General features: G+C 63.6%; 57 protein-coding genes (2 of these 57 cut by a window edge). 31 read left to right on the top strand and 26 right to left on the bottom strand.

Annotated features, from left to right (window positions below):
• On the top strand, positions 1-647 hold the 3' portion of the coding sequence (locus NCR93_RS21960) for an MFS transporter (protein WP_175981047.1). Its footprint begins 625 nt before the window's first position; the window shows 647 of its 1,272 coding nt (coding positions 626-1,272); its start codon lies beyond the left edge, outside the window; the stop codon is at positions 645-647.
• Positions 648-693: 46 nt separating this feature from the next.
• Positions 694-1,896: a mandelate racemase/muconate lactonizing enzyme family protein gene (locus NCR93_RS21955; protein WP_175981046.1), complete on the top strand. Its 1,203-nt coding sequence runs from the start codon at positions 694-696 to the stop codon at positions 1,894-1,896.
• Between the two features lie 19 nt (positions 1,897-1,915).
• Here NCR93_RS21955 and NCR93_RS21950 read toward each other — a convergent pair whose 3' ends face one another.
• From NCR93_RS21950 to NCR93_RS21920, 7 genes are all read right to left on the bottom strand, one after another.
• Positions 1,916-2,602 carry a GntR family transcriptional regulator gene (locus NCR93_RS21950; RefSeq protein ID WP_175981043.1) on the bottom strand — a complete coding sequence of 229 codons (687 nt, stop codon included), beginning with the start codon at positions 2,600-2,602 and terminating at the stop codon, positions 1,916-1,918.
• Between the two features lie 183 nt (positions 2,603-2,785).
• Positions 2,786-3,598 (bottom strand): polysaccharide deacetylase family protein, encoded by an 813-nt coding sequence (locus tag NCR93_RS21945; protein ID WP_175981041.1) that lies wholly within the window; start codon positions 3,596-3,598, stop codon positions 2,786-2,788.
• Positions 3,595-5,967 carry an MMPL family transporter gene (locus NCR93_RS21940; protein WP_175981039.1) on the bottom strand — a complete coding sequence of 791 codons (2,373 nt, stop codon included), beginning with the start codon at positions 5,965-5,967 and terminating at the stop codon, positions 3,595-3,597. The genes NCR93_RS21945 and NCR93_RS21940 overlap by 4 nt, the downstream gene beginning before the upstream one ends.
• A 7-nt stretch (positions 5,968-5,974) precedes the next feature.
• Positions 5,975-6,559: a LolA family protein gene (locus NCR93_RS21935; RefSeq protein ID WP_175981037.1), complete on the bottom strand. Its 585-nt coding sequence runs from the start codon at positions 6,557-6,559 to the stop codon at positions 5,975-5,977.
• A 4-nt stretch (positions 6,560-6,563) separates the two neighbouring features.
• Positions 6,564-7,466: a lysophospholipid acyltransferase family protein gene (locus NCR93_RS21930; protein WP_051079015.1), complete on the bottom strand. Its 903-nt coding sequence runs from the start codon at positions 7,464-7,466 to the stop codon at positions 6,564-6,566.
• Positions 7,467-7,534: 68 nt separating this feature from the next.
• Entirely contained in the window at positions 7,535-9,217 is a 1,683-nt protein-coding gene (locus NCR93_RS21925) for an ApeI family dehydratase (protein WP_239294865.1), read from the bottom strand.
• 20 nt (positions 9,218-9,237) lie between these two features.
• Positions 9,238-9,891 (bottom strand): COG4648 family protein, encoded by a 654-nt coding sequence (locus tag NCR93_RS21920; RefSeq protein WP_175981035.1) that lies wholly within the window; start codon positions 9,889-9,891, stop codon positions 9,238-9,240.
• Between the two features lie 454 nt (positions 9,892-10,345).
• Here NCR93_RS21920 and NCR93_RS21915 point away from each other — a divergent pair, with 454 nt between their 5' ends.
• The 5 genes from NCR93_RS21915 to NCR93_RS21895 are packed head-to-tail and all read left to right on the top strand — an operon-like array spanning position 10,346 to position 14,338.
• The gene (locus tag NCR93_RS21915) at positions 10,346-10,606 is read left to right on the top strand and encodes a phosphopantetheine-binding protein (RefSeq protein ID WP_008348277.1); all 261 of its coding nucleotides are present in this window, start codon (positions 10,346-10,348) and stop codon (positions 10,604-10,606) included.
• A 4-nt stretch (positions 10,607-10,610) separates the two neighbouring features.
• Positions 10,611-11,327: a 3-oxoacyl-ACP reductase FabG gene (gene fabG, locus NCR93_RS21910; RefSeq protein WP_175981033.1), complete on the top strand. Its 717-nt coding sequence runs from the start codon at positions 10,611-10,613 to the stop codon at positions 11,325-11,327.
• Between the two features lie 21 nt (positions 11,328-11,348).
• Entirely contained in the window at positions 11,349-12,677 is a 1,329-nt protein-coding gene (locus tag NCR93_RS21905) for an NAD(P)/FAD-dependent oxidoreductase (RefSeq protein WP_175981031.1), read from the top strand.
• A gap of 22 nt (positions 12,678-12,699) precedes the next feature.
• Entirely contained in the window at positions 12,700-13,509 is an 810-nt protein-coding gene (locus NCR93_RS21900) for a lysophospholipid acyltransferase family protein (protein ID WP_008348272.1), read from the top strand.
• A 58-nt stretch (positions 13,510-13,567) separates the two neighbouring features.
• The gene (locus tag NCR93_RS21895) at positions 13,568-14,338 is read left to right on the top strand and encodes a glycosyltransferase family 2 protein (RefSeq protein ID WP_175981030.1); all 771 of its coding nucleotides are present in this window, start codon (positions 13,568-13,570) and stop codon (positions 14,336-14,338) included.
• On the opposite strand, the gene NCR93_RS21890 is transcribed toward NCR93_RS21895, so the two are convergent.
• The 4 genes from NCR93_RS21890 to NCR93_RS21875 form a co-directional block, all read right to left on the bottom strand.
• Entirely contained in the window at positions 14,322-16,316 is a 1,995-nt protein-coding gene (locus NCR93_RS21890; protein WP_175981028.1) for a glycoside hydrolase family 28 protein, read from the bottom strand. The genes NCR93_RS21895 and NCR93_RS21890 overlap by 17 nt on opposite strands.
• A gap of 147 nt (positions 16,317-16,463) precedes the next feature.
• The gene (locus NCR93_RS21885) at positions 16,464-17,795 is read right to left on the bottom strand and encodes an ATP-binding protein (RefSeq protein ID WP_175981026.1); all 1,332 of its coding nucleotides are present in this window, start codon (positions 17,793-17,795) and stop codon (positions 16,464-16,466) included.
• Positions 17,792-18,535 carry a response regulator gene (locus NCR93_RS21880; protein WP_008348266.1) on the bottom strand — a complete coding sequence of 248 codons (744 nt, stop codon included), beginning with the start codon at positions 18,533-18,535 and terminating at the stop codon, positions 17,792-17,794. The genes NCR93_RS21885 and NCR93_RS21880 overlap by 4 nt, the downstream gene beginning before the upstream one ends.
• Entirely contained in the window at positions 18,522-18,665 is a 144-nt protein-coding gene (locus tag NCR93_RS21875; protein WP_167561844.1) for a hypothetical protein, read from the bottom strand. Before NCR93_RS21875 ends, NCR93_RS21880 begins: the two co-directional genes overlap by 14 nt.
• A 250-nt stretch (positions 18,666-18,915) precedes the next feature.
• Between NCR93_RS21875 and NCR93_RS21870 the strand changes: the two genes are divergently transcribed.
• The 4 genes from NCR93_RS21870 (at position 18,916) to NCR93_RS21855 (ending at position 20,642) form a co-directional block, all read left to right on the top strand.
• The gene (locus tag NCR93_RS21870) at positions 18,916-19,455 is read left to right on the top strand and encodes a thioredoxin family protein (RefSeq protein WP_175981023.1); all 540 of its coding nucleotides are present in this window, start codon (positions 18,916-18,918) and stop codon (positions 19,453-19,455) included.
• A gap of 207 nt (positions 19,456-19,662) precedes the next feature.
• On the top strand, positions 19,663-19,881 hold the full coding sequence (locus tag NCR93_RS21865; protein ID WP_008348262.1) for a DUF4148 domain-containing protein: 219 nt from the start codon (positions 19,663-19,665) through the stop codon (positions 19,879-19,881).
• 35 nt (positions 19,882-19,916) lie between these two features.
• Positions 19,917-20,189 (top strand): hypothetical protein, encoded by a 273-nt coding sequence (locus tag NCR93_RS21860; RefSeq protein WP_008348260.1) that lies wholly within the window; start codon positions 19,917-19,919, stop codon positions 20,187-20,189.
• 36 nt (positions 20,190-20,225) lie between these two features.
• Positions 20,226-20,642, top strand: a complete 417-nt coding sequence (locus tag NCR93_RS21855; protein WP_008348258.1) for an organic hydroperoxide resistance protein — start codon at positions 20,226-20,228, stop codon at positions 20,640-20,642.
• 91 nt (positions 20,643-20,733) lie between these two features.
• On the opposite strand, the gene NCR93_RS21850 is transcribed toward NCR93_RS21855, so the two are convergent.
• Complete coding sequence (locus NCR93_RS21850; RefSeq protein ID WP_008348256.1) at positions 20,734-20,952, bottom strand: hypothetical protein; 219 nt, start codon at positions 20,950-20,952, stop codon at positions 20,734-20,736.
• Between the two features lie 194 nt (positions 20,953-21,146).
• Entirely contained in the window at positions 21,147-21,350 is a 204-nt protein-coding gene (locus tag NCR93_RS21845; protein WP_008348254.1) for a cold-shock protein, read from the bottom strand.
• Between the two features lie 233 nt (positions 21,351-21,583).
• On the opposite strand from NCR93_RS21845, the gene NCR93_RS21840 reads away from it, so the two are divergent.
• The 11 genes from NCR93_RS21840 to NCR93_RS21790 all read left to right on the top strand — a co-directional run bounded on the left by NCR93_RS21840 (position 21,584) and on the right by NCR93_RS21790 (position 34,308).
• Positions 21,584-22,810: an NRAMP family divalent metal transporter gene (locus NCR93_RS21840; protein ID WP_241814100.1), complete on the top strand. Its 1,227-nt coding sequence runs from the start codon at positions 21,584-21,586 to the stop codon at positions 22,808-22,810.
• A 419-nt stretch (positions 22,811-23,229) separates the two neighbouring features.
• Positions 23,230-24,516 (top strand): quaternary amine ABC transporter ATP-binding protein, encoded by a 1,287-nt coding sequence (locus tag NCR93_RS21835; protein WP_008348251.1) that lies wholly within the window; start codon positions 23,230-23,232, stop codon positions 24,514-24,516.
• Complete coding sequence (locus NCR93_RS21830) at positions 24,513-25,400, top strand: ABC transporter permease (RefSeq protein ID WP_175981021.1); 888 nt, start codon at positions 24,513-24,515, stop codon at positions 25,398-25,400. The genes NCR93_RS21835 and NCR93_RS21830 overlap by 4 nt, the downstream gene beginning before the upstream one ends.
• 55 nt (positions 25,401-25,455) lie before the next feature.
• Positions 25,456-26,337 carry a glycine betaine ABC transporter substrate-binding protein gene (locus NCR93_RS21825; RefSeq protein WP_008348248.1) on the top strand — a complete coding sequence of 294 codons (882 nt, stop codon included), beginning with the start codon at positions 25,456-25,458 and terminating at the stop codon, positions 26,335-26,337.
• 85 nt (positions 26,338-26,422) lie between these two features.
• Positions 26,423-27,310: a dihydrodipicolinate synthase family protein gene (locus NCR93_RS21820; protein ID WP_175981019.1), complete on the top strand. Its 888-nt coding sequence runs from the start codon at positions 26,423-26,425 to the stop codon at positions 27,308-27,310.
• A 12-nt stretch (positions 27,311-27,322) separates the two neighbouring features.
• Positions 27,323-28,654, top strand: a complete 1,332-nt coding sequence (locus NCR93_RS21815) for an NAD(P)/FAD-dependent oxidoreductase (protein ID WP_175981017.1) — start codon at positions 27,323-27,325, stop codon at positions 28,652-28,654.
• A gap of 17 nt (positions 28,655-28,671) precedes the next feature.
• A complete protein-coding gene (locus NCR93_RS21810) occupies positions 28,672-30,165 on the top strand; it encodes an aldehyde dehydrogenase (protein WP_175981015.1) in 1,494 nt (497 codons plus the stop codon).
• 17 nt (positions 30,166-30,182) lie between these two features.
• Positions 30,183-30,953, top strand: a complete 771-nt coding sequence (locus tag NCR93_RS21805) for a pyrroline-5-carboxylate reductase (RefSeq protein ID WP_175981013.1) — start codon at positions 30,183-30,185, stop codon at positions 30,951-30,953.
• Between the two features lie 45 nt (positions 30,954-30,998).
• Positions 30,999-32,000, top strand: a complete 1,002-nt coding sequence (locus NCR93_RS21800) for a LysR family transcriptional regulator (RefSeq protein ID WP_008348237.1) — start codon at positions 30,999-31,001, stop codon at positions 31,998-32,000.
• Positions 32,001-32,007: 7 nt separating this feature from the next.
• Positions 32,008-32,934, top strand: a complete 927-nt coding sequence (locus NCR93_RS21795) for a LysR substrate-binding domain-containing protein (protein ID WP_175981011.1) — start codon at positions 32,008-32,010, stop codon at positions 32,932-32,934.
• Positions 32,935-33,051: 117 nt separating this feature from the next.
• Entirely contained in the window at positions 33,052-34,308 is a 1,257-nt protein-coding gene (locus NCR93_RS21790; RefSeq protein WP_008348234.1) for an aromatic ring-hydroxylating oxygenase subunit alpha, read from the top strand.
• 3 nt (positions 34,309-34,311) lie between these two features.
• Here NCR93_RS21790 and NCR93_RS21785 read toward each other — a convergent pair whose 3' ends face one another.
• Positions 34,312-35,007 carry a GntR family transcriptional regulator gene (locus NCR93_RS21785; protein WP_033536277.1) on the bottom strand — a complete coding sequence of 232 codons (696 nt, stop codon included), beginning with the start codon at positions 35,005-35,007 and terminating at the stop codon, positions 34,312-34,314.
• A gap of 155 nt (positions 35,008-35,162) precedes the next feature.
• Between NCR93_RS21785 and NCR93_RS21780 the strand changes: the two genes are divergently transcribed.
• The 4 genes from NCR93_RS21780 to NCR93_RS21765 all read left to right on the top strand — a co-directional run bounded on the left by NCR93_RS21780 (position 35,163) and on the right by NCR93_RS21765 (position 41,509).
• Positions 35,163-36,437, top strand: a complete 1,275-nt coding sequence (locus NCR93_RS21780; protein WP_175981009.1) for a glucarate dehydratase family protein — start codon at positions 35,163-35,165, stop codon at positions 36,435-36,437.
• Positions 36,438-36,478: 41 nt separating this feature from the next.
• Positions 36,479-37,795 carry an MFS transporter gene (locus NCR93_RS21775; RefSeq protein WP_175981008.1) on the top strand — a complete coding sequence of 439 codons (1,317 nt, stop codon included), beginning with the start codon at positions 36,479-36,481 and terminating at the stop codon, positions 37,793-37,795.
• Between the two features lie 55 nt (positions 37,796-37,850).
• Complete coding sequence (locus NCR93_RS21770) at positions 37,851-39,083, top strand: phosphatidylserine decarboxylase family protein (RefSeq protein WP_175981006.1); 1,233 nt, start codon at positions 37,851-37,853, stop codon at positions 39,081-39,083.
• A 107-nt stretch (positions 39,084-39,190) separates the two neighbouring features.
• A complete protein-coding gene (locus tag NCR93_RS21765) occupies positions 39,191-41,509 on the top strand; it encodes an FdhF/YdeP family oxidoreductase (protein ID WP_175981004.1) in 2,319 nt (772 codons plus the stop codon).
• Between the two features lies 1 nt (position 41,510).
• Here the strand turns inward: NCR93_RS21765 and NCR93_RS21760 are convergent, their stop codons facing one another.
• Positions 41,511-42,095: a hemerythrin domain-containing protein gene (locus tag NCR93_RS21760; protein ID WP_033536212.1), complete on the bottom strand. Its 585-nt coding sequence runs from the start codon at positions 42,093-42,095 to the stop codon at positions 41,511-41,513.
• A gap of 174 nt (positions 42,096-42,269) precedes the next feature.
• On the opposite strand from NCR93_RS21760, the gene NCR93_RS21755 reads away from it, so the two are divergent.
• The 4 genes from NCR93_RS21755 (at position 42,270) to NCR93_RS21740 (ending at position 44,195) form a co-directional block, all read left to right on the top strand.
• Complete coding sequence (locus tag NCR93_RS21755) at positions 42,270-42,710, top strand: DUF3597 domain-containing protein (protein ID WP_034470889.1); 441 nt, start codon at positions 42,270-42,272, stop codon at positions 42,708-42,710.
• 181 nt (positions 42,711-42,891) lie between these two features.
• Positions 42,892-43,437 carry a low affinity iron permease family protein gene (locus NCR93_RS21750; protein ID WP_008348216.1) on the top strand — a complete coding sequence of 182 codons (546 nt, stop codon included), beginning with the start codon at positions 42,892-42,894 and terminating at the stop codon, positions 43,435-43,437.
• An 81-nt stretch (positions 43,438-43,518) separates the two neighbouring features.
• Positions 43,519-43,893, top strand: a complete 375-nt coding sequence (locus NCR93_RS21745) for a phage holin family protein (protein WP_008348214.1) — start codon at positions 43,519-43,521, stop codon at positions 43,891-43,893.
• Positions 43,890-44,195: a hypothetical protein gene (locus tag NCR93_RS21740; protein ID WP_175981002.1), complete on the top strand. Its 306-nt coding sequence runs from the start codon at positions 43,890-43,892 to the stop codon at positions 44,193-44,195. Before NCR93_RS21745 ends, NCR93_RS21740 begins: the two co-directional genes overlap by 4 nt.
• A 21-nt stretch (positions 44,196-44,216) precedes the next feature.
• Here NCR93_RS21740 and NCR93_RS21735 read toward each other — a convergent pair whose 3' ends face one another.
• The 11 genes from NCR93_RS21735 to NCR93_RS21685 form a co-directional block, all read right to left on the bottom strand.
• Entirely contained in the window at positions 44,217-44,396 is a 180-nt protein-coding gene (locus NCR93_RS21735; RefSeq protein WP_175981000.1) for a hypothetical protein, read from the bottom strand.
• A gap of 29 nt (positions 44,397-44,425) precedes the next feature.
• The gene (locus tag NCR93_RS21730) at positions 44,426-44,968 is read right to left on the bottom strand and encodes a hemerythrin domain-containing protein (RefSeq protein ID WP_175980998.1); all 543 of its coding nucleotides are present in this window, start codon (positions 44,966-44,968) and stop codon (positions 44,426-44,428) included.
• Between the two features lie 99 nt (positions 44,969-45,067).
• Complete coding sequence (locus NCR93_RS21725) at positions 45,068-46,084, bottom strand: LacI family DNA-binding transcriptional regulator (RefSeq protein WP_033536211.1); 1,017 nt, start codon at positions 46,082-46,084, stop codon at positions 45,068-45,070.
• Complete coding sequence (locus NCR93_RS21720; RefSeq protein ID WP_175980996.1) at positions 46,081-47,184, bottom strand: glycerol dehydrogenase; 1,104 nt, start codon at positions 47,182-47,184, stop codon at positions 46,081-46,083. The genes NCR93_RS21725 and NCR93_RS21720 overlap by 4 nt, the downstream gene beginning before the upstream one ends.
• Complete coding sequence (locus tag NCR93_RS21715; protein WP_239294834.1) at positions 47,181-47,942, bottom strand: SDR family oxidoreductase; 762 nt, start codon at positions 47,940-47,942, stop codon at positions 47,181-47,183. The genes NCR93_RS21720 and NCR93_RS21715 overlap by 4 nt, the downstream gene beginning before the upstream one ends.
• Before the next feature lies 1 nt (position 47,943).
• Entirely contained in the window at positions 47,944-48,963 is a 1,020-nt protein-coding gene (locus NCR93_RS21710; RefSeq protein WP_175980994.1) for an NAD(P)H-quinone oxidoreductase, read from the bottom strand.
• A complete protein-coding gene (locus tag NCR93_RS21705; protein WP_175980992.1) occupies positions 48,960-49,496 on the bottom strand; it encodes a 2,4'-dihydroxyacetophenone dioxygenase family protein in 537 nt (178 codons plus the stop codon). Before NCR93_RS21705 ends, NCR93_RS21710 begins: the two co-directional genes overlap by 4 nt.
• Before the next feature lie 48 nt (positions 49,497-49,544).
• Positions 49,545-50,249 carry an ABC transporter ATP-binding protein gene (locus NCR93_RS21700; protein ID WP_008348196.1) on the bottom strand — a complete coding sequence of 235 codons (705 nt, stop codon included), beginning with the start codon at positions 50,247-50,249 and terminating at the stop codon, positions 49,545-49,547.
• Positions 50,233-52,017 (bottom strand): branched-chain amino acid ABC transporter ATP-binding protein/permease, encoded by a 1,785-nt coding sequence (locus NCR93_RS21695; RefSeq protein ID WP_008348195.1) that lies wholly within the window; start codon positions 52,015-52,017, stop codon positions 50,233-50,235. Before NCR93_RS21695 ends, NCR93_RS21700 begins: the two co-directional genes overlap by 17 nt.
• An 18-nt stretch (positions 52,018-52,035) precedes the next feature.
• Positions 52,036-52,908 carry a branched-chain amino acid ABC transporter permease gene (locus NCR93_RS21690; RefSeq protein ID WP_034470891.1) on the bottom strand — a complete coding sequence of 291 codons (873 nt, stop codon included), beginning with the start codon at positions 52,906-52,908 and terminating at the stop codon, positions 52,036-52,038.
• Between the two features lie 83 nt (positions 52,909-52,991).
• Entirely contained in the window at positions 52,992-54,209 is a 1,218-nt protein-coding gene (locus NCR93_RS21685; RefSeq protein WP_175980990.1) for an ABC transporter substrate-binding protein, read from the bottom strand.
• Positions 54,210-54,499: 290 nt separating this feature from the next.
• On the opposite strand from NCR93_RS21685, the gene deoC reads away from it, so the two are divergent.
• Positions 54,500-55,425, top strand: partial view of a deoxyribose-phosphate aldolase gene (gene deoC, locus NCR93_RS21680; RefSeq protein WP_175980988.1) — the 5' portion only. The gene runs 82 nt beyond the window's last position; only the first 926 of its 1,008 coding nucleotides appear in the window; the start codon lies at positions 54,500-54,502; the stop codon falls past the right edge of the window.

Raw genomic sequence — 55,425 nt, 5'->3', positions numbered from 1 at the left:
AAAGAAGCGCGCAGGGCGCCGACGAACAGCCGACGCTGAAGATGGTGTTGGGCAATTCGACGATCTGGAAACTGGCGCTCTCATACATGCTGATTCAAGCGGCCTCGCAAGCATCGAATTACTGGCTTCCGGGGCAGGTGAAGGGATTCGCGGCGTCCCTGACCGATACGCAAACCGGGCTCATCATGGCGCTGCCGTATGTCTGCGCGATGATATCGATGCCGCTTTGGGGCGCGCACTCGGACCGCACGGGCGAGCGCAAATGGCACGCCGCGCTACCGATGCTGCTTGCGGGTGTCGGCTTCTTCGTCATCGCGAGCGTTCCGTCCATGTCGCTTCGCATGGCTGGCATGGCGTTGTTTGGCGTTGGCATTCTGAGTTTCTACGGCCCGTATTGGGCCATTCCCCCTGCAATGCTGTCCCCGGCCGGTCTCGCGTTGAGCATCGCTTTTATCAACTCGTGTTCCAGTCTCGGCGGCTTTCTCGCGAACCAGGCGCTCGGACATGTCTCTCAGGCTTACGGATCATATGGCGTGTTCATGGTCGAGGCGGCTTTGTGCGTCGCCGCGTTCTGTGTGCTGGTCACGATGAGCATTCCTCGCCAGACACCGAAGGTCGGTCCGTCGGCGCAAACCGCGAACGCCTGACATCGTCGCATCGGGCTCCATCGAAGTCTCTCTGGAATATTGATCAATGAAAATAACGAACGTCGAAATATTCGATTGTGAAGTCAGCCGAACCGATCCGCGCATGGCGCGCTTCAATCCGGTCCTTATCCGTATCAATACCGATGAAGGAATCAGCGGCATCGGCGAAGTCGGCCTGGCCTATGGTGCGGGCGCAAAGGCGGGCGTCGGCATCGTGCGCGACCTGGCCCCGCGCATCATCGGCAAAGATCCGATGAAGGTCGAAGCGATCTGGGAAAACCTGTTCCGCGCAACGTTTTGGGGCATGGGCGGCGGAAACGTCTTCTACGCGGGCATGAGCGCGATCGATATCGCGCTGTGGGACATTCGCGGCAAAGCCCTGCGCGCGCCGGTCTATCAGTTGCTCGGCGGCAAGACAAACGAGCGGTTGCGCGCCTATGCCAGTCAACTTCAGTTCGGTTGGAGCGACACGCATCAAATGCTCACACGCCCCGAGCAGTACGCCGACGCAGCACGCAAAGCCGTCTCGCAGGGTTATACGGCGATCAAGGTCGACCCGTTGCAAGTCGACCGCAACGGCGGCCCGCCGCTCGATTGGGAAGTCAACCAGAACTACTTCGGGCTGTTACGAGCGGACCAGTTGCGCATGGGTGAGGAACGGATCGCGGCCATGCGCGAAGCTGTCGGGCCGGACGTCGACATCATCATCGAAGCGCATGCGCTGCTTGGGGTCAACGCAGCAATCCAGTTCGCGCGGACTGTCGAGCCGTACAACATCCTGTTCTATGAAGAGCCGGTTCATCCGCTCAACATGGACAACATGGCGATGGTCGCGCGCAATACGTCAATCCCGATCGCAACCGGCGAACGCTGCTATACGCGTTGGGGTTATCGCGATCTGTTCGAAAAACAGGCTGTGGCCGTGATACAGCCGGACATTTGCCTTTGCGGCGGACTGACGGAGGCGAAGAAAATCTGTGACTATGCAAACCTGTACGACGCGACGATGCAGGCGCATATCTGCGGCGGGCCGGTCTCGACTGCGGCAGCGCTCCACCTCGAAGCCGCGGTACCGAACTTCATCATTCACGAGCATCACACGCACAGCCTGAAGGATTGCGTGCGCGAGTTGTGCATTCACGACTATCAACCCGAGCGCGGCGACTTCTCAGTCCCGGATTTGCCGGGGCTTGGGCAAGAACTGAACGATGACGTCGTGAAGCGGTATCACGCCTTCACGATCGAATAAGCGCACCACGCGCCCGGCTTTACTGCATTCGCGCGATGTCTGTCAACAGACGTCGCGTGCGCTCCGTGAAGCCACAGTTGATGTGTTCTGCAAGAATGATGCAGGCTCCGTCGACATCATTTTCGACCAGCGCGCGGGTGACTGCACGATGCTCGTCAATCGATTTATTGATGTACTCGCGCGAGAACGTCAGGCGATTGCGCATCGCCAATACCTTCGTGCTTATCGTCGAGTAGCAATCGATCAGATAAGGGTTGTCCGAATGCCTGACGAGAATCTGATGAAACTCATGATCGAGCGCGCGATACGTTGCCAACTCGAACGTTGCGTGCAAGGCGCGTGCAGCGTCGAGGTTCCGGTTCAGTTCTTCCATGAGGCGGGCAGCGTTCTCGCGCATGGCGGAGCGAATGGCGGCCTGTTCGAGCGTAATGCGTAGCGTACTGATGTCGCAGATGTTCTTGTCCGTCAGCGAGAACACATACGTTCCCGACCGCGCTTTTATCTCGACGAGGCCGGCAATGCTCAATCGAAGGAGCGCTTCACGGACGGGCGTTTTGCTCAAGCCAAAAAGGTCGGACAGCCTGGATTCCGTGACTTGTTCCCCAAACTCCAGTTCTCCATTGACGATCAACTGTCGTAGCCGCTCCTCGGTGATCTCCGCCAGTGACTTCGGTGCATCAAAAGCAATTCGTTCAAGCCCTCTCACAGTCACCCCTTATCTTCGTCATCCGACATATTGTTTACGGAAAAAGACACATCGCTTCGGATCCAAGCATACTTTGCGACTGTGGCTTTTCTCTTCCGGAAGATTCTTATTTGCAATCCGAAACAATAGTGTGCGCGGAGTGAATGGGGTGCTCACCAGAATCGAGCGGAGGGGCCGCGCCGTCTATCCGACGATCGCCTCGCGCAATGTGACGGTGACAAGCCCGCGATCCGCCGCCGCGCGCAACACGGTGTCGAGCGCGGCGAGCACGATGGGCGCGCCGTTTGCGTCCCTTGCGGCGTGGCCATCGTGGACGAGCAGAATGTCGCGCGCAGCGAATCCGTTCAGCAAACGTCGCGAAACGAGCGATGCGTCGCCGGTGCGCGTATCGAAACCGCGCCGCGTCCAGCTGGCGAGCTGCAGGCCGAGCGCGCACAGCACCGGTTCGAGAAACGGATTGCGCAAGCCCGCTGGCGCGCGAAAGAAAAGGGGCCGCGTGCCTACGATTTCCTCGAACGTGGCTTGCGCAGCGTCGATCTCGCGCCGCAACGCGCCCGGTCCCATCAGCGAAAAATTATGCCGATGCCGCTGGCTGTGATTCTCGACGGCATGTCCACGCGCGACGATTTCCCGAACGATGTTCGGATAGGCGCGCGCCCGCTCGCCGATGCAGAAGAACGTCGCCCGTGCCCGATGCGCGTCGAGCAGATCGAGCACGCGCGGCGTCACGTCGGGATCGGGGCCATCGTCGATGGTGATGGCGATGCACGCACCCGCCGATTCGGGGAGCGTCGTCCAGTTGTGGCCGAGCAGGGCGCTTCGCGGCCAGAGTCCCGCCGCCGTCAGCGCGAGATGCGACGCGATCACGCCGCCCGCCGCCCACGGCCACGTCGCGGGCGCGACGATCAGCGATGCCAGCGCGCCCGCGTGCACAGCCGCCGCGCCGCCGATCAAGGGCGTCGGCGTCCAGCGGCGCGGCTCGCCGGGCGCGTTCATCGCGACAATCCCGAACGCGGCGCGAGAATCGCCGAGAACAGCAGCGCCAGAATCGCGCCGGGACCGACCGTCAACCCGAAGGTCTTGAGCATCGGCACGTTCGACAGCGCGAGCAGCCCGAAGCCGAGCACGGTCGCGAGATTCGCGATCACGAGCGAGACGAGCGTCTGCGGCGAAACCGCGTCGTTTTCGGCGTACGCGCGATAGTTGAAGAAGAGCGCGTAATTCGAGCCGACCGCGACAATCAGCAGCATGCCGATCAGATGCAGGATCGTCAGCGACTTGCCCGCGAGCGCGAGGCTCGCGATCACGACGATCACCGCCGCGACGAGCGGCGCCAGCGTGCGCGCCGCGCGCACCGGTGAGCGCAGCGCGAGCACCAGCAGCACGACGATCGCGGCGAATCCGCCGAGCGACAGGCGAATGTCCTCGTGCACGTAGTTCCGGTAGAGGCGATCGGCTTCCGCTTTCATGTCGACGAAAAGCGCGTCCGGCACGCGCGCCGCCGCGACCGCCGCGCGAATTTGGTGCACCTGCACGTCCGAGCCTTCGGCCGCGCGCAAAGGCAGCATCGCGGTCCAGCGGCCGTCGCGTTCGGTGAGAAGCGAATCGACGGCGAGCGCCATCGACGTGCCGCGCAGATCGGCGCGTCGCAAGAGCGGCTGCGCGCGCGCGGCTTCGACATCGGCGATGAAAGGCTCGAAAACCTCGGGCTTCACCTGGATCGTCTGATTGCGCAAAGCGGGCGCGAGACGCGCGCGCAAGGTATCGGCATCCGGCAGGCTCGCGATGCGCGCGCGCTGCGCGGCGTCGCTCGGCAGATACGTCGCCGGGCTTTCGAAACCGGCGATCACGCGGGCATCGACGAGCGGCTGCAATTGCCGCGCGACGGCTTCCGCGCGCTCGAGCGCGGCCTGCTCGCTCGCCGCCGACACCACGACGAGATAGCGCACGTCCGGCGCGCCGACATCCGCGCGCAGGCGTTCGTCGAGATCCTGGCTCGCCTTCGGAACCGGGCTGAGCGACGACAACTCCTGGCTCCACAAGCCGTGCCGCTGCATGAGCAGCGTCGCGAGCGCGGCGAAAAGCAGCACCGCGAGCGCCACGCGCAAGTGCGACGCGCGCGCGGCGAAACGCGCGAGCACATTGCCGAGGCGCGAGACATCGCGAATCGCGAAGCCTTGCGGCAGCAGATGCGGCAGCACGAAGCGCGTGACGATGCCCGCCGTCGACAAACCGACGATCGAATACAGCCCAAGCTGCACGAGGCCCGGAAAGCCGGAGAAGAGCATCGAGGCGAAGCCGCAGATCGACGTCAGCACGCCGAGACGGATCGTCGGCCAGAAGCCCGCGACCCAGTCCTTCAGCGATTCGCGCCGTTGAACGCCCGCCGATTGCACGAAGAGATAGATCGAATAGTCGACCGCCTCGCCGATGAGCGTCGTGCCGAAACCGAGCGTCAGACCGTGGACCGTGCCGAACGCGAGGCTCACGGCGGCCACGCCCGCCGCGACGCCGGAAAGCACCGGCATCAGGCCGAGCAAGAGCGTCGGCACCGACCGATACACCGCGAGCAGCAGCACGACGATCAGCACGATGCTCGCCGCCGACAGCCAGCGCACGTCGCGCATGATCGTGTCGCGCGATTCGACGGCGATGACGCCCGGCCCCGTCAGCAGCAGGCGAAAAGGCGTCGCGCCCGGCGCGGCCTTGTCGAACGCGGCGCGGATCGCGGCCATCGCGCTCGCTTGCTCGTCGGTGTCGGAACCGGGGCTCGCGGTCTGCGCCAGCAACACGGCGCGCTGGCCGTCGCGCGATGCCCACACGCCGCCGTGCATCGCGGGCTGCGCGCCGCTGTCGAGACGGCTGACGAGCGCGGTGACTTCGCCGGTCGGATCGTGCGGCAGCAAGTCCTTCGTCATCATGCCCGCGGAAGAGGCGAGCAGGTCGAGACTGTCGGCGAGCGCGTCTTTCAGGCGGGATTCGCTGAAGCGCTCGGGCGTAACCGATGGACTCAGCCGATAGCGATGCTCGAACACGAAGCGCTCGTCGCGCGCCTGTCCGACCGGCTCGCCGTTGTTGATCGCCGAAAAGCGCTTGTCCTCGCGCAGCGTCGCCGCGATTTTGCGCGAGAGTTCGGCGCGCGCATTAGCATCGCCGCCCTCGATGCCGACGAGAATCAGGCGCGACACGAGCCCGTCGCGCAACTGCTCGACGAGCACGCGCTGCTGCTCGCTCGGCGTGCGCGGAAGGAAAGCGGAGAGATCGGCGGAAAAGCTCGCGCGCGCGATGATCGCCGCGCACGCCGCGAGAAAGCACAGCCAGACGATGACCGCCGGCTGACGCAAGGACCGCGAGACCGCGCGCATGCCGCGGTCAGTGCGCCGACGCGTCTTGCAGGCGCATCAGCGAGCGGTCGCCGTCGGCCTGGCGAATCTCGACGCGCGCGAGCGCCGCGCCCGTGCCTGCGAGCGTGATCGAGCTGACTTTCTGCTGCATGCGCGAATCGATCGGCACGAGCGTCATCGTCCAGTCGTTGCCTTTGCCGTCGATGGAAACCTTGTACGCATTTTCGAGCGCGAAGCGGTTGCCCGCGAGCGTCGCGCGAATGCTTTCGATGAACGCGCCCAGTTCCGGATAGTTGCGCAGCGGGATCGTGATTGTGCGGCCGTTGCGGTCGACGGTCAGCATGTCGCCATCGACGACGAGATTCTCCGGCTTCGGACTCGTCGTGTGCTTTTCCAGATGATCGGGCGCGACGAACACGAGCTCGCCCGACGATTCCAGCGGCGCCTGCGCGATCTTCAGATAACGCGTCTCGGTGAAATGCGCGCGGCCCGATTTCTTCGCGCCGAGCGTGTTCATCAGGCGATCGAGCGTCCAGGGGGCGTCGGCGGCGACACTGATCGTCGATGCAGCCGACAGCAAGGCGGCCGTCAGAACGGCGGCGAAAATTCGCATGAGTTCAGGAATCCCTCGTCGCTTCCCGCAGCGGCGCCGCGCTCGCGGGCGCGTGGTCCTGCGCGGCGCTCGTCTGCCAGAAATCGAAATAGTTGAACCAGTTGTACGGCGCGGCGCGGCAATACTTGTCGAGCAGCGCGACATAGCGCGTGAGCGCGGCATCGACGGCGGCGGCGCGCTCGCCGCGCTCGATCGTCGAGAAATCGGCGAGCGTTTCGAAATGGATGTCGTAGCGATTGCCGCCGAGATACAGCCCCGTCATGAAGACGACCGGACGGCGCAGCACCGCCGCCATATGCAGCGGCCCGAGCGGAAACGCGGCGGGCGCGCCGAGAAAGTCGCGTTCCCTGAGCGCGTCGCCGGCCTGGGGCAGCGTGCGGTCCGCGAGAATGCCGACGAGGCTGCCTGCATCGAGCCGCTCGCGCACCTTGAGCATCGCATCGACTTTGCCGAGACCGATCACATCGTGATGCGCGGCTGGATTCACGGCAGCGAGAATCGCGTTGATCTTGCGCGCGTTCTCTTCATACATCGTGATCGCGATGCGGATATGCGGCTGCGCCCGCCCGATCGCGCGCACCACTTCGAAGCTGCCGAGATGCGCGCCCATCAAGAACGCGCCGTGTCCGCCGGCGAGCGCCGCTTCGACATCCTCGACGCCGTGCGTGCGGATATCGAACAGATCGAAGCGCTCGTTGAGCAGATAGATGCGGTCGTGAATCGTCGATGCGAACGAAAACACATGCCGATACCCGTCGCGCCAGCCCGCATGCCGCCCGAGCGCGCGATTCAGATAGCCGCGCGACGCACGCCGCGCGCGCGGCGCGAACACGACGAAATACGCGGTGATGATCCGCAGCAGCACGCGCCCGATGCGCCGTCCGAAGCGCAGCGATATCCACGTCATGAAGCGCAGCAACGCGAGGTTGCTGCGTTCCTGGCGGTCGGCCCAGTCGTCGCGGTTGCGCGGCTTGTTCACGATGCTCGAGCGTCCCCGGCGGACGGCGCCGCGAGCGCGCCGCTCGCCACCGCGCGTGCGCCCGCGCGAATCGTGAAGCGGATCGCGCCGCTCGCCGCCGTTTCGTAGGCGATATCGAGCGCCTCGCCCGGTTTCGCCGGACTCAGGAATTTCGCCGATTCGATCCTGCACGCGTCAGCGCTCGTGCCGAGCGCGGCGCCGATCGCGTCGAGCGCGTAATCGAGCAGGACGACGCCCGGCACGATCGGATGGCCGGGGAAATGTCCGGCGAGCGCGGGATGATCCGGCGGCACGGTGAAGCTCAACGCCGCGCGCCGCTTGCGTTCCTGCTCGATCAGTTGCGTGAGCACGTCGCGCGGCAGCTTGCCGGTCGCGTTGCGCGGCAGCGTCTCGACGAACAGCAGCGGACGCGGCATGAACGCGGCGTCGATGCGCTCGCGCAACGCGCGCTGCAAGTCCGCCACGGCAAGCCTCGGCGCGACGACGAGCGCCATCAGACGGCGCACGGGTTCGCTGTCGGCTTCCGTTTCGTCAGGCATGTAGAACACGCCGTCGACCACGCCCGGCACCGCGTTCAGCTGATGATTCAAATACGCGAGCGACGTGCGCTTGCCCGCGATGTTGATGAGATCCGCCTTGCGCCCGTGCAGCAGAAAATGCGTCTCGTCGATGAGTTCGAGCGCGTCGCCCATCGGCACCGGCGTTTCGACGTGTCCGCCCGACGCCCACATGGTCGGTTCGCCGGCATCGTCGGCATCGTCGGCGCGTGGCGTCAGCGCGATGTCGGGAAACAATTCCCAGGCGGCGGTGCGCGCAGTGCGGCGCGTCGCGATCTGGCCCGTTTCGGTGCTGCCGTAGATTTCCATCAGCGGCGCGTCGAGGCGCGCTTCGGCGTCGAGCGCGAGTTTTTCCGAAAGCGGCGCGGTCGCCGACAGCACGAGCGATGCGCGCGGCAACGCTTCGTCGTTGGCAAAGAGCGCGCGCAGATGGATCGGCGAGCTGACGAGCACGCGCGGTTCCGGCACGGCGTCGAGTTCCGCGCGGATATCGACGGGATAGAACGGCTGACGGTTGCTGAACGCGAGGCCGCCGATGAGCGCGAGCAGCACCGTCGATTCGAAGCCGTACATGTGCTGCGGCGGCACCGTGCCGATGAGCGTCGCGCGGGCTTGCCCGAGCAGGCCGAGCCGGTCGGCGGCGGCGCGCACGTTCTTCACGAGAAAGCCCCACGTCTTGCGATGCGGCACCGGCACACCGGTCGAGCCGGACGTGAACACGTACGCGACGACGCGCGCCCCGTCGATATGCGGAACCTGCGCTTCGCCGGAAACGTCCACGTGCGCAACCTCCGGATAGCGAAAGCGCGGCAGATCGATCGCGCAATCGTCGCTGTCGTGCAGGCAAAACGCGTCGGGCGCGAACGAGGCGAGGGCGCGCACCATTTCCGGCGTGTGTGTCGAAGGCAGCAGGCTCGTCTTGCCCGCGACGAGCGTCGCGCACAGGCTCACCGTGAAGCGATACCGGTCCGTACACACGTTGAACACATGCCCGCCTTCGGGAAGCGCATCGGCGAGCGCGCGGACATCGGCGAGAAAGTCGCGCACGGAGACGCTCGCGCCGTCGCGCCAGGCGATGGTCTGATCCGGCGATGTATGGAAAACCAGCGGAAAAGTCTGCATGTGCGATGAATTCGACGGCATCACTGCGCTCCGCTGCGACGCATCTGCATCGAATGCGCGTAGGCGCGAACGGCGTCCATGATGCTCGACGGCTCCATGTCCGGCAGCGCGATGCGCCGGCACGCGTATTCGGCGACGAACATGAGCCCGACGAGCGGCAGCGCGAGATAGTTGGCGAACGTGGACCACGTGACGATCGATGCGAACGCGAACAGCATCGTCGATACGAACGCCGTCGCGACGAAGAAGAGCGTCCATGCCAAGGTGACACGCCGCGTGTAGCCCGCGACGCGCGGCTCCAGCTTGCCGTGGACCATCGTCGCGAACTGCGTGCAGAGCGGCTCGCGGCCCGGTCCCAGCGTGCGGCCGAACATCCACGCGAGCGCGAGATTGAAGCTCGCGTGTTCGATCCACAGCCCCCAGCCGAAATGCGCGGTGAGCGGCGCACGCGCGAGCCAAAGCGCCATGCAGCCGAGCGCCCAGAGCGGCAAGAGCCACGCGCGCGCGTTCGAGCGCACGGCGGCGTTCAGCGCGATCAACAAAAGGGGTGCGAGCACGAGCGCGAGGCCGAGTCCGTGCGCGCCGGGCGTGGACGCGGCATGGTGCGCGCCAAGCTGATACGCGACGATCGCGGCAACGACGCCCGCCGCGCGCAGAAAGCGGGTGGCGTTCATCGGCACGCTCCCGCGGGACGCGACGGGCGCTCGAAAACCGCTGGTCGATGAAAAAAGGTACGCAACATGGGATGCGGCTGCGGCGCTCTTTAGTGAACGCTCGGTTGTTGAAGAAAACTCGGCAGTCGCCCGCCTGACGATCATTTTCCCGCGCCGGTGCGCGGGCGGTCTGTAACCGATTGTTCGATGATCTTACATTCGTCAGACGCGCGAATTTTACCCTACCGACGCAGGGGTCCCGTCACGCGGCGAACTCCCTGATTTTTCTCAAAATTACACCGGTGCCGGATGCCATGCGGCCAGTTACCTTTCCTACTAGGCGTCCCAAGGGGCATCGTCTAGAATTTCGCCACTGCAATTATCTCGATAACAGGCAGCCGACGACGTGCGGATAAGCGGGGCGCACGTTTTCCGAGCCGCCCTTGGCGCCTCCCTGCGCTGGCCTGTACACACGATGAATGAACTGGAAAGAGAGCTCGCCGAGCTGATCGTCGCCGAACTGAATCTCGAGGACGTCGATCCCAAGGCCGTCTCGGCCGATACGCGGTTGTATGAAGAAGGTTTCGGGCTCGATTCCATCGATATTCTGGAGATCGCGCTCCTGATCTCGAAGAAGTACGGCTTCGAACTGCGCTCGGACAATCCGGACAATCAGAAGATTTTCGCGAGCCTCGGCGCGCTCGCGGCGCACGTCGCCGCGCATCGCACGCGATAAGGCCATGCGCGCGCTCGTGACAGGCGGCAGCGGCGCGATCGGACAAGCCATCGGCCGGTCGCTCGGCGCGGCCGGACACGAAGTCTGGATTCACGCGAACGGCGGCATCGAGCGTGCTGAAAGCTGCGTGCAAGCCATTCGCGCGGCGGGCGGCACGGCGCACGCCATCGGTTTCGACGTGACCGATCCCGACGCCACCGACGCCGCGCTCGCGCGCATTCTCGCGGACGGCCCGGTGCAGATTCTCGTGAACAACGCGGGCATCCACGACGACGCGCCGATGGCCGGCATGACGCGTGAGCAATGGAAACGCGTGCTCGACGTCACGCTCGACGGTTTTTTCAACGTCACGCAGCCGCTTCTGATGCCGATGATCCGCACGCGCTGGGGACGCATCGTCAACATGTCGTCGCTGTCGGGTTTAATGGGCAATCGCGGGCAGGTGAACTATGCCGCCGCGAAGGCCGGGCTGATCGGCGCGACGCGTGCGCTGGCGCAGGAACTCGCGTCGCGCGGCATCACCGTGAACGCGGTGGCGCCCGGCGTCATCGATTCGCCGATGCTCGGCAGCGCCTTTCCGCCCGAGCGCATCAAGCAACTGGTGCCGGCGCAGCGCGCGGGCACGGCGGAAGAAATCGCGGGCATGGTCGCGTATCTGGTGTCGGATGCGGCGGCTTATGTCACCGGGCAGGTCCTGTCGATCAACGGCGGGATCGCCTGAACAGCACACCGAGGGACGCAGATGAGTGAAACGACGCAAACCTGGGATGTCGTCGTGATCGGCGGCGGACCGGCCGGATCGACCGCCGCGACCCTGCTCGCGGACCGCGGCTATCGCGTGCGCGTGCTGGAGAAGGCGCGGCATCCGCGTTTTCATATCGGCGAATCGCTGTTGCCGGCGAACTTGCGGCTGTTCGAAAAGCTCGGCATCGCGGATGAAGTGCGCGCGATCGGCATGGTCAAGCTCGCGGCCGAGTTCGTATCGCCGCAGCACGACAATCGCATGCAGCGTTTCCTTTTCGCCGATGCGTGGGACAAGTCGATGCCGAGCGCGTATCAGGTGCGCCGCTCCGAGCTCGACGACATCCTCTTGCGCAACGCCGCGAAGCACGGCGCGCAGGTGAGCGAAGGCTGCCGCGCGCGCGATGTCGCGTTCGCGCCGGATGGTTCGAGCGCGACGATCGACGCCGAACACGACGATGGCCGCATCGAGCACGTGCGGGCGCGTTTCGTCGTCGATGCTTCGGGGCGCGACACGCTGCTCGCGAATCACTTCAAGACGAAGCGCCGCAACGAACGGCACAACTCGTCGGCGCTGTACGGCCATTTCCGCAACGCGCGCCGCAACGAAGGCGAAAACGAAGGCAACATCACCGTGTTCTGGTTCGAGCACGGCTGGTTCTGGTTCATTCCGCTCGCGGACGGCGCGACGAGCGTCGGCGCGGTCGTGTGGCCTGCGTATCTGAAGCAGCGTCCGAAGGGCACGTCGGTCGAGACGTTCTTTCGCGAGACCATCGCGATGTGCCAGCCGCTCGCCGCGCGCCTGAAGGATGCCGAACTGATCAGCGAAGTCCACGCGACCGGCAACTACTCGTACACCGGCGACATGACGCACGGACGCAACTTCCTCTTGCTCGGCGATGCGTTCGCGTTCATCGATCCGGTGTTCTCGTCCGGCGTGATGCTTGCGATGCAGAGCGCGTTCGCGGGCGCGGATGCGATCGACGCCGCGCTGACGAATCCCGCGAACGCGCAAGCCGCGCTCGCGAAGTTCGACCGCGACGTGCGTCACGGTCCGCGCGAGTTCTCGTGGTTCATCTATCGCATGACCTCGCCGACGATGCGCAATCTCTTCATGGGCCCGAGAAATCCGCTGCGCATGAAGGAAGCGCTGCTGTCGCTGCTCGCGGGCGATATCTTCGGCTCGACGCCGATCTGGCATTCGCTGCGTGCATTCAAGGGCATCTATTACATCTCGGCCGCGCTCGACTGGCGCAATTCGCTGCGCGCGTATCGTCAGCGCCGCCGCAATCTGCGCGATGCGCAACGCGCGGAGCTATCGGCCAATTGATGATGCTCGATCGGGTGGCGCGATGAGTGACGCTCATCGGAAATTCGGCGCGGCGGACGGCAAGGGTTCGCTTGCCGGCGCGCTCGAATCCGCATGGCAATGCGTGGCGTTCTATTTCGCGCTCGTCGTGCTCGCGCTCGTCTGTCTCGCGTGGTTTCCGTTCGCGTGGATTCTGCGCCGCGTGTTGAGCGTCGATGCGGGCCGGCGCGTCGGACGAGCCGTCGTGCAGCGCGTGTGGCACGGCTATTTCGTGCTGCTGCGCACGCTCGGCGTATGCCGCTTCGATCTCTCCGGACTCGACGCGCTCGCGGGCCAGCCCGCGATGATCCTCGCGCCGAATCATCCGTGCCTGCTCGATGCGCTGCTGATCGCGTCGCGCGTGCCCGACACCTGCTGCGTCATGAAGGGCGATGTCGCCGGCAACGTGTTTCTCGGGCCGGGCGCGCTGCTCGCGGGTTATATCGTCAACGATACGTCCGTCGGGCTGATTCGCGCCGCCGTCGCCGAACTCCAGCGTGGCAGTCCGCTGTTGCTTTTTCCCGAAGGCACGCGCACCGAAAGCGCGGCGGTGAATCCGCTGAAGGGCGGCATCGCACTGATCGCGGCGCGCGCGCAGGCGCCGGTCCAGACGTTGATTATCGAAACGGATTCCGGTTTTCTCGGCAAGGGCTGGCAGATCTTCAGGAAGCCCGCGCTGCCGATCACCTATCGCGTGACGCTCGGCCGCCGCTTCGCGCCGCCGGGACGCGATCACGCTGCGCTGCAGGCGTTCATCGCCGAATTGCAGCGCTTTTATGCGGGCGAACTCGATGCGCATCGCATCCGCGACTGAAAGCATCGGCATCGGCAGACTTTAAAATTCGTCGCAACTCATTCCGCTTTTTTTTGCAATGCCTTCCACACGCGCATCGTCCACGCACTTCGTCCTCATTCCGAGCTACAACCCCGGCGAGAAAGTCGATGAAACCGTGCGCGGGGCGCGCGAGCAGTGGAATCCGGTGTGGGTGGTCGTCGACGGCAGTACCGACGGCAGCGCCGAACGCCTCGTCAAAATGGCCGAAGCCGACGACGGGCTGCGCGTGATCGTGCTGCCACAGAATCGCGGCAAGGGCGCGGCAATTCTCGCGGGCATCGACGAAGCGGCGAAGCTCGGCTTCACGCACGTCCTCACGATGGACTCGGACGGACAACATCCCGCCGCGCTGATCCGCACGTTCATGGAAACGTCGATGAAGGCGCCCGATGCGATGATCCTCGGCCGCCCGAAATTCGATGCGAGCGCGCCGCAACTGCGCGTGCAGGGACGGCGCATCTCGAACGGCTGGGCGAATCTCGAAACGCTGTGGATGGGCATCGGCGATTCGCTCTACGGCTTTCGCGTCTATCCGATCGCGCCGCTCGCCGCGCTCATGCATGCGCAGACTTTCATGCGCCGCTTCGACTTCGATCCGGAAGCGGTCGTGCGCCTGTGCTGGCGCGGCGTGCGCCCGATCAACGTCGACGCGCCCGTGCGCTACTTCACGGCCGAGGAAGGCGGCGTCTCGCACTTCCACTACGGCCGCGACAACGCGCTGCTGACATGGATGCACATGCGGCTTTTCCTCGGCTTCCTCGCGCGCCTGCCCTGGCTTGCGTGGCGTCGTTTCAGCGCGCGTCGCTGACTGTCGAGTTCATCGCGACGCCCGCGATCAGCGTGTTCGCAAGCACGATGTCGTGAACGTTGTACGCGTAGATCGGGCCGGGCGTCGTCGCCGTTGCGGGTCCGGCCGCGACCGGTGTGCCGAAATCGCAATCCGTGATCGTGACGCCGGTGATCGCCGGAATCGCGGGCGTCGGCGCGGGGCCGTTGTAATCGAACGCGACCGGGCCTTGCGCGACGATTGCCTGAAAACACGATCCGCTCACGCCGTTCAGCGACACGTTGCTCGCCTTCAGGTTCGAGATGTTCACGTTCTGCACGAGCGCGGGCCGCGTGCGGATCGCGTCTTTCGACGGCTGATAGTCGCAATCGAACGTGATGATGCCGCCCTGCGCCGCCGATGGATTCGCCGCCGTCGCCGTCGCCACGCCGAGCGGCACCGTCGCGTTGATCGGGCTGCCCGCGAGCAGACTGCTGCCGTAACCGGAAGGCGTGAGGCTCACGCCGTTGGGCAGCGTCACGTTGTCGACGTAAAAGTCCTTCACGAAGCCGCCGCGATTCATGTTCGTCTTGATGCGGATCGCGATGTTCAGCGAATTCGTCGCCCAGAACTTGTTGAGCATCTGCAGGTTGCGCGCGTAAATTTTCTGCACGCCGCCGCCCATTTCGCTGCCGAGCGTGATGCCGCCGTGGCCGCTGTTCATCGTGCAGTTCTGGATGACGTGGTTCTGCGCCGGGCCGTACTGCGTGTCGAGATCCTTGCCCGACTTGATCGCAATGCAGTCGTCGCCGGTGTTGAACGTCACGTTCTCGCAGAGGACCGTGTCGCAGGCGTCGGGATCGAAGCCGTCATTGTTCGGGCCGATGCTGTCCACCGTCACGCTGCGCATCACGACGTTGCGGCAATCGGTCGGATGATGCTGCCAGAACGGCGTGTTGTTCGTGCGATAGCTTTCCATCAGCACGTTCGTGCAGCCGATGAATTCCACCATGCACGGCCGCAGATAATGGCCGATGCCGAAGATGCGCTTTTCGATGGTGACGCCCGCTTCCGATAGCGCCGGCAGATAGTTCTGGTCCTGCTGCCACGGCGTGGCCGGATCTGTGAGCTTGGTGTAGAGCGCATCGGCGATGCCGGGCACGGCGGTCTTCAGATCGACGTTGTTCGCATTGACCGATGCCTGCGATGGCGTCGACGAATTCACGCAGCCGTAGACGCCGCTATTGCCCTTCCACGTCCACCAGCACGTCGCGGTGTTGCCGCTGCCGGCGAATGGCGTCATCGCCTGGCCGTTGAGCACGGAGCTGTCGCCTTCGCCCGTCACCGCGATGTTCGTCTGATTGCGCGCGTAGACCGGCGGGCCGTAGTTGAGGCAGTCGTTCGCCTGCCAGCGGCTGTAGTAGAGCTTGCCGTTCGCGCCGCAATCGACCGGGCCATCCTTCGCGTAGTCGGCGGGATTCGGGCTGAAGTAGATCGTGCAGTTCGCGGACAGATGAAAGTCGACGTTCGACAGCAGCACGATCGGTCCCGCGCAATACCACGTTCCCGACGGCACGACGACGTGTCCGCCGCCCGCCGCGTTGCAGGCCGCGATGGCCGCGAGAAACGCGGGGCGCGAATCGAAGGAGCCGGGCGCGTGGGTCTGGTCCGCGCCGGTGCTCAATGGCGACTTCGCCGGATCGGTGTATGGATTCGCCGCCGCGACGACCGCGCACGTTTTCGCGCCGTAATCGGTGACGAGGAACTGGCGGCTCGGAAACATCGACGTCGAGACGCTCTGCAGCGCGTTGACGATCTGCGTCGCGGAGCCGGACGGGCCCCAGATCGGGTCTTGCGCGGCGGGCGGCGTCGGCGAGCCGGAGGCGGAATCGGAGTCGTCGTGGCCGCCGCAACCGGCGAGCGCGCCGAACGTGCTCATCGCGCCGAGCAGCGGGGCGCCCGCCGACAGCCCCGCGAACTTCACGAACGCGCGGCGCGCGCGGTTTTGTGGGTGCTTCATCGATCGTCTCCTGATCGTTTATTTATCGGATGTCGTATCAGTTTGCGTACAAGGCAAACGTTATCCAAGACGCAGGAGACGCGTCAACTCGGTGCAAACGCGTAAGGAAATATAAGACGTCGTATGTGACGGATCGGAAAAAATGTCTCAAGCAGTCTTCTTGAGCGCGAGCCGCGCTTCTAGCCCGCCGCCTTCCCGATGATGCAGCGTGAGCGACGCATCCATCGCGAGCGTGAGCTGGCGCGCGATCGCGAGCCCCAGTCCGGTGCCGCCCGTTTGCCGGTTGCGCGAATCTTCGAGCCGCACGAAGGGCTCGAACACCGCGTCCAGCGATTCTTCCGGAATGCCCGGCCCGCGATCGAGCACGGAGATGACGGCGCGTCCGTCGTCGCGCGTCGAGACTTCGATTTCCGCCTCGCCGGCATACTTGATCGCGTTATCGACGAGATTGCCGATAACGCGCTTCAAGGCCTGCGGCGGCGCCATCAGTGCACCGCCGATGTTGCCCGACAACCTCACCGATTGTCCTGCATCGAGATAATCGTCGACCATGGTTTCGATGAGCGCGTCGGCATCGATGCGGCGCGGCGCTTCGTTCGTGCCGTGCAGCGTGCGCGCGTAGGTCACGCCTTCCTTCACGAGCGATTCCATCTCCTTCAGATCCTGCTGCAGCTTCGCGCCGGTCGATTCGTCGTCCATCACGTCGACGCGCAGCCGCATACGCGTGATCGGCGTCTGCAAATCGTGCGTGATCGCCGCGAGGATCTGCATGCGTTGGGCCATGTACATCGAAACGCGGTCCTGCATCGCGTTGAACGCTTTGGCGGCGCGCGCGACTTCCTCCGGTCCCGATTCCGGCAGACGCTCGGCCTTGAGATCCGGGCCGAGCGTATCGGCGGCTTTGGCGAGGCGCTTGAGCGGGCCGGTTGCGAGGCGCACCGCGAGCCAGCAGCACGCGCCGAGCACGATCAACTGCAACGTGAGCACGAGCGGGAGCCAGCCGGACATCGGCATGCCGGCGACCGGACGCATGTCGATGGTGAGCGGCGAGCCATCCGACAGCTTCAGATGCACCTGAAAACGCTCTCTGGGACCGGGAACGGCATTGACCGTCATCGGATAACGATTGGCGATGCCCGCGCCGATCGAGTTCGCGAAGCGTTCCGACAACTCTGCATCCGGCTTCGCGCCGGTCTGATCGCCCGGTCCGAGGATGAACTCGTAGCTGCGACGCGCGAGACGCGGCAGCCACTGCGCACGCTCCTCCGGCGGCAGATGATCGAGCAGCGCGACCGAGCTCGCGACCTCGCGCTCGACGTAACCGACCATCATGTTGGTCATCGATTCGTCGCGCTCGCGCATGGTCAGAAGAAACGAGAATGTCTGGGCGAGCGCGAGCCCGACGACGAGTATCAGCGCGAGGCGCGCGAACAGCGTGCGCGGCCAGTGCAGCGGTGAACTGGAGGAAACGGTGCTCATTGAGAAGACTCGACCGGTTTGACTTCGGCGGAGAAGACGTAGCCTTCGCTGCGCAAGGTCTTGATGTAACGCGGCTCGCGCGCGGTGTCGCGCAGCCGTTGACGCAAGCGCGACACGAGCAGATCGATGGAGCGGTCGAATGCATCGGCCTGGCGGCCTTGCGTCAGGTTCAGCAACTGATCGCGCGTGAGCACGCGCTGGGCATTGTCGAGAAACACGCGCAGCAGACGGTATTCCGCGCCCGAGAGCGCGACCATCGTGCCTTCCGCGTCGAGGAGATGGCGCGCGGTCGTGTCGAGACGCCAGTCGCCGAATCCCAGCATCTGCGAGGTTTCGGTGACTTCCATGCCCGGCGGCAGCATGCGCGTGCGGCGCAATACGGATTTGATGCGCGCGAGCAATTCGCGCACGGCGAAGGGCTTGGGAAGGTAATCGTCGGCGCCCATTTCGAGGCCGAGAATGCGGTCGGCTTCCTCGTTGCGCGCGGTGAGCATCAGCACCGGCACATGGCGGAACTTGCCCGCGCGCAGCTCGCGGCACAGCACGAGGCCATCCTCGCCGGGCAGCATCAGATCGAGCACGATCAGATCCGGCGCGCCTTGCTGCTCCAGCACGGCGCGCATCTGCCGGCCGTTCGCGGCGAGCGATACACGCATTCCGTTTTTTTCGAGGTATTCGGCGAGCAGTTCGCGGATGCCGCGATCGTCGTCGACGATCAAAACGTGATCAGTGGTTTCCATCGATGGATCGTTGTCGTTGACGCTTGAGTTGCATCCGGCTCGGGCTGACCAGCAGACACTGAACCGGATGGGCCATTTCCGTCGCGATCCCGCCGATGAGAAAGGCGAAGACCGCCAGCATGCGTTTCATCCGAAGCTCCCGCCGATTGCGATGACTGCGTTATAGCGCGCTTCGGCGGACGTTTTGTATCGCAGTGTATCCCGCATGTCGTGCGATACATAACATTGCGCAGCGCGCCTTTATCCGACACAAGCGGGATACGCGCGCGCAGTCCAATGCGGTCATGCCGATGCGAACGTCGGCCTGCCGGAGCGATGTGGCGATCTCACCAGCCATCTCACGCCGCTCCGATATTCACCGCATTCAAGAGGACTTCGTCATGCTCGACGCCATCAGAAACGCCGCCGTGTGCGCCGGAATCGCCGCGTGTGCGGCCATCGCGCCCGCGCAGGCCGCCGCACCCGCAAGCGCTCACACGAGCGACAACGTCGCGCCGGACTTCGCCGGCATCGACAAGTGGATCAACAGCGAGCCGCTCTCGCTCGCGCAATTGCGCGGCAAGGTCGTGCTCGTCGATTTCTGGACTTTCGCGTGCGGCAATTGCCTCAACACGCTGCCGGCCGTGAAATCGTGGAATCAGAAGTACAAGGACAAAGGACTCGTGGTCGTCGGCGTGCATACGCCCGAGTTTCCGTTCGAGCGCGATACGAACAACGTCAAGCGCGCGATCGAACGCAACGGGATCACGTATCCCGTCGCGCTGGACAACCGCTACGCGACGTGGGCCGCGTACGGCAATCAGTACTGGCCGGCGTTCTATCTGATCGACAAGCACGGGCGCGTGGCCTACACGCATTTCGGCGAAGGCGATTACGCGCAGACCGAAGCCGCGATCGGCAAGCTGCTGGCCGAGCGCTAGGCGGGGTTCTGTATCGCAATGTATCTGCAACGTGCGCGATACAAAACATTGCACAAGACCCGCATCGCCGACACAAGCCAGATACGTGCGGGCCTTCAAATACACACAACGACGGCTCACGAGTGACACGCAAGACCGACACCCGCGATGCCCGATCGCCGTAACTCACTCAACCGACCGAATCATCCGCATTCAAGGAGAAACACCATGAAATCCACGATCGTTGCTTTCGCTCTCGTCGCCGGCGCCATGACCGGTGTTGCTCACGCCGCCGTGAAGAACGTGCCGCTGAACGTGCAGTCCCAACAGGCCGTCGCGAACCACGCGTATGCCGGCAAGACGCGCGCCGAAGTGAAGGCCGAGCTGGCACAGGCACAACGCGATGGCGAGATCGCGGCGTTGCGCAGTCTCTATCAAGGCAGCTAATCCATTTCCTGAATCACGCAAACGAGGTTCGAATCATGATCAAGCAATTCGTCACCGCCGCAGTCATCGCCGTCAGCGCCGTCGCCGCCGGTTCCGCCTTCGCCAGCAGCGGCTACGGCCCCGCGCCGCACTACGATCCGCTTGCCGGCGCGCCTTCGTCGCAGCGCGGCGTGAGCGCGCAGACCATCGCCAGCGAAAGCGCCGCCGCGCCGATGCAGGCATACGGCGGCATGAGCGACACGGTTTCGCAATCGGGCGCGCGCGGCGTGGCCACGAACGACGTCGCCCGGCTCTTCGCGCATCACTAAGCCAGTCAACTTTTCGAATCCAAAGAGGAACGCATCATGACCCAGATCGACACCGTCCTGTACACGGGCAAAACGCGCGTCGTCGGAGGCCGCGAAGGCCATGCGAAGAGCACCGACGGCCGTCTGGACGTCAAACTCTCGCCGCCCGGATCGGCCGGCGCGGGCACCAATCCCGAGCAGATGCTCGCGGCGGGCTGGTCGGCGTGTTTCATCGGCGCGATGGGCAAGGCCGCGGCGAAGCTGAAGACGCGTCTGCCGGCCGACACCGCCGTCGATGCGGAAGTGGACCTCGGCATGAACGGCGATGCGTATCTGCTGCGTGCGCGCCTGAACGTGAGCCTGCCGGGAATCGAGCGCGCGGTGGCGCAAGAGATCGCGCAGATGGCGCATCAAACGTGTCCGTACTCGAAGGCGCTGAAGAGCAATATCGATGTGACGATCACGGTGGTCTGACGCGTTCATCCACGCGATGCGGCCCGGTCGACCGGTGCTTGATCGATCGATCGAAAGCACGGGGCCGACACGGGCCGAATCGTTGCGGCTGTCAGCCTCGCGTGTCGATCCATTCGCGCGCCCATCGGCGCGAGAATTCGACCGCCTCGCTTTCCTTCGCGAAATAGTCGAGCGAGTAGAAGCGATACTGCGCATCCGTCGGATGTTCGCTCGAACGCTCGAGCATCAGATTGGCTGAAAACGTCTTGTCGCGGAGCCGATGCGCGGACGCGTGCACCGTATAACCACGGTAGTGATTGAGTGATGTCATTTTAGTTTTAGATGTAAATGCTTTGCGGCCAGATGCCGAAAGCGCAGGAGCGATGCGCGCTGATAACGCGATCGTCGAAAGGCTGTCAGAGCCTGGGAGAGAAAAGGCGGGAAACGGAGGCGGACAACAAGAGCGCGGGAACCGGCGTTGCGGTTCCCGGCGTGATGCGGATCTACAGCGCTACAGCGGCAGATTTACAGCGGCTTGATGTTCGAAGCCTGCATGCCCTTCGGGCCGCGCTTCGTTTCGAAGCTGACCTTCTGGCCTTCGGCCAGCGTCTTGAAACCGTCCGAACGAATTTCCGAGAAGTGCGCGAAAAGATCGTCGCCGCCATTATCCGGGCTGATGAAGCCAAAACCCTTGGTGTCGTTAAACCATTTAACCGTACCGGTGTCCATAAAAATCCTGAAATGAATAGATAAGTTGCTCGATCGAGCGGGATGAAGCGGCAAGGAGGGGAATGGACAACGAATACCGGGGAAAATCGGACTATTGATGAGCAGCAATCGACTTCTTGTACTTCAACGACCATTATGCCAATTCCAAGAGAAATGGTCAACTATTCGTTTAGAAGCGAAGGCGAGCGGAACGATTCGTGCATCGCGTGTGCATCTCGTCATCGAGTTGGCACATGCGTTTTCGTCAGAAGAAGACAGCGCTCGACGTCCGCATGTCCGGCGCCGCGCGGCCCGCGCATTCATGGGCGGCGGACGTCGGACCGGGCCTCGTCACGATTGCATCGGATAACGATCCGAGCGGCCTCGCCACCTATACGCTCGCCGGCGCGTGGTACGGATTCGACCTATTGTGGGTGTGCGTGCTCTCGTACCCGTCGACCGTCGCGCTTCAATTGATCGCCGCTCGCGTCGCCGCCATCACGCGACGAGGCCTGACGACGAACATGCGCGAACACTATTCGCGGCTGTTCTTCTACTTTGCGGTCGTGCGTTTCGTGATCGCCAACACGTTCAATATCGCGGTCGATGTTCTCGCCATGGGCATCGCGCTCAGTTCGCTCGTCGGCGGTTCGCTCCTGTGGCTCACGCTTGCTTCGGGATGCGCTTCGCTCGTGTTGCAATGGAGCGTCGCTTATGCGCGATACGCGTGCGTCCTCAAGTGGCTGACGCTCGCGATGTTCGCGTACGTCGGCGTGATCCTGCTCGTCGACGTGCCGTGGCGACTGGTTGCCATCCGCTCGGTGATTCCACGCGTCGAGTGGACGGAGGGCTACATGTCGATGCTGATCGCGGTGCTCGGCACGACCGTCAGCCCTTACTTGCTGTTTGCGCAAGCGGAGCAGGAGGTCCGCGACGCACGAGAGAGCGGCGATCGTGGAGAAGCGTTGGGGCGGACGATGCGCGGCGTGCGTCGCGACACGCTCTGGCGAACGGCGTGCTCGAACGCGATTGCGATCTGCGTGATGATCGCCGCGGCCGCGACGCTCCATCTGCTCGACCATGCATCCGCCGGCGATACGGTCTCGATGTCGCGTGTACTCGAGCCGCTCGCGCACGGTTACGCGCGGCAGGTTCTCGCACTTGCGCTTCTCGGATCGGCCTTGCTGGCGCTGCCGCCGCTCGCGGGCTCGGCGGCTCAGGCCGTAGCCAGTTCGTTCCGCTGGAAACGCGGCGAACGGCGAGACCGGCGGATCGCGTATGTGCTCGTCGCCACGATCGCGCTCGGCACTATCGCAGCAGTGGTCCTCACGCACTATCACGTCGACCCGGTGCGCGCGCTCTACTGGAGCGCGGTGGTCAACGGCATGACCGTGACGCGGTCCTCGTGCTGCTCGTGCTGCTCAGTTCGAAGCGCGAAGCCGTGGGCGACCTCGCCGCGCATTGGGCGCTTCGCGCGCTGAGTTGGCTCGCCACGATAGCGACCGCGGCGGCGGTGATCGCCCACTTCATACTCGAAGTGCAGTGACGGCATTCGCGTAAATCTCCGCCCCTACCATCCGAAAAAGTCATGCGAAGGGCGTCGCTTAGGGGCATTCCCTAGCGTCGCTTTCGAGCGGTCTCGCGGCAAACGGCGGCCACGCGCGCGCCCGTCGCCTGCAAAGCCGCGCCCGTGCTGGCTCTACGGCATTCACGCTGCGTTCCGTTTTTTTCAGGCATCGAATGCGACGGGCACATGCATTACCAGAAGTATCGAAAAGGGCTCAGAAAATGTCGGTGGATGATCGAAATTGGCCATGTACGCTTCATTCAACGCAAAGAACGCCGGGTTGTTTCCGGCAGCGACAAACTCCTTTTTGAACCTGCTAGGTGGAATGACCCGATGATTCCCAACCTGACGCTCGCACCGAACGAAGTCACGAGCACGGCTTCCGCGCAGTCCGGCACCGTATCGCCGGCGCGTCCTGTCGCGGCATCCACGACCGAGATTCTCACGGTCAAGAACCTTTCGAAGATTTTCGGCGCGAAGCCCGAGCGCGCCCAGGAGCTCTTGAAACAAGGCCTCGGCCGAAACGAAATCTTCGCGCAGACAGGCAATATGGTCGCCGTCGACGATGTCAGCCTTGCCGTCAACGCGGGCGAGATCTTCGTCATCATGGGCCTCTCCGGTTCCGGAAAATCGACGCTCGTGCGTCTGCTCAATCGCCTGATCGAGCCGACTTCGGGGCAAGTGATTCTCGAAGGCCGCGACATCGCGCCGATGAGCACGCCCGAACTGCGCGCCGTGCGCCGCGAAAAAATGGCGATGGTGTTCCAGTCTTTCGCGCTGCTGCCGAACCGCTCGGTCATCGACAACATTGCTTACGGGCTCGAAGTCGCGGGCAAGAAAAAATCGGAACGTTATGACATCGCACGCGCCGCATTGACGCGCGTCGGTCTCGCTTCTTACGAGAAGCTGCTGCCGAGCGAGTTGTCGGGCGGCATGCAGCAGCGCGTGGGTCTCGCGCGCGCCCTGGCGGTGAATCCCTCGGTGCTCTTGATGGACGAAGCGTTTTCCGCGCTCGATCCGCTCATCCGCTTCGAAATGCAGAACGAGTTGTTGCGTTTGCAGAAGGAAGAGCGGCGCACGATCGTCTTCATTTCGCACGACATCGAGGAAGCGGTGAAGATCGGCGGGCGCATCGGCATCATGAAGGACGGCCGTCTGATTCAGGTGGGCACGCCGGCAGAACTCATCCAGTCACCCGCCGACGCCTACGTGCGCGATTTCTTCCGCAACGTCGACGTGTCGCGCTTCCTCGAAGCATCGAGCCTGATGACGAAGGTCGAGCGCGGTCTCATCGCGTGCAATACCAGCGCGCCTTCCGAGCGCTATCTGAACAGCCTCATCGACAGCGGCGCGGAGTGCGGATACGTCTGCGATGAAGCAGGGCGCTATCAGGGTTGCGTGACGCCTGCATCGCTGCACAAGAGCGGCAACCGGCCGATCAGCGATGCATTGCTTCGCGATGTCGCGGCGGTTCCGCTGACAGCCGATCTGCATCAGCTCGCATCCATTGCACTGGGACAGGAGCACGACGTGCCGGTCACGGATGAACAAGGCAGGCTCGCGGGCGTGGTGTCCTGCCGCACGATTCTCAAGCAGGTCATGGAGCGGAGAGCAGCATGAATTCCTCGATTTTTGGACGATTCGCCGAAGACGCGGTCAACTTCCTTTTCTCGCACTTTCGCGGCGGCTTCGATGCCTTCTCGGCTGCTCTTGGCGCGGTCATCAAGCTCCTCGAAGACGGTCTCGGCGCGGTGCCGTTCATCGCGATGCTCGTGATCCTCATGGTGCTCGCGCTGTGGAGAAAGGGCGTCGTGTTCGCGGTGTTCGTCGGCGCGGCGCTCTATGTCATCAACTACATGGGCCTGTGGGCGCAGACGGTATCGACGCTCGCGCTCGTTGTCGCGGCGACGTTCTTCAGTCTCGTGATCGGCGTGCCGCTCGGCATCTGGGGCGCGCGCAACAGGCGTGTCGAAGTCGTGCTGCGTTCGCTGCTCGACTTCATGCAGACGATGCCCGCGTTCGTGTATCTCATTCCCGCGGTCATTCTCTTCGGCCTCGGCCGCGTGCCCGCGGTGATCGCCACGATCGTGTTCGCGATGCCGCCCGTCGTTCGATTGACGACGCTCGGCATCCGCCAGGTGCGCGAGGAATTGCTCGAAGCCGGCCGCTCGTTCGGCAGCACCGATGCGCAACTGCTCTGGAAAATTCAGTTGCCCAACGCGCTGCCTTCGATCATGGCGGGCGTGAACCAGACCATCATGATGGCGCTGTCGATGGTGGTGGTCGCTTCGATGATCGGCGCGGGCGGCCTTGGCGAGTACGTGCTGAGCGGCATTCAGCGGCTCGATATCGGCATCGGTTTCGAGGGCGGTCTCGGCGTGGTGCTGCTTGCGATCATTCTCGATCGCCTGACGGAAAGCTTCGGCGTGAAAGCGAAGAAAAAGAAGAAGGTCATCTCCACGCCGGCGAAGCCCGCCGCGGCGCAAGCGAACGCGCAGACCTGAGCGATACGAGCATCGATTACTCAACCACAATGCTATGAAAGATACGGAGTCCGTAATGAAAAACAACCTGATCAAATCCTTGATCGTCAAGATAGTGACGCCGGCCATTGTGGCGTTCGGGGTCGGCGCGAGCCCGGCGATGTCCGCCGAGCCGATCAAAGTGGCGGTCACGAACTGGGCCGACGTGCTCGCGGTCGCCAATGTCGCGAAGTACGTGCTGGAGACGAAGCTTCAGCAGCCGGTGCAATTCGTTCAGGCGGATATCGGCATCCAGTATCAGGGCGTATCGCGCGGCGATCTCGACATCATGGTCGGCGGCTGGCTGCCGGTGACGCACGGTCAGTATGTCGCGCGCTACAAGGACACGCTCGACGACGTCGGCATCATCTATACGGGCGGCAAGAACGGCTGGGCGGTGCCCGCGTATGTGCCCGAGTCGCAGGTTTCTTCGATCGAGGATCTGAAGAAGCCTGAAGTGCAGAAGCAGCTCAACGGCGTGATCCAGGGCATCGAGCCGGGTGGCGGTCTCATGCAGGCGTCGGAGAAAACCATCAAGGCGTATGACCTGTCGGGCTACAAGCTGCAATCGGCGAGCGAGGCCGGCATGCTCGCGGCAATCCAGCGCGCATACGGATCGAAGCAATGGATCGTCGCGACCGTTTGGAGCCCGCACTGGTTGTTCCAGAAGTGGCAGATGCGCTATCTGAAGGACCCGAAGGGCACGCTCGGCGGCGAAGAGCAGGTCCATGCATTCGCCTCGAAGCAGTTCGCGGGCAAGTTCCCCCGCGCAGACGTGTTCTTCAAGCATTTCAAGCTGACGCTCGCGGACGTGGAATCGATCGAATTCGAAGGCAATTCGACCAACGACTACGCGACGGCCGCGAAGAAATTTGTCGACGCGCATCCGGACAAGGTCAAGGCGTGGCTGACACAGTGAAGGCGTACTGCAGGACGCTTGCAAAGCGCACGTTCGACGTGCGCCGCGCATGACTTCGCACGATCCATCCATCAGAGAGACAAACATGAGCTTCGAAGGCGTACATACACCGCTCGTCACCCCGTTCAAGGCCGACGGCGAAATCGATCACGACATGCTCGGCAAGCATGCTCAGAGTCTCGTTGGCCGCGTTACGGGCATGGGCGTCGGCGGCACGACCGGCGAATACTATGCGCTCAGTTTCGAAGAGCGTGTGAAGACGCTCGAGACGGTAGCGTCGGCGGTCGGCGGCAAGACCTATCTCACCGCCGGCATCAACGCGACGACGACGAAGGAAGTCGTGCGTCTCGGTAACGAAGCGAAGCGCGCGGGCTACGACGCATTGCTGGTCGCGGCGCCTTACTACGTGCAGCCGACGCAAGACGAGCTGCTCGATCACTTGCTGAAGGTCGACGACGCGCTCGACATGCCGATCATGCTCTACAACTTTCCGGCGCGCACCGGCACGGCCATCGGCGATGAAGTGCTCGACAAGCTGCTGCAACGCCCGAACTTCGCCGCGATGAAAGAGAGCACGGGCGACATCGCGCATCTGCATCATCTGGCGACGCAACTGCCGGAGCGCTTCGTTCTCAGTTGCGGCATGGACGATCAGGCGCTCGAATTCTTCGCATGGGGCGCGCGTAGCTGGGTCGCGGGCGCGTCGAACTTTCTGCCGGAAGCGCATACGGATTTGCTCGAAGCATGCGTTAAACGCGGGGATTTCGGCACCGGCCGCAAGCTGATGACGCAGTTGCTTCCGGTGCTCGAATTGCTGGAGCGCAGCGGCAAGTTCATCCAGTACGTGCGCTATGGCTGCGAGCTCGCGGGCACGAAAGTCGGCATCGCGCGTGCGCCGCTCGGCACGTTGAACGACAAAGAACGCAGCGCCTTCGCGAGGCTCGTTCAACCCTTGCTGCGCAACGCTCAGTAACGCGATACGTGAATGGCCTCGAAACTGGATTTCATGCGGCTTCCCGCACCTGATGGCGTCAACGGATGGTGGGAAAGCCTGCCGCCCGCCGCGCCCGCGAACTGCGTGACGGGCGAGCTGCGCTTCGACTACGTAGTGGTGGGCGGCGGCATCACCGGTTTGTGCGCGGCGCGGCGGCTCGCCGAGCTTGCGCCGGATGCATCGATCGCGCTCGTCGAGGCCGATCGCATCGGGCGCTCGACGGCGGGCCGCAATTCCGGCTTCTTCGTCGATCTGCCGCACGACATCAGCAGCGAAAGCTATTCGCGCAGTGTCGAGGCAGACAAGGCGGACGTGCGCTTGCAACGGCACGGCATCGGCTATGTGCGCGATACGGTGAAGCGGCACGGCATCGATTGCGACTGGCGCGATGATGGCAAGTATCACGCGTCGGTCAACAAGAAAGGCCACACGGCGCTGACGCATTTCGCGGACGGACTCGCGCGTATCGATGAGCCGTGCGAATGGCTCGACGAAGCCGCGATCGCGAAGGTGACGGGTACGCGCTTCTATCAAAGCGCGCTCTTCACGCCGGGATGCAGCACGGTTCAGCCGGCGGCACTCATGCGCGGTCTCGCGGCCACGCAGCCGTCGAACGTGACGGTCTTCGAACTGAGCGCGGTGAAGAACATCGAAGCGCGCGGCCAGACGAAGCTGCTGACGTTCGCGAACGGCAGCATCGAAGCGAAGCGCGTCGTGCTCTGCACCAACGCGTATGCGGCGACGTTCGGCGGCCATCCGAATGGCTTGCTGCCGGTCTACACGTTCGCGTCGATGTCGCGCGTGATGACCGACGATGAAATCGCGCGGCTCGGCGGAACGGATTCATGGGCGCTCATTCCCGCGGACCCGATGGGTACGACCGTGCGACGTCTCGCGACCAACCGTATTTGCGTACGCAACCATTTCGCGTTCCGGCCGAATCTGTCGGTCTCGGAACATGATCTGACGAAGGCGAAGCATCTGCATCGACGTTCGTTCGATCGACGTTTTCCGATGCTCGAGGATGTCGAGCTGCAATACACGTGGGGCGGCGCGTTGTGCCTCTCGGCGAACAATGGCGCGCTCTTCGGCCAGCGCGACGACGGCGTGTACGAAGCAGTCGGCTGCAACGGACTTGGTTTGAGCCGCGGATCGGCGGCGGGCAAGCTCATCGCCGAACATGTGCTCGGGCGCTCGAACGAGCTGATCGATCAACTGCTGAAACAACCGCATCCGCGTTCTCTGCCGATGCGGCCGATCGCGGACGTGGCGGTATCGGCGGCAATCTGGATGAAGGAATTCTCGGCGGGCGCCGAGCTTTGAATCTTTGAGGACATGACATGACGACGCATCAGGAATGGAAACGTCAGGCCGAACATCTGTCGCTCGATGGCCGCGCGTTCATCGCGGGCGCACGCTGCAACGCGGCATCGAATGAAACGTTCGATACGTTGAATCCGTCGACGGGCAAGGTGCTCGCGCAGATCGCCAGGTGCGAAGCGAAGGACGTCGATCGCGCGGTCGTCGCGGCGCGCGAGGCGTTCGAATCGGGCGTGTGGTCGAAGGCCGGGCCATCGCAGAGAAAGGCCGTCTTGCAGCGTCTCGCGCAACTCATCGACGACAACGCCGAAGAACTCGCGCTGCTCGAAGCGCTCGAAGCGGGGAAGCCGATCAGCGAATGCATGGGTCTCGACATTCCGGAATCGGCGGCGTGCGTTCGCTGGCATGCCGAGGTCACGGACAAGCGTTACGACGCGCTGTCGCCATCGGGGTCGAGCGTCGTGAGCATGATCACGCGCGAGCCGATTGGCGTCGTCGGTGCGGTGCTGCCGTGGAATTTCCCCGCGCTGATGCTCGCGTGGAAGATCGGGCCGGCGCTGTCCGTGGGCAATAGCGTCATCGTGAAGCCCGCGGAGCAGACGTCGCTATCGACGCTGCGTATTGCCGATCTCGCGCTCGAAGCCGGCGTCCCGCCCGGCGTGTTCAGCGTCGTGACGGGCTTCGGCGAAAGCGCAGGGCAGGCGCTCGGCACGCACGCCGATGTCGATCTCATCGCGTTCACGGGTTCCACTGAAACGGGCAAGCGCTTCCTGCGCTATTCCGCCGAAACGAACATGAAGCGCGTCGTGCTCGAATGCGGCGGCAAGAATCCGCAAGTCGTGTTGCCCGATGTCGCCAATCTCGATGCCGTCGCGGAGCAGGCCGTCGCCGCCGCGTTCTGGAACATGGGCGAGAACTGCAGCGCGGGATCGCGCATTCTGGTGCATTCGAGCCACAAGGCCGAACTGCTGCAAAAGATGCAGGCCGTGCTCGAAGGCTGGAAGACGGGCGATCCGCTCGATCCCGATGTCAAGCTCGGCTCGCTCATCGAGGAAGCGCATTACCGCAAGGTGCTCGGCCACATCGAAAAGGCGAAGGCAGAAGGCGCGCGCGTCGCTTGCGGCGGCAACGCGACGCTCGCGGAAACGGGCGGCTGGTTCGTCGAGCCGACCATCTTCGATAACGTCACGCCGGACATGAGCATCGCGCGCGACGAGGTCTTCGGCCCGGTCGTGTGCTTTATCGAATATGCTGACGTCGACGAGGCCGTGCGGATCGCAAACGATACGTGCTACGGACTCGCGGCTTCGCTGTGGACCGACAACGTGAACCAGGCGCACAAAGTGGCGGCGCGCATCCGTGCGGGCACCGTGACCGTCAACTGCTTCGGCGAGGGCGATCTGTCGACGCCGTTCGGCGGCTTCAAGCAGTCCGGTTTCGGCGGACGCGACAAGTCGATCTACGCGCACGACCAATATTGCGAGCTGAAGACGACCTGGCTGAAGCTCGACTGATTATCGGACGAGGCAACATGCGTATTGGCTTTATCGGCACGGGCACGATCACGGAGGCGGTCGTGACCGGCATGATTCGTTTCGATGTTCCCTTCGAGCGGGTCGCGCTGTCTCCGCGCAACGCGCAGACCGCCGCGCGTCTTGCGAAACTCGACGCGCGCATCGAGGTTTGCGCCAGCAATCAGGGCGTGCTCGATGCATCGGATGTCGTGTGTCTCGCGGTCTTGCCGCAAATCGCGGCAGACGTGCTGGGCGAACTCACGTTCGATGCGCGGCATCACGTCATCAGCTTCATCGCGGCCAAGTCGCTCGATGAGATGCGCGCCCTCGTGCGCCGCGCCGCCAAGGTCGTGCGCGCGATACCGCTACCCGCTGTTGCGGCGGGCAAGGGCAGCACGGCGCTCTGTCCGCGCGATGACATCGCACGCGCGCTCTTCGCGCCGCTCGGCGAAGCGGTCGAAGTGGACGACGAACACCAGTTCAATGCGTTATCGGCCGCCACCGCGACGATGGCGGCGTTTTTCGCGGTGCTCGAAGAGCAGGCGTCGTGGCTCGCGCGGCAAGGCGTGCCGTATGCGTCCGCGCGTTCGTTTTTGTCGGGCTATCATGTGGGCCTCGCTCATGAAACGACGCTCGATACGCAACCCTTCTCGTCGATGATCGGGCGTGTCAGCACGCCAGGCGGCCTCAACGAGCAGCTCAATCGCGAACTGTCGGAGCGGGGCACCTACGCGCACTACTCGAAGGCGCTCGACGCGATCATGCGCCGCGTGCAAGGGCGCGAGTGAACACGAAGAACAAGCGCTGATCGCGAGCCCTCGAAGGTGAGTCACATGCAGAAGAAACAGCAGTTCGCGGACAGGCTTCTCGCCCAGATGCCGTCGCTGCGCGCGCTTCGGTGCTTCGTCACCGCGGCGCGTTACGAGAGCTTCACGCAAGCCGCCGAAGTGCTGTGCGTCACGCAGGCGGCCGTCAGCCGGCAGATCAAGGAGCTGGAGGACACGCTGGAGGTCGCGCTCTTCGAGCGCACCGGCAGGCACATCGCGCTGACCGATGCCGGCCGCATTCTCTACAACGCGTCGTATCTGTCGATCATGAACATCGCGGAGGCGGCGCAGGCGGTGCGGCGCGTCGACCGGCATGCGCTCACGCTCTGCATCTCTCATACGTTTTCGGCGCTCTGGCTCTCGTTCCGATTACCCGCGTTTCGCCAGCGTTTTCCGAACATCCGCCTGCATGTGATGGTGACCGAGCACTTCATGGAGCTCGACGATCTGATGGAGCCGGATGTCATCATCACGAAGAATCCGCCGCGCGAAGCGGAGTACGAAGTCGAGCCGCTTTTTCACGACATCGTTTATCCGGTATGTAGCGTTCCGTTTTTCGAGCGCTATTTTCATGGCCGTGCGCTAAAGCCGCTCGATCTGCTCGCGCATCCGACGCTGAGCCTGTCGCTGCTCGGGCGCGCGCAGGTGTGCGAGCACGTCGACTGGCGCGTGTGGAAAAACTGGTATCAGCAAGGCGACGGTTCCGAGCGGCTCGATCAGCACGACGATTTCGAAAGCAACGACTATCGCCTGCTTGTGGCTCAGGCCGAAGCGGGCGAGGGCACCTTGCTCGGCTGGCATCACCTCGTGCATCGTCAGGTGGAGCAGAAAAAGCTGGTGCGTCCCGTCGACGATGCGCTCGTGTTCCACGATCGTCATCACTACATCATCACGCATCGCAACGCGAAAGCACGCCCGGAATACATTCAGTTTCGCCAATGGCTCGACGAGGAAATCGGCACGATGATGCAGGGATGGCCCGCCGCCGAATCGAAGGCCGTTCTATGAGCGCCGCATGAAACCGGCAACCGAAAAAACGAAGGGTTATCGGCGGCTCATTCCGTCGGTGACGGCGCTGGTGGAGTTCGAGGCCGTCGCGCGGCTCGGCAGCTTCACGCTCGCGGCGCATGAACTGGGCGTTACGCAGGCCGCCGTGAGCCGGCAGGTGCGCTTTCTCGAGGAGACGCTCGGCACGCGGCTATTTCGCCGTCTGCATCGCGCGATCGAACTGACCGACGAAGGCGAGGCGCTGTATCGCGTCGTCGCGGAATCGATGCAGAAGATCGCGAGCGTGTTCGATCGCCTCGCGCGCGGGCCCGTTCAGCAGGAACTCGTGCTCGCGGCGACATCCGCGTTTTCGCATTTTCGACTGCTGCCGCGGCTTGCGTCGCTCAAGGCGTTGCAGCCCGACCTGCAGCTGCGGCTGTCGACGCAGATGTTCACGGCCGACTTGCGGCACAAGGAAATCGACGTCGCCGTGCGCTTCGGCAACGGGCTGTGGCCGGACGGCACGGCGACTTTGCTGTTCGACGAGGAGGTGTTTCCGGTCTGCGCGCCTTCATGGCTCCAAAAGCAGCCCGCGCCCGCGACGCTCGACGAACTGGCTGGCGCGGTGCTCGTCGAGTCGGATTCGACGACCGAAGGCTGGATGGGCTGGGAAGAGTGGTTCCACGCGCTCGGATGCCGGCCGATGCGCCTGAACTTCGCGCTGCGTTGCAGCCTCTATACCGATGCGATTCAGGCCGCGCGCTACGGCCAGGGCGTCGCGCTCGGATGGGGCCGGCTCGTTCAGGATTTTATCGAGAGCGGGGATCTCGTCAGGCTGGAAGTGGCATCGTTCAGGCCGACGGATTCGTACTTCGCCGTGGTGCCGCATCGCCGCGCTTTCACGCCTGCCATCGGCGGTCTGATCGAATGGCTGCGCGACGGCGCGCTCGCATAAACCAAAGTCATGCGACACCGAAAATAAAGCGCATTGACGCTATTTTTCAGCGATCCAATACTCGGAATATGGCGGGACCATTCGAAGTCCCGATACCCTGAACGTTGGAGAGCGACGATGTCCGAAGTGCAAATGAAGACGCATGGCGAACTGATCCGCAGCCGCGAGCCCGGGCATGGCTTGCCCGGCGAGCTGTTCGGACGGCAGGACGTGTTCGAGACGGACGTCGAGGTCTTCTTCCAGAAGCACTGGATTCTGGTCGGCGTGACGGCCGACGTGCCCGAGCCGGGCGATGTGTCGACCGTCGATATCGGCCGGGCTTCGATCATCATCGTTCGGGATGACGACGAGAACATCCGCACTTATCGGAACGTCTGCCGGCATCGCGGCGCGCGCCTGAAGGAACCGGGGAAATCGACCGTCGGCATGCTGGTCTGCCCGTATCACCAATGGACTTACGATCTCGACGGCAGCCTGCGCCACGCCGCGCACATGGGCAAGGATTTCGACGCGAAGTGCCGCAGTTTGTTGCCGGTGCATACGCGGATCGTCGGGACACATATTTTCGTGTGCCTCGCCGACGAGCCGCCGGCGGACATCGCGAAGCTCGAAGACACGATGGCGCCGCGCTTCGCGCCCTACGACCTCACGAACACGAAGATCGCGTTCGAATCGGAGATCATCGAAAACGGCAACTGGAAGCTCGTGATCGAGAACAATCGCGAGTGCTATCACTGCGCCGCGACGCATCCGGAACTCACTGCCTCGTTTTTGCCGGAAGATTTCGGTTTCTGTCCGGAGAATCTCAGCGAAGAATCGCTGCTCGAAATCGAAGCCTATAAAAAACGGAACGCGGCGTGTCAGGCGAGCTGGGAGAACGACGGCTTCACGAGCGCGACCGTCGAATGGCTGGACGAAGATGCGGTCACGCAATTCCGGACGCAACAACTCGTGATCGCGGGCTACGGCGAATCGCAGACGATCAGCACGAAGGTCGCGAGCCAGAAGCTGCTCGGCAATCTGCAGCGCCGCGATCTCGGCGACACGCATCTCTGGACGCACAACTCATGGACGCACGTCATGAGCGATCATGCGGTGATTTCGTACATCATCCCGCTCGCGCCGGATAAAACGCTCGTGCGTTCGAAATGGCTCGTGCACGCGGATGCCGTCGAAGGCGTCGATTATCAGCTTCAGGATCTGACGGAAGTGTGGGTCGCGACGAACGCGCAGGACAAGCATCTCGTCGAAATCACGCACGAAGGCACGCAGGATCCGGCGTATCGGCCAGCGGTGTTCTCGCCGTTCACGGAAAGCTACGTGGAGCAGTTTTCGCGCTGGTATTCGGCGCGCCTGAGCGCGCACGGCGTTTGAACATCAGTGATCCGTGACGAAGGTCGGGTGGCGCGTGCGGATCTCGTCGACCTGACTGAGCGTGCCGGAAAGATGCTTGCGCAACGCGGCATCGGCGGCATCGGCATCGCCTTTTTCGATGGCATCGACGATTTCCGTGTGGTCGCGCACCACGGCCATCGTCTTGCCTTCGACCGGCAGATGCAGCCGCCGCAACCGGTCGATATGCCCGCTGAGTCTGCGCACGAGATCCCACAACTGCGGCACGCCCGCGGCTTCATACATCTGCCGATGAAACGCCTGATCGAGCGCTGAGAACTGCTCGACGTCCTGCGGCTCCATCCATTCCATCTGTTCCGCGATCGTCGCGCGCAGCCGCGCGATCAGCGACGCCTTATGCTCCCGCGCGAGCGTGCGCACGATTTCCAGTTCGATCGAGCGACGCAGAAAGTGCGCCTGCATCGCCGATGCCACGCTGATCTGGCTTACGACCGTCGCGTGCTGCGGAAAAATATCGACCAGTCCTTCTTCGCCGAGCTTCATCAGCGCGTCGCGCACCGGCGTCTGGCTCAGGCCGTAGCGCGTCGCGAGTTCGGTGCGCGACAGCACCGTGCCCGGTTCCAGTTCGAGCGACAGGATCATGTCGCGCAGCCGCTCGAACACCTGCGGCGCGGCATGACGAGAACGGTCCAGGCGATGCACGGAAGCGGAATTATTCATTTCGGATTGGAAGGAAGGCGACTGAAACATTAGTACTATAGCCGCGCCCATGCCCGATGAGTAAGCCGTTGGCGGGTCGGCGTTTACCCGACTGACACACTAATATATTAGTGCTTTACCATTCGGCCATTCCATTAATTTTCGGAACGCCCGACATGACCCGCGATATCGCCATCACCCAGATTCGAATCACGCCGATCGCATTCCGCGACGGCCCGTTGCTCAACGCCGCGGGCATCCACGAACCGTGGGCGTTGCGCGCGATCGTCGAACTGGAGACGAGCGACGGACGCGTCGGCATCTCGGAGACTTACGGCGACGAGCCGATGCTGCGGGTGCTCGATCAGGCGAAGGAGCTCGTCATCGGCCTGTCTCCTTTCGATCTGAATGTGATGGAAGAACGCGTGCGCGCGACGATCACCGCGACGCCCGGCGCGGTCGAATTCGAACTCGCGCCCGGCTCGCACGCCGCGAAAAACGCGCCCAAGGTCATCAGCACGCTCGAAGTGGCGATGCTCGATCTGCAAGGCCAGATCGTCGGCGCGCCGGTCGTGGACTTGCTCGGCGGCAAGGTGCGCGACGCCGTGCCCTACAGCGCGTATCTGTTTTTCAAGTACGCCGAGCACATCGACAAGCCGTATGCGCCCGATGCGTGGGGCGAGGGCATCAGCCCGGAGCAGATCGTCGCGCAGGCGCAGCGCATGATCGACCTCTACGGCTTCCAGAGCATCAAGCTGAAGGGCGGCGTGTTCGAGCCGGCGCATGAAATTGCGTGCATGCAGGCGCTCGCGAAGGCGTTCCCGGGCATGCCGCTGCGTCTCGATCCGAACGCGAACTGGACGCTCGAAACCAGCATCGAGGCCGCGCCGCAGCTCGATGAAATTCTCGAATACTACGAGGATCCGTGCCCCGGCCTCGAAGGCATGGCCGAACTGCAGAAGCACACGAAACTGCCGCTCGCGACCAACATGGTCATCACGACGATGGACGACTTCCGCCGCGGCTGCAACATGGGCTCGATCAAGGTGCTGCTTTCGGATCATCACTACTGGGGCGGCCTGCGCGCCACGCAGACACTCGCGCGCATGGCGAAGCTCTGGGGCTTCGGCATGTCGATGCATTCGAACTCGCACCTCGGCATCAGCCTCATGGCGATGACGCATGTCGCCGCGAGTGTGCCGAACCTCACCTACGCATGCGACACGCATTACCCGTGGCAGGAAGAGGAAGTCATCAAGGGCGGCCGCGTGAAGTTCGATAACGGCGCGGTGCGCGTGCCGACGACGCCCGGTCTCGGTGTCGAGCTCGATCGCGGGAAGCTCGCCGAATTGCACGAGCAGTACAAGACGTGCGGCGTGCGCAATCGCGACGACCTTTCGCAGATGCGCAAATATCAGCCGGAATTCTCGGGCAAGAATCCGCGCTTCTGAGCCATAGAACAACAACACAAGGCATTCAAGGAGACACCCTCATGAGCAGTTCCAGCGCGCTGTCGAGCGCCGTTCGCAAGATCAAGTGGCATGTGCTGCCGCTTTTCGTCGTGATGTTCATCGTCAATTACATCGACCGGGTGAACATCGGATTCGTGCGTCAGCATTTGAGCGCGGACCTCGGCATCGGCGCGGCCGCTTATGGCCTCGGCGCGGGCCTGTTCTTCGTGAGCTATGCCGTGTTCGAAGTGCCGTCGAACATGCTGATGCAGCGCTTCGGCGCGAAAGCGTGGCTCACGCGCATCATGATTACGTGGGGACTCGCGGCCGTGGGCATGGCCTTCGTGCAGGGCGAGACCTCGTTCTATGCGATGCGTCTCTTGCTCGGCGCGGCCGAAGCGGGCTTCTTTCCGGGCGTCGTGTTCTATTTCACGCAATGGCTGCCGCGCGATGAACGCGGCAAGGCGATGGCCGTCTTCCTGAGCGGTTCCGCGCTCGCTTCTGTGTTCTCCGGCCCGATCTCGGGCGGTCTGATGCTGATCGAAGGCGCGGGCCTGCGCGGCTGGCAGTGGATGTTCATCATCGAAGGCATGGCGTCGGTCCTGCTCGCCGGCTTCGTCTGGTTCTGGCTCGATTCGAAGCCGCGCGATGCAAAGTGGCTCACGCGCGCCGAGCAGGACGCGATCGTCACGGAGATCGAAGACGAGCAGCGCCGCCGCGACGCCGCGCATGTGAAGACGCCGTCGTCGTGGAGCCTGATGCGCGATCCGCAGATCCTGATCTTCTGCCTGATCTATTTCTCGGTGTCGCTGACGATCTATGGCGCGACGTTCTGGTTGCCGAGCATCATCCGCAAGATGGGGCATCTGAACGATTTTCAGGTCGGATTGTTCAACTCGATTCCGTGGCTCATTTCCATCGTCGCGATGTATCTGTTCGCGGCGCTCGCGGCGCGCTTCAAGTTTCAGCAGGCATGGGTCGCGTGCGTGTTGCTCATCGCGGCCGCCGGCATGTACGCAGCGGGCCAGGGCAGTCCGGTGTTCTCGTTCGTTGCAATCTGCTTTGCCGCTATCGGGTTCAAGGCTGCATCGTCGCTGTTCTGGCCGATTCCGCAAGGCTATCTCGATGCGCGCATCGCCGCGCCCGTGCTTGCGCTGATCAATTCGATCGGCAATCTCGGCGGCTTCGTCGCGCCGGCCACCTTCGGCTTTCTCGAGCAAAAGACGGGTTCGATTCAGGGCGGCCTGACAGGCCTCGCCGTGATGTCGATTCTCGCTGCGGGCGTCGTGTTCCTCGCTCGCATGACGCCTCGCGAAGGGCGCGACGTCGCGGCGCTGCGGCCGGGCGTGCAGAAGTAAGGGAGGCATACAAACTGCTGGCCGTCTTCGATCGGTACATCGATCGGAGACGACAATGGCGACGAACCAGCGCCAGAGACTGGGCGAATGGCTCCCGCGCGAAGAGCAGGCGATCGCGCGCTTTCGCGAGACATTCGCCGAGTACGCCCGGCAGCGCGCGGGCAGAACGAAACGCAACAGCGTCATCGAAGAGATGGCGGCTTTCATCCACGACGATCCGGTCGTGCGCATGGACTTCACGCGCGCGATCCGTCAGGCGCATGAAGCCGGATTCAAGCTCGGTTATGCGAGCATCGACGAATTCATCGTATTGCTCGATGCGATGCTGACGTACGCGCCGCCGTTCAGCGAATCGAGCCTGATCCATTGCCCCATCAACGCATTGCTCGACTGGCCGATGGTCATGCCGTCGGGCTATGCGCTCTTTCGCGATCCCGCATTCAACGCGCATCTGAAGCGCGTGCTGAACGTGTGGTCCGGCTTTCTCAGCGGACCGTATTCGCGCACGCATCTGAACACCGACGCGCCCGATGGCTGGTTCAGCAAAGAGGCCGATAGCAAGATCGGACTGCACCAGTTTCTCTGCGATCCGCATAAGCCGTATTGGGGCTTCGCGTCGTGGAATCATTTCTTCACGCGCGAATTCAAGCCTGGCGCGCGGCCTGTTGCAGAGCCGGATAACGCCAAGATCATCGTCAGTGCGTGCGAGGCTTCGCCCTATAACGTCCAGGACGATGTGCAACTGGAAGACTCGTTCTGGATCAAGTCGCAGCCTTATTCGCTGATGGACATGTTCACGGCGAAAGAAGCGGAACTCGCGAAGCGATTCGTCGGTGGCACGGTGTATCAGGCCTTTCTAAGCGCGTTTTTCTATCATCGCTGGCATGCGCCGGTGAGCGGCACGATCGTGAAGGCATATCTCGTCGACGGCACCTACTTCTCGGATGCCGACTCGGAAGGCGAAGATCCCGGCAGCCTCAACGATTCGCAAGGCTATATCACTGCGGTCGCGGCGCGCGCGGTCATCGTCATCGATTGCGACGATCCGGACATCGGCGAGGTTGCGTGCGTGTTCGTCGGCATGGCGGAAGTGTCGTCATGCATGATCGAGGCGTTGCCGGGCCAGCGCGTGCGCAAGGGCGAAGAGCTCGGCTACTTCCAATACGGAGGTTCCACATATTGCCTCGTCTTCAGGCCCGGCGTGATCGAAAGCTTCGAGCGCCAGAAGCCATTCGATGACGATGCGCCGCCCGTGCAGGTCAACGCGCATCTTTGCACGGCGCGCTGAATTGCGGCCAGGGAACTGCGTTCGCTTAAGCAATCAGAAAGGAACGGCAATTGCTCGCGCATCAGGCAAATACATGCAGATAAACGCACAACGCGCGAGGCAAAGACATGGCCGAATCAGACAATGCCGTTCGCAAGAACGACGCTTATCCCTATTCGTCGGGCGGTTGGGGTTCGCTCAAAGCCGTCACCGGCGCGCTCGTTCACGAGAAGGTGCCGCTCAAGGCGAGCACCGTGCTCATGAAGCAGAACAAGCCCGAAGGCTTCGCGTGCGTGAGCTGTTCGTGGGCCAAGCCCGCCGATCCGCACACCTTCGAGTTCTGTGAAAGCGGCGCGAAAGCAACCGCATGGGATCTGACGGCGAAGCGCATGACGCCGCAGTTCTTCGAGCTTCATACGGTGACGCAGCTATGCGCGTGGCATGACCACGATCTCGAGGACGCGGGACGTCTCACCGCGCCGCTGCGTTACGACGCGGCCACCGACAAGTACGTGAGCGTCTCGTGGCAGGAAGCCTTCGAGGACATCGGCCGCGAACTGCGCGCGCTCGATCCGAAAAGCGTCGTGTTCTATGCATCGGGCAGAGCATCGCTGGAAACGTCGTACATGTATCAGCTTTTCGCGCGCATGTACGGCACCAACAATCTGCCCGACAGTTCGAACATGTGCCATGAAAGCACGAGCGTCGGACTGAAGGAAGCGATCGGCGTGGGCGTCGGCACCGTCAGGCTCGAGGACTTCGAGAAGACCGACCTCATGTTCTTCCTCGGACAGAACGTCGGGACCAACAGCCCGCGCATGCTGCATCAGCTGCAGGAAGCAAGAAAGCGCGGCGTGCCGATCATCACGTTCAATCCGCTGCGCGAGCCGGGACTGCTGAAGTTCGCCAACCCGCAGTCGCCCGTCGAGATGATGACGCCCGCGCATACGCTCATCAGCACGCAATATCATCAGCTGAAAACGGGCGGCGATACCGCTGCGTTGCTCGGCATCTGCAAGGCCGTCATTCACGCCGACGACCGCGCGAAGGAAGCGAACGAACCGCGCGTGCTCGATGTCGATTTCATCGAAACGCATACCGTGGGCTTCGAAGCCTTCGCGAATTACGTGCGCGCTGCATCGTGGGACGATATCGAGCGCGTGGCGGGACTGCCGCGCGCTGACATGGAAGCCGCCGCCGACGAATACATGCGCGCGAACGCAGTGATGGCCCACTACGGCATGGGCATCACGCAGCACAGGCAGGGCGTGCAGAACGTACGCATGCTGTGCAATCTGCTCTTTCTGCGCGGCAATGTCGGCAAGCCGGGCGCGGGACCGTCGCCGGTGCGCGGGCATTCGAACGTGCAGGGGCAGCGCACTGTCGGCATCACCGAGAAGCCGGAGCTCGCGCCGCTCGACAAGCTCGCGAGCCAGTTCGGTTTCGAGCCGCCGCGCGAGAAGGGCATGAATATCGTCGAAGCGTTCGAAGCCATGCTCGATGGCAAGGTCAGCGCGGTCATCAATCTTGGCGGCAACCTCGTGCGTTCGGTGCCCGACCGCATGCGCATCGAACCGGCGTGGCGCGGTCTGAAGCTCACCGTCAATGTCGCGACAAAGCTCAATCGCAGTCATCTCGTGCATGGCGAGAAGTCGTACATTCTGCCGTGTCTGAGCCGCATCGAGATCGATACGCAAGCGAGCGGCGCGCAGGCTGTCACGATGGAAGACAGCACCGGCTGCATTCACGGTTCGCGCGGCGTCGCGGAGCCCGCGTCGCCGGATGCGCGCTCGGAGCCGTATATCGTCGCGGAACTGGCGAAGCATACGCTCGGCGAGCGATCGACCATCGACTGGGATCGCTGGCGCAACGACTATGCGCTGGTACGCGATGAAATCGCGAAGACGTATCCCGAGAGCTTTCACGACTTCAACGAAAGAATGTGGACGCCCGGCGGTTTTCCTCGCGCTCTGCCCGCGCGCGAACGCAAGTGGCAGACGAAGAGCGGCAAGGCGGAATTCTTCGTGCCGGAAACGCTCGGCGAAGACCCGGACATGCCCGAACGCGAACCCGATTCGCTGCGCCTCATGACGCTGCGCAGCGACAGTCAGTTCAACACGACGATCTATAGCCACGACGATCGCTTTCGCGGCGTCAAGGGCGATCGCATGGTGATCTTCATGTGCGAAGCCGACATGGCGCGACACGGCCTCAAGAAAGATGACCGCATCACGCTGCGCACCATTGCCGATGATGGTTTCGATCGGCGTGTGGCGGGCCTGCGCATACATCCGTATGACATACCGGAAGGATGCATCGCGGGTTATTACCCCGAGTGCAATCCGTTGCTCCCGCTATGGCATTGCGCGAAGGAGAGCAAGGTGCCCGGCGCGAAGTCGATTCCGGTGTTCATCGTCGAAGTCAACGGCGCGCCGCGCGAACACTGAATCATGCAGATCGACGGATGCGGCGCGCGGAAGCGGGCCGCAAGCAATGCGCGATCGCAAGCGCGCCAAGGGACATCACGGCGAGCGATGCGAGCGGAAACGTTCCGAACGTATTCGCCGCAATCGCAGACGGACGACTCTGTGCGACGAGTTGCATGCGGCGCTTTGTCATGCGCGCACCAAGTTCCGACAACTGTGAAGCGAGCGCGCGTTCGGCAGTGGGCAGCAAGACGGTTTCCTCATCGGCGACGTGATGCATCACTTCACGCATGAGCTGCATGAAACGCGCGTCGTAGGCGGCGTCCTGCGGACCCATCGCGCGCAGCTTCGCGATGTCTTCGCGCATCTGGTCGTGCTCGGGCTTGCTTTTGGCGAGACGCTCGTCGCCTGCCATTGCCTCGCTCAACGCGGGATAAAAGATTTCTTCCTCCAGTTGCGCGTGAATTTCAAGTGCAGTACACGCAAGCTCGACGATCGCGCGCTTTCTCCACCACGATGTCTCCGCGTGATAGCGATGAAACGCCGCCATGACATGCGTGTGATCCATGCGGATCATCGTCGTGATGGAAGGGGAACAGGAAGGCATATCCACGGTGACTCCTTGGCGGCTTTGCAGCTCTGCTGTGGTGGTGGGGAAAGACGCGTTATCGTGCTCGCTCCGGCACGACATGCGATCAGCAAGCGTTATTCCGCATCGCATGCGCGGCGGTAGCGGCACGGGACTTGCATCGTTCGTGAACTCACTTCTGAAGGAGGGGCCATGAGTATTTTTTCCAATATCCTGAACAAGATCTTCCACCACGACAGCGCACCGGCGAGCACCGGCACGGGCACGGCTGCGGGTCAGGCGGCAGCGCCGGCCGGAGGCGCTGCGGCCGCGCCGACGACGTCCACCGCCGCGTCCACGCCCGCACAACCGGCCGCACAAGCCGCCGCGCCGATGCAGGAAGTGGACGTCGAGGCCGTGCTGACGAAGATGCAGGCGAATCACGGCGAGCAGCTCAACTGGCGCACGTCGATCGTCGATCTGATGAAGCTGCTCGGTCTGGACAGCAGCCTGTCCGCGCGCAAGGAACTGGCTGCGGAACTGCACTACTCGGGCAACACGGAAGATTCCGCTGCAATGAATATCTGGCTTCATAAACAGGTCATGCAGAAGCTCGCGGAAAACGGCGGCAAGGTGCCCGACGAACTCAAGTAAGCGACGCTTTTCATCAGACGGAAGACGCGCGCGATGGCAGGTCGAAGCGTGCGTCGTCCGCCAGACGGTCGAAACAACAAGAAAAAAACGATACGGACGACGCATTTCCGGGAAGGCACGACGCGTCCATCGAAAGGCACGGTAGCTCGAACCTTTCTTTTGCAGTATGCAGGGGAGAAACATGAACGACAGAGACCAGATTTCCGACGCGGCGCCGCTGGACACGGTGCCCAACACGTCCAGCCCGGCCTATGCGAACGCACATCCCGTCACTCGCGCGTTCGATGCTTTCGCAAGCGCAGTCACGCGATGGGCCGGCTCGCCGGTCGCCTTCGGGCTGGCGGTCATTTGCATCGTGGTCTGGCTGATATCCGGACCGCTATTCAAGTTTTCGGACGGGTGGCAACTCGTCATCAACACGGGCACGACCATCATCACGTTTCTGATGGTGTTCCTGATTCAGCAGAGCGCGAACAAGGACAGCGTGGCGATGCATCTGAAGCTCAACGAGTTGCTCGCGTCGCATCGCACGGCGAGCAATCAGCTGATCGGTATCGAAGATGCAACGGAGGAAGAACTGCGCAAGCTGGCCGCCGCTTATTTGCAACTCGCATCGGAAAAGCAGGGCGGCGAAGCTCCGGCGCGGACCGACGACGGCGCGGCCGCCGACATCGCGCGGCGTCTCGCGCGCGCTCACGCCAAGACCGCGGCCAAGCGGACACGATGAAGTTGCGTTGCGCTGGCATGCACACTGCTGTTGGTCATCCGTAACACTCCGTTTCGACAAAAACTCGCCGGAGAAGTAACGATGACAATTCAGAGAAAAATCGCCAACTGGCGCAGGGTCGGCCATTTCTGCACGAGACGCCTCGTCGACTACGGCGAGTTGATCCCGATCGAACTCGCTGAAACCAAGAAGCGCGTGCTGCATGAAGTCGTCGCACTCGTCGCGCTCGCGATCGGCGCGCTGTTCACGCTGTCGTTCGTATCGATCGCGGTGATCGTGACGGCTGTCGGCACGCCGCATCTCGTGCTGACGGCGTGGTGCGTCGCGGCTGCGTGGCTCGCGGTCGCGGTGATCGCGGTCATCGTGATGATGTCGCGCAAGCCGGCCGAGCCGTTCCAGTTGCTGCGCAGCGAGTTGCGCCGCGACGTCGATGCCATCAAGGAGGCGACGCAATGAAGCACGCCGAAGCTCAGAGCGTCGTGCTCGCGCGCATGGCGGAATCGCGCGCGGAGCTGATCGCCGCGCATATGGCCGACGAACCGATGCGAATCGCGCGTGCGCCGCGCCGCGCACTGCCGGCGAGTGCCCGTCCCGCGCCATGGTTTCTGCGCACGCCCAATGCGGAACTCGTCGCGCTCGCGCTGGTGGGTGTCGCGATTCTCGGCTTGCGTCGCACGGTGCAGACGGCGGTCGGCGCGGGATTGAGCGCGTCGACTCACCGGGCGTTCGGCGATCTGCTCAACGCGCTGCGCGAATGATCGTTCGCGGATGGATCGTGTTCAACGCCGCGCGCGCCGCTTCTTCGGCTTGCGCGGCGGCGTGAGCGCGGCCGTCAAAAGAGTCGACGCTTGCCGTTTCGCTTGCGTAGTCGCGCGGCCGCGCGTCGCCCCGATGACCGCGTTCGCACCGGAAAGCCACATGCTGAGGAAAGGGTTCTTCTTCGCCCAGGGGTTTTTCATGATTCGGCTCCGGTGCGCGCTCAAGAGCGTCAATGCAGGCGCATCGTGTTATCGCCTGCGTCCTTCGGGATTTTCGCTTCGAGCTGTTCCTTGCGCTGCATCAGCTTGCTGCCGAGCGCCTCCAGATCGGCTCCGGACTTGCGCAATTTCGGAAACAGTTCCGATTCTTCTTCTTCGATATGGTGATTCACCATTTCGGACAGCACCTTGAACGTGGCGTCGAAACCCTTGTCGGACGGCTTCAGCTGCGTGAACTTCTCGATCAGCACCTTGACGAGATAGTGCTCGACGTAAGCCTCTTCGACATCGGGCCGGTCGTCTTCGTCCAGCGCTTCCTGCGCGGCCGGGTACAACAACTCTTCTTCGATCATCGCGTGAACCGTCAGTTCTTCGCAGGCGCGGCGCACGAGCGTGGCTTTCGCGTCGAGATCGTCTTTCTCCGCTTTCTCGAACGCGTCGAACAGCTTTTGCACGGCGCGATGATCGTCGGTCAGCACCTGAATCGCGTCCTGGCTGCGGGCGGCGCCGGACGGGGCGGTGGTCGTCGGCTGGGTGGAGGGTTGGCGCGGCATCGTGAACTCCTTTTCGGAATGTGGGGTGTCACGATGACGAGCAAAGAGCGGGCCTACGACGCATCGCGGGCGATGAAACCAAAAATCGGAACGATGCGTTCAGGCCGCGGGTTTGGCCAGCGTGCCGCGTTCCACGACGGGCGCATCGAGCACGAGCTCGTTGTCGCCGTCCTTGCCGTCGATCAGCGCCATGAGATGCCGCGCGGCGCGCGTGCCGATCTCCAGCGACGGAACGCGTACCGTCGTGAGCGGCGGCTGGGTGAGCCGCGCCTGTTCGATATCGTCGAAGCCCGTTACCGAAAGATCGTCGGGAACCCGAATGCCCTTCGCGCGGCATTCGTCCAGCAGACCGATTGCCTGTAGATCCGTGCCGCATATGACCACGCTGGGCCGCGCTTCGCCGTCCCACAGTTCGCGCAGCGCCTGCCTGCCGCCTTCAAAGGTGAACGGCGCTTCGACGATCCATTCGGGTCTCAGATCCAATCCCGCTTCCCTGAGCGCGGCGCGCGTGCCGGCCTGCCGTGCGCGCACGCGTTCGTTGCCGAAGGTCGAGCCGCCGCACATCGCGACATGCCGATGCCCGAATCCGACGATGCGTTTCGCCAGCCGGTAAGCCGCGTCGAAATTGGAAAAGCCCACGCAATGCGGATACTGCGTTTCATCCACCGACCACGTCAGAACATAAGGCAACGCGTACAGGCGCGTGAGTTCGAAAACTTCAGGCGGATGATCGGTGCCGACGAGCACGAGCCCGTCGACGCCGCGTTCCAGAATCGCACGGAGCAATTCGAGTTCGCGCGCCGGTTTGTATTCGTGACTCGCGATCAGCAACTGATACCCATAACCCCAAAGCGTCTGCTGAAGCGCCTGAATCGAATCGGCGTAAATGGGATTGTTGAGCGTGGGATAGATGGCCGCGACCGTGCGCGTCTTGCGCGAGGCAAGCGCCTGCGCCGCGCCGTTGCGCACGTAGCCGAGCTGTTCGACCGCGCGCTGCACATTGGCGAGCGTTTGCGGCTTGACCTGATCCGGCACGGACAAGGCGCGTGACGCGCTGCCGAGCGAGACGCCCGCCAGCCGCGCGACATCCGCGAGCGTAGCGCGCGTGGGTTTCATGATGGGCTGCGCGCGCGTCCATAGGCATCGGCGCGGGCGATGCCTTCGATCAGCCGCGCAGCCGTCAGCGGCGGCGACATGTGCCGGCTATAGCGCGTGGCGAGCGTGGCGTTTGCGATGAGCGTTTGCTGTGCCGATGTAAGCGGGGCGTGCTGCCCCAGTTGTGCGAGCGTGAGCGGCAATCCGGTTGCGGTCATGAGCGTGGCCAACGGTTCGATCTCTTCGGGCGATGTATCTTCGACGAACAATTGTACAAGCGTGCCGAAGGCGACCAGTTCGCCGTGCATCATCGAGGCCATCGCGGGAATCGCCGTGAGTCCGCGGATCAGCGCATGCGCGAGCGACAGGCCGCCGCTCTCGAAGCCGACGCCGCTCAACAGCACGGTCGCTTCGATCACGCGTTCGACGGCATCGGTGAGTTCGCCGCGCCGGATGTCGGCGTAGGCGCGCGCGCCGTCTTCGAGCAGGATCGAGAGCGTCGCGCGCGTGAGCAGCAGCGCGCCCGGCAGCGGCGGCGTGCCGTACGAGTTCAGGCCATCGGCGCGTTGGCATTGCGCGGCTTCGTACTTCTTGCTGAGCGCATCGCCGATGCCGGCCGCGAAGAGACGCGCGGGCGCGGCGGCGATCAGCGCGGTATCGACGATCACCGCGTCCGGATTGCGCGGCAACATGTCGATGCCCGCGACGCGATGCGCGTCGTCGTACAGGATGATGAGGCGGCTCGTCGGCGCATCGCTCGAAGCGGCGGACGGCGCGATCACGATCGGCACGTTCAGCGCCCGGGCGACGCCTTTCGCCGAGTCGATCGTCTTGCCGCCGCCGATGGCCACGACGGCATCCGCGTTGAGTTCGCGCGCATCGTCGCTCAGCTTCGCGATGACCGCGGCCGTGCATTCGCCGGGAAACGTGACGATGTGCGCGTCTTCGATCGATCGCGTGACTTGCGCCGACACGCGATCGATGACCGCGCCATCGACGAGCACGAACGCGCGTCGCGCGCCGAGTTCCGCGAGCGTCGATCCGAGCGCGGACAACGCGCCCGGACCTTGCGTGTATCGCCCCGGAAAGCCGATGGTTCTCAACGGCGCGTGCGTCGTCATGTCATCAGCCATCCGCCGGCCACGTCGATCACCTGGCCGGTGACGAACGCGGCTTCATCGGATGTGAGGAACAGGCACGTCGATGCCACTTCGTCGGGCGCGCCGAGCCGCCGCAACGGCGTTTCTTGCGCGACCTTTTCGTTGGCCTCCCGCGCGACGCCGCGAACGAGCGGCGTATCGATGCGCCCCGGCGCGATCGCGTTCACCGTGATGCCGTGCGGCCCGAGCTCCCCCGCGAGATGCCGCGTCATGCCGATCAGCGCGGCTTTCGTCGTGCTGTAATGCGCGGCGACGATGTCGAGGTACGCCTTGCCCGCCACCGACGACATCGACACGATGCGTCCGAAGCGCCGCTCCACCATGCCCGGCGCAAGAATGCGGCAGAAGTTGAAGACGCTGTTCACGTTCACGTCCATCACGCGGCGCCATTCGTCGGGCGACATCTGCCAGACGGGCATCGGCTTGCCCGCGTGTTTCGGCGAAATGCCCGCGTTGTTGACGAGCGTATCGACCGGACCGAGCGCGGCCTCGATCGCACGGCACGCGGCTTCGCACGCGGCGAAATCGCCGACGTCGGCATGGGCGAAATGCACGCGCAGGCCCGCATCGGCGAGACGTCTTGCGAGCGCCGCGCCTGTTTCTTCGTTGACATCGACGATGCCGACGGCCGCGCCATCGCGCGCATAGCGCTCGACGAGCGCCTCGCCGATGCCGCCGCTGCCACCCGTCACCAGGACCACACGCTTGTCGTGCCGCACGTTATTGGTCTCCCACTTTTAGCATGATTTTGCCGATATGCCTGCTCGATTCCATCAGCGCGTGCGCGGCCGCGACGTCGGCGAGCGGCAGCACGCGATGAATCACGGGCAGCGCGCGGCCCGCTTCGAGCAGCGGCCAGACGTGCGCGTGCAGCGCTTTCGCGATCGCCGCTTTCTGTTCGATGCTGCGCGCGCGCAGAGTCGATCCGGTAAAGGTGAGACGGCGCAGCATGATCGGCATGGCATCCAGTTCGATGCGGCTGCCTTCGAGAAACGCGATCTGCACGAGCCGGCCTTCGAGCGCGAGCGCGCGGATATTGCGCGCGATGTAATCGCCGCCGACCATGTCGAGGATGATGTCGACGCCTTTTCCATCGGTGAGCTTCGCGATGGCATCGACGAAATCTTCGTCGCGGTAGTTGATCGTATGATCCGCGCCCGCTTCGCGACAGGCCTGCGCTTTTTCCGCATTGCCGACGGTCGTGACGACGCGCGCGCCGAATGCGTGCGCGAGCTGGATCGCCGTCAGTCCGATGCCGCTCGATCCGCCGTGCACGAGAAACGTTTCGCCCGCCTGCAGGCGGCCGCGCTCGAACACGTTGGTCCAGACGGTGAAGTACGTTTCGGGCAAGGCCGCGGCCTGCAGCAGCGTGAAACCTTTCGGCAGCGGCAGACAATGCGATGCATCCGTGATGCAGTATTGCGCGTAGCCGCCGCCGGGCACGAGCGCGCAGACTTCATCGCCGGCGCGCCATTGCGTGACCTCCGCGCCCGTCGCGACGATGCGCCCCGACACCTCGAGTCCCAGATGCGGCGATGCGCCCGGCGGCGGCGGATACGAACCCGAGCGTTGCAGCACGTCGGGTCGGTTCACGCCTGCGTAGGCGACTTCGATCAGCACGTCGTTCGGGCCGGGCGAGGGCAGCGGTCCCTGCGCGAGCCGCATGCAGTCGGGCGCGCCGCCCGCGCCGTGATCGACGTATTGCATCGATGCGGGAAGAGTGGATGTCATGGCGTTCATCGGATGATGGATTCGATGTAATCGGCGGGCAGACCGATCGACGTATAGTGCCGGCGCGCCGCCTCGATCTTCGTGAAGACGTCTTCGTAACCCTGCGCGACGCCTTGCGGATCGACATAGGTATAGCCGCCCGTGACATGGAACCAGGTAATCATCTCGGGCACGTCTTCGGGCACGAAGAGCGTGTGCGTTTCGCCCGCGGGCTCGAACGCATAGCCGCCTTGCTCCGCGACCCAGTCGTGTTCGAGGTAGTACCAGCGGCCCTTGAGCACCATCGCATGAACGGCGCCGCTATGACGATGCCGCGAGATCACGCCGCTGCGGCGCACGCGCAGCAGATTCACGTAATAGCCCTGGCTCGCGTTGAGAATGAGCGGCTTGAACGACACGGTTTCGGTCGCGGGCACCCACAGGTTGTCGTCTTCGAGCCAGTCGGTCATGACGCCGCCGTGCACGAGATCCTTCGACATGTACGGCACTTGCGGCAACTGATAGGCGATGACTTGTTCGTCGGGTTTCACTTCGGTTTGCATGAGTTTTTATCTCCGTGGTTTCTGGATGCGATGCGCCGGTTCGCTGAATCAATGACCGAGATAGGCGCGCCGCACGTGGGGACTATCGAGCAATTCTGCGCCCGTTCCGGAAAGCGCGATGGCGCCGTTTTCGAGCACGTATCCGCGGTTCGCGAGCTTGAGCGTATGGAACACGTTCTGTTCGACGAGCAGCACCGTCACACCGCGCGCCGCGACCGTGCCGACGACTTCGAACATCTGCTCGACGAGCAAGGGCGAAAGACCGAGCGACGGTTCGTCGAAGATCAGGAGCTTCGGCGCGGACATCATGCCGCGCGCGATGGCGACCATCTGCTGCTCGCCGCCCGACAGCGATCCGGCAAGTTGCGTGAGACGCTCGCGCACGCGCGGAAAGAGTTCGAGCACTTCGTCCATGCGTTCGCGCCGCGCGCTTCGTGCGGCGTGACGAAACGCGCCCATCAGCAGGTTCTCTTCGACGCTCAGGAACGGGAAGAGTTGACGGCCTTCGGGAATCATCGTGACGCCCATCGCGACGATGTCGTGCGAGGACTTGCCAACGAGTTCCTGTCCCTGAAACGTGATGCTGCCGCCGCGCGCCGCGACGATTCCGCATAGCGTCTTCAGCGTCGTGGTCTTGCCCGCGCCGTTCGCGCCGACGAGCGTGACGATCTCGCCTTCCTGCACATCGAGCGAGACGCCGCGCAGAACTTCGCTCTTGCCGTAGCCGGCCGAGACGTTATGCAGCTTGAGCATCGAGATACCCCTTGCCGAGATAGGCCTGAATCACCTCAGGATCGTTGACGACATCGGACGGCTTGCCTTCCTTCAGCATGCGCCCGGCATTGATGACGATGATGCGGTCCGACAGCGCCATCGTCGCCTGCATCATGTGCTCGATCATCAGCACGGCGATTCCTGAATCGCGGATGCGCCGCACCATGTTGATCGCGCGCGCGATGTCGGCGGGATTGAGACCGGCCATCACTTCGTCGAGCAGAAGCGCGCGCGGCCGCGTGGCGAGCGCGCGCGCCACTTCGAGACGCTTCATGCCGCCGACCGTGAGGCTGCGCGCTTCGGTATCGAGCAAGGACGTGAGATCGGTGATCTCCGCGACTTCGCGTGCGATCGACTCCGCTTCGACGCGGACCCGCGTATGCATGAACGCGCCGAGCATGATGTTCTCCAGCACCGAGAGACCCGCGAACGGCTGCGCGATCTGGAACGTACGGCCGACGCCGTCCTTCGCGAACGCATCGGGCGTGCGCGGTTCGGCCCAGGTGCCATCGGCGAGGCGAATCTTCACGATGCCTTCGTTCGGCCGGATGAAGCCCGAAAGCTGATTGAAGACCGTCGTCTTGCCCGCGCCGTTCGGGCCGATCACACCGAGAATCTCGCCGGCGTGCAGCGTGAGGGAAACATCGTCGGTCGCGACGAGTCCGCCGAAGCGCTTCTTCAGATGCTCCGCGACGAGCAGCGGCGTGCCGAGCGGCAACGCATCGGCGGGCGCGATCGACTTCGCCCGTGCGGGCGGCGGCGTGCGCGCGCCGGGCAGACGGTCGATGAAGCGCAGCACGAAGCCGCCCAGATGCCCGACGAGTCCGCGCGGAATGAACAGCACGACGAGCACCAACACGACACCGTAGACGAAGCCGTGCGTGCCGCTGCCGAACGAGCTGAGCCAGCCGCGCGCAAGCTCGGCGATCGGCAGCACGAGGACGGTGCCCGCGAGCGGCCCGGCGACGCTGCCGAGTCCGCCGATCAGCGCGAACATCGCGATCTGCACCGACAGTTCCAGCGAGAACGCCGCGGACGGATCGATGAAGGTGAGATACATCGCGTGGAAAGAGCCGATGAGACTCGTCAGCACCGCCGAGATCACCGCCGCGCCGATCTTCACCTTCACCGCGTTCACGCCGACCGCGCGCGCCGCATCTTCACGTTCGCGCACGGCGATCAGGTAGAAGCCGAAGCGCGAGCGGCGGATGAGCCACGCGGCCCACAACGTCACCAGAAGAAAGCCGAACGCGATCAGCAGATACGCCCACTTTTCGCGGAACACCATCCATTGCAGGCCGATGTTGAGCGGCACGTTCAGGCCCGCCGAGCCGCCCGTCCAGCTTTCCTCGTGCACCGTGAGCAGGCGGCACACTTCGAGGAACGCGATCGTGGCGAGCGCGAAGAACGGTCCGCGCAGACGCAGCGTCGGATACGCGATGACGATCGCCGCCATCGCCGAGATCACCGCGCCCGCGAACATGCCGAGCCACGGCGTGATGCCGAAGTTGATGACGAGCAGCGTCGCCGCGTACGAGCCGATGCCGTAGAACACCGCGTGTCCGAGCGACAACTGCCCGGCGAATCCGCCGACGATATTCCACGCCGTCGCGAGCGCGCCGAAGATGCACACGAGCACGGCCAGGTGAAACGCGAACGGCGATTGCAGCGCGAACGGCACGGCGAGCAGCGCGACGAGCGCCAGCGCGCCCATGTAGCCGCGCGGATGCAGGAGATTGGGAAACATCGAATGCCTCGCTGAACGTTATTCGGAGCCGCGTCCGAGACCGAAGAGACCGGTCGGGCGCACCACGAGAATCACGAGGAAGATCGCGAAGTAGACGACTTCCTTCATGTCGGGCGAGATGTAGTAGCCCGCGAGACTGTCGATGAGCCCGATCACGATCGAGCCGACGAGCGCGCCCGGCAAGCTGCCGAGACCGCCCAGCACGACGATGACGAACGCGGTCAGCACGAAGTACTGGCCGACGGTCGGGAACACCGGATACTGCGCGACCAGCAAGCCCGACGCGAGCCCGACCAGCGCCGCGCCGATGCCGAACGCGAGCACGTACGTCGTCTTCACGTTGACGCCCATCAGCGAGGCCGCGTAGCGATGTTGCGCCACCGCGCGAAACGCGCGACCGGTGTAGGTGCGTTGCAGGAACAGATGCAGCCCGCCCGCGACCGCGAGCGCGGCGGCAAACGTGATCAGTTGCCCGCTCACGATGTTGATGTCGCCGAACTGCAGATGCTCGGTGCCGAAGCTCACATCGACGGGATGCACGTCCGCGCCGAAGATCATCAGCGCGAGATTCACGAGCGCGGTCGACACGCCGACGGTCGCGAAAATCTGAATGTGCGCGTCGGCGGAAAGCAGCGGCTGGATGATGAAGCGCTGGATCAGCACGCCGAATGCGAAGAGCAGCAGCGCGACCGGCACCGCCGACACATACGGATGCCAGCCGAGCTTCGCGGCGAGCAGCCAGACGGCGTACATGCCGACCATCAGCAGCTCGCCGTGCGCGAAGTTGACCACGCGCACGACGCCGAAGATCAGCGTGAGGCCGATGCTGATGATCGCGTACGCGCCGCCCAGCAACAGGCCGTTGACCAGAAGTTGCAGAAGAATGGACATGCTCGTTTCCTGGACACCGCGCAGCGCGTGTCACGCGCCGCACGGTTCGAGTGAAAGAGAAATGCGGGTCGACAGCGGCGGTTTTACTGCGCCGCGACGGGCTTCGCGATCGCGACCGCTTCCGGATAGACGGTGACGAGCTTGCCGCCTTGCCACTGCATCACGTTGGTGGTCGCGAGCTGGTTCTGGCCGTTGTCGGCGAACTGGAAGCCCCAGCCAGCGGCGGTCGTGCCCGTCGGCTTCTTGTAGGCGAGCACGGCGGCGCGGATCTTGTCCTTGTCGGTGGATTTCGCGTTGGCGAGCACATCGAGGAACGCTTTCGCGCCGACATAGTTCACGAGGCTATGGCCCGAGCGCGGCGCCATGCCGAAGTGCTTCTGATATTCGGCGGTGAATGTTTCGAGGCCGGGTGCGCCTTTCTCGTTCATCGCGACTTGCGGGAAGTCGATGTCGTACACGCCGTTCATTTGCGCGCCGACGGCCTTGGCCGTATCCGAGAGCGAATAGCCGCCGCCCGCGCCGATGACCGCCTTCGGCTTGAAGCCGGCCTGCGCGGCCTGGCGGAAGAACAGGATCGAGTCGTTCTGATACGAGGTCTGCAGCACGATATCGACGTCCGCGCCCTTCAGACGCAGAATCAGCGACGACAGATCGACGCTCTTCGCCGAATACGGCAGCACCTGCACGACGTTCAGACCGAGCTTCTTCGCGCCTTCCTTCTGAAAGCCGGAGACGAGCGTGCCGTACGGCCCGTCTTCCGCGATGATCGCGATCTTCAGCGTCTTCGGATCCGCCTTGAGTTGCGGCGCGACGACCTTGGTCAGCGCTTCGAGCGTGCCGTCCGCGAAGGTCTTCGTGGTCGAGTTGCTGCGATACAGATACTTGAAGCCGCGGCTCGTGATGGTGTCCGCCGTCGCGCCGAGTTCGAAGAACGGCACGCCCGCGAGCTCAGTCACTTGCGTCGCCGCCGACGACACCGCCGACGAATAACTTCCGAACACCGCCGACACGTTTTCCACCGACGTCAGACGCCGCGCTTCGCCGACGGCCTGATTGGCATCGACGGCATCGGCCTTGACGAGCACCACTTTCTCGCCGTTGATGCCGCCCGCCGCGTTGCGCTCGTCGACGGCGAGCTGCACGCCGCGATAGCTTTCGTCGCCGAGCAGCGCGAGTCCGCCGCTGAAGGGGAAGAGCGCGCCGATCTTGATGTCGGCGGCGTGCGCGGCAGTGAGACTCGATGCTGCGACGCACGCGGCGGCGAGCGCGCGCAGGACAGTGCGGGGAAAGTGCGAGGACATGCGGTGTCTCCTTGTATCGTTCGAAATTGAAGCGCTTCAAATCGAAAGCAAGAAAGTTCGGTCGCGTTGCCGAATTTGCTCTGTTTGGGTTGATCGATTGGATTTGAAGCGCTTCAAGTTTGCGTCGATGAACGCAAAGACGTCAACCGAGGGTTTGCACGGAAGAGTGAGACTCGGCCCGGTCGTCTCCGAACTTTCCCTATGTCACGATCCTAACAAGAATGCTATAAACTGAGATCAATCTATCAAAAACTGTTGTGCGTCGCACAAGACGCCGGCATACCGATCTCATGCTGGAAACTGCATCGAAGTCCATCGTCGCGTGGCCCGGCAAGGCCCAGGTTCACGCCAGCGCGCGCAATCCCGGCATGCCGTTCGATCTCGCCTGGCTCGACGGCCTGCGCGTGAATCAGTCGGCGGTGACGCGCCGCGCGTCGACGCTCGGCACGCGCCGCGCGGTCAAGAAAGACGCGCAGGCGGCGTGGCTGCTCAAGGCCATCACCTGCATCGATCTCACGACGCTTTCCGGCGACGACACGCATGGCCGCGTCGAACGTCTCTGTGCGAAGGCGCGCCGTCCATTGCGCGACGATCTGCTCGACGCGCTCGGCATGCCGCCTCTGTCGATCAAGACCGGCGCGGTGTGCGTCTATCACCGTTACGTCAGGACGGCAGTGAACGCGCTCGAGGGCAGCGGCATTCCGGTCGCGGCCGTATCGACGGGCTTCCCCGCTGGCCTCAATCCGCACGAACTGAAGTTGCGCGAGATCGAAGCATCGGTGAGAGATGGCGCGTCCGAGATCGATATCGTCGTCACGCGCGAGCATGTGCTGACGGGTAACTGGAAAGCGCTCTACGACGAGATGCGCGATTTCCGCGCGGCATGCGGCGACGCGCACGTCAAGGCGATTCTCGCGACCGGCGATATCCGCACGCTGTCGAATGTCGCGAAGGCATCGATGATCTGCATGATGGCCGGCGCCGATTTCATCAAGACATCGACGGGCAAGGAAAGCGTCAACGCGACGCTCGACGTGTCGCTCGTGATGGTGCGGATGATCCGCGACTATCTCGCGCGCACGGGCGTCATGATCGGCTTCAAGCCGGCGGGCGGCGTGTCGACTGCGAAGTCGGTGCTCGAGTATCAGATCCTCATGAAGGAAGAGCTCGGGCGCGAATGGCTCGAAGCGGATCTGTTTCGCATCGGCGCATCGAG

Origin of the sequence: Caballeronia sp. ATUFL_F1_KS39 (assembly GCF_023630985.1) — a bacterium.
Taxonomy (GTDB): Bacteria; Pseudomonadota; Gammaproteobacteria; order Burkholderiales; family Burkholderiaceae; genus Caballeronia; species Caballeronia zhejiangensis.
This window is presented reverse-complemented; position numbering and strand designations above follow the sequence as displayed.

What these genes read in the sequence shown, in the direction of transcription:
- NCR93_RS21710 (WP_175980994.1), bottom strand. Translation starts at nt 48,963, where the DNA reads ATGAACGCCATGACATCCACTCTTCCCGCATCGATGCAATACGTCGAT.
- NCR93_RS21780 (WP_175981009.1), top strand. Translation starts at nt 35,163, where the DNA reads ATGACCCGCGATATCGCCATCACCCAGATTCGAATCACGCCGATCGCA.
- fabG (WP_175981033.1), top strand. Translation starts at nt 10,611, where the DNA reads ATGCGCGCGCTCGTGACAGGCGGCAGCGGCGCGATCGGACAAGCCATC.
- NCR93_RS21705 (WP_175980992.1), bottom strand. Translation starts at nt 49,496, where the DNA reads ATGCAAACCGAAGTGAAACCCGACGAACAAGTCATCGCCTATCAGTTG.
- NCR93_RS21810 (WP_175981015.1), top strand. Translation starts at nt 28,672, where the DNA reads ATGACGACGCATCAGGAATGGAAACGTCAGGCCGAACATCTGTCGCTC.
- NCR93_RS21895 (WP_175981030.1), top strand. Translation starts at nt 13,568, where the DNA reads ATGCCTTCCACACGCGCATCGTCCACGCACTTCGTCCTCATTCCGAGC.
- NCR93_RS21685 (WP_175980990.1), bottom strand. Translation starts at nt 54,209, where the DNA reads ATGTCCTCGCACTTTCCCCGCACTGTCCTGCGCGCGCTCGCCGCCGCG.
- NCR93_RS21750 (WP_008348216.1), top strand. Translation starts at nt 42,892, where the DNA reads ATGAACGACAGAGACCAGATTTCCGACGCGGCGCCGCTGGACACGGTG.
- NCR93_RS21915 (WP_008348277.1), top strand. Translation starts at nt 10,346, where the DNA reads ATGAATGAACTGGAAAGAGAGCTCGCCGAGCTGATCGTCGCCGAACTG.
- NCR93_RS21795 (WP_175981011.1), top strand. Translation starts at nt 32,008, where the DNA reads ATGAAACCGGCAACCGAAAAAACGAAGGGTTATCGGCGGCTCATTCCG.
- NCR93_RS21945 (WP_175981041.1), bottom strand. Translation starts at nt 3,598, where the DNA reads ATGAACGCGCCCGGCGAGCCGCGCCGCTGGACGCCGACGCCCTTGATC.
- NCR93_RS21830 (WP_175981021.1), top strand. Translation starts at nt 24,513, where the DNA reads ATGAATTCCTCGATTTTTGGACGATTCGCCGAAGACGCGGTCAACTTC.
- NCR93_RS21865 (WP_008348262.1), top strand. Translation starts at nt 19,663, where the DNA reads ATGAAATCCACGATCGTTGCTTTCGCTCTCGTCGCCGGCGCCATGACC.
- NCR93_RS21765 (WP_175981004.1), top strand. Translation starts at nt 39,191, where the DNA reads ATGGCCGAATCAGACAATGCCGTTCGCAAGAACGACGCTTATCCCTAT.
- NCR93_RS21875 (WP_167561844.1), bottom strand. Translation starts at nt 18,665, where the DNA reads ATGAAACGCATGCTGGCGGTCTTCGCCTTTCTCATCGGCGGGATCGCG.
- NCR93_RS21880 (WP_008348266.1), bottom strand. Translation starts at nt 18,535, where the DNA reads ATGGAAACCACTGATCACGTTTTGATCGTCGACGACGATCGCGGCATC.
- NCR93_RS21835 (WP_008348251.1), top strand. Translation starts at nt 23,230, where the DNA reads ATGATTCCCAACCTGACGCTCGCACCGAACGAAGTCACGAGCACGGCT.
- NCR93_RS21925 (WP_239294865.1), bottom strand. Translation starts at nt 9,217, where the DNA reads ATGCAGACTTTTCCGCTGGTTTTCCATACATCGCCGGATCAGACCATC.
- NCR93_RS21735 (WP_175981000.1), bottom strand. Translation starts at nt 44,396, where the DNA reads ATGAAAAACCCCTGGGCGAAGAAGAACCCTTTCCTCAGCATGTGGCTT.
- NCR93_RS21840 (WP_241814100.1), top strand. Translation starts at nt 21,584, where the DNA reads ATGCGTTTTCGTCAGAAGAAGACAGCGCTCGACGTCCGCATGTCCGGC.
- NCR93_RS21775 (WP_175981008.1), top strand. Translation starts at nt 36,479, where the DNA reads ATGAGCAGTTCCAGCGCGCTGTCGAGCGCCGTTCGCAAGATCAAGTGG.
- NCR93_RS21690 (WP_034470891.1), bottom strand. Translation starts at nt 52,908, where the DNA reads ATGTCCATTCTTCTGCAACTTCTGGTCAACGGCCTGTTGCTGGGCGGC.
- NCR93_RS21900 (WP_008348272.1), top strand. Translation starts at nt 12,700, where the DNA reads ATGAGTGACGCTCATCGGAAATTCGGCGCGGCGGACGGCAAGGGTTCG.
- NCR93_RS21820 (WP_175981019.1), top strand. Translation starts at nt 26,423, where the DNA reads ATGAGCTTCGAAGGCGTACATACACCGCTCGTCACCCCGTTCAAGGCC.
- NCR93_RS21940 (WP_175981039.1), bottom strand. Translation starts at nt 5,967, where the DNA reads ATGCGCGCGGTCTCGCGGTCCTTGCGTCAGCCGGCGGTCATCGTCTGG.
- NCR93_RS21860 (WP_008348260.1), top strand. Translation starts at nt 19,917, where the DNA reads ATGATCAAGCAATTCGTCACCGCCGCAGTCATCGCCGTCAGCGCCGTC.
- NCR93_RS21770 (WP_175981006.1), top strand. Translation starts at nt 37,851, where the DNA reads ATGGCGACGAACCAGCGCCAGAGACTGGGCGAATGGCTCCCGCGCGAA.
- NCR93_RS21745 (WP_008348214.1), top strand. Translation starts at nt 43,519, where the DNA reads ATGACAATTCAGAGAAAAATCGCCAACTGGCGCAGGGTCGGCCATTTC.
- NCR93_RS21850 (WP_008348256.1), bottom strand. Translation starts at nt 20,952, where the DNA reads ATGACATCACTCAATCACTACCGTGGTTATACGGTGCACGCGTCCGCG.
- NCR93_RS21815 (WP_175981017.1), top strand. Translation starts at nt 27,323, where the DNA reads ATGGCCTCGAAACTGGATTTCATGCGGCTTCCCGCACCTGATGGCGTC.
- NCR93_RS21825 (WP_008348248.1), top strand. Translation starts at nt 25,456, where the DNA reads ATGAAAAACAACCTGATCAAATCCTTGATCGTCAAGATAGTGACGCCG.
- NCR93_RS21725 (WP_033536211.1), bottom strand. Translation starts at nt 46,084, where the DNA reads ATGAAACCCACGCGCGCTACGCTCGCGGATGTCGCGCGGCTGGCGGGC.
- NCR93_RS21845 (WP_008348254.1), bottom strand. Translation starts at nt 21,350, where the DNA reads ATGGACACCGGTACGGTTAAATGGTTTAACGACACCAAGGGTTTTGGC.
- NCR93_RS21800 (WP_008348237.1), top strand. Translation starts at nt 30,999, where the DNA reads ATGCAGAAGAAACAGCAGTTCGCGGACAGGCTTCTCGCCCAGATGCCG.
- NCR93_RS21755 (WP_034470889.1), top strand. Translation starts at nt 42,270, where the DNA reads ATGAGTATTTTTTCCAATATCCTGAACAAGATCTTCCACCACGACAGC.
- NCR93_RS21935 (WP_175981037.1), bottom strand. Translation starts at nt 6,559, where the DNA reads ATGCGAATTTTCGCCGCCGTTCTGACGGCCGCCTTGCTGTCGGCTGCA.
- NCR93_RS21695 (WP_008348195.1), bottom strand. Translation starts at nt 52,017, where the DNA reads ATGTTTCCCAATCTCCTGCATCCGCGCGGCTACATGGGCGCGCTGGCG.
- NCR93_RS21955 (WP_175981046.1), top strand. Translation starts at nt 694, where the DNA reads ATGAAAATAACGAACGTCGAAATATTCGATTGTGAAGTCAGCCGAACC.
- NCR93_RS21920 (WP_175981035.1), bottom strand. Translation starts at nt 9,891, where the DNA reads ATGAACGCCACCCGCTTTCTGCGCGCGGCGGGCGTCGTTGCCGCGATC.
- NCR93_RS21700 (WP_008348196.1), bottom strand. Translation starts at nt 50,249, where the DNA reads ATGCTCAAGCTGCATAACGTCTCGGCCGGCTACGGCAAGAGCGAAGTT.
- NCR93_RS21790 (WP_008348234.1), top strand. Translation starts at nt 33,052, where the DNA reads ATGTCCGAAGTGCAAATGAAGACGCATGGCGAACTGATCCGCAGCCGC.
- NCR93_RS21720 (WP_175980996.1), bottom strand. Translation starts at nt 47,184, where the DNA reads ATGACGACGCACGCGCCGTTGAGAACCATCGGCTTTCCGGGGCGATAC.
- NCR93_RS21760 (WP_033536212.1), bottom strand. Translation starts at nt 42,095, where the DNA reads ATGCCTTCCTGTTCCCCTTCCATCACGACGATGATCCGCATGGATCAC.
- NCR93_RS21730 (WP_175980998.1), bottom strand. Translation starts at nt 44,968, where the DNA reads ATGCCGCGCCAACCCTCCACCCAGCCGACGACCACCGCCCCGTCCGGC.
- NCR93_RS21890 (WP_175981028.1), bottom strand. Translation starts at nt 16,316, where the DNA reads ATGAAGCACCCACAAAACCGCGCGCGCCGCGCGTTCGTGAAGTTCGCG.
- NCR93_RS21870 (WP_175981023.1), top strand. Translation starts at nt 18,916, where the DNA reads ATGCTCGACGCCATCAGAAACGCCGCCGTGTGCGCCGGAATCGCCGCG.
- NCR93_RS21785 (WP_033536277.1), bottom strand. Translation starts at nt 35,007, where the DNA reads ATGAATAATTCCGCTTCCGTGCATCGCCTGGACCGTTCTCGTCATGCC.
- NCR93_RS21805 (WP_175981013.1), top strand. Translation starts at nt 30,183, where the DNA reads ATGCGTATTGGCTTTATCGGCACGGGCACGATCACGGAGGCGGTCGTG.
- NCR93_RS21740 (WP_175981002.1), top strand. Translation starts at nt 43,890, where the DNA reads ATGAAGCACGCCGAAGCTCAGAGCGTCGTGCTCGCGCGCATGGCGGAA.
- NCR93_RS21885 (WP_175981026.1), bottom strand. Translation starts at nt 17,795, where the DNA reads ATGAGCACCGTTTCCTCCAGTTCACCGCTGCACTGGCCGCGCACGCTG.
- NCR93_RS21855 (WP_008348258.1), top strand. Translation starts at nt 20,226, where the DNA reads ATGACCCAGATCGACACCGTCCTGTACACGGGCAAAACGCGCGTCGTC.
- NCR93_RS21930 (WP_051079015.1), bottom strand. Translation starts at nt 7,466, where the DNA reads ATGACGTGGATATCGCTGCGCTTCGGACGGCGCATCGGGCGCGTGCTG.
- NCR93_RS21905 (WP_175981031.1), top strand. Translation starts at nt 11,349, where the DNA reads ATGAGTGAAACGACGCAAACCTGGGATGTCGTCGTGATCGGCGGCGGA.